A 54803-nucleotide genomic window follows, 5' to 3' on the forward strand; every position below is an offset into this window, starting at 1 on the left:
GCGGCCAGCTCCCCACCCATCACAACAGGCCAACGGAACAAGCGATCAAACGGACACGCCACCGGCGAGTGAACCTGACCAGGCACTACTAGGGCAGCTCTATCAGATTGCCGTCGAACTCGCGGAAGTAGCTGCCACCGGCGAGGCCCTCCACCTTGCCGTTGCCGAACCAGTGCTTCGAGAAGTGGTGGACGGCCCTGGCGGTGGTCTCCCAGACCATGGAGTGGCCCGACCCCTCGAAGCAGAACATCAGCTTCCGGGGGCCCCGGATGGCGTTGTAGAGGTCCGGGACGGAGAAGAACAGGTCGTCCGACATCGGCGTGCGCGTGACGGCCGTGCGGTCCTCCTCGCCGTAGACGATGAGCACCGGGACGTGGTCGCCGAGGATGAACTTGTTGTCCTTCTTGAGCGGCGCGGTCTTGTTGTTCCAGCCCCACCAGTAGGTGTTCCGGTACCGCAGGACACCCTCGCGGTCTCCGTTCACATGCGGGCCCCACTTGCTGGCGACGGGGTCGTTCTCCATGCAGGCGGCCCACGCCAGGTCGGGGATGCCCTCCTCCCACAGGCCCTCGGGGCCGGTCAGGGTCCGCTTGAAGCCGCTCTTGCTGGCGACGTGCATCGGGAAGCCGAACTGCAGGACCGGCTTCCCGACGGGCAGCGAAGCGGCGTCCGGCGGCGGACCGAACGGATTGGCGTCCTGCTGGGACCACCGCCCCCGCGGCGGGAACATCGGAGCGAGGAGCAGCAGGCTCTCGACCTGCTCGGGGTGCTGGAGGGTGTAGGGCCCCATGACGAACGAGGCCGCTGACCAGCCGACGAAGCGGATCTTCTTGTTCTCGCCCACCTCGGTCTGGATGAACTTGACCACCGCCGCGAACTCCGCCCAGTCACTGGACGAATTGCCCAGTTCGCTCTTGTACTGGGGCGGGCAGGGCGCGGGGATGGTGTGGTCGACGAGGACCGACTGCTGCTGGGCCGGGTTCGTGTTGCAGGGGTCGTCCATCTGACCGGGGCGGGACGACCTGCCGGAGCCCTGGAGATCCATGATGAAGACGTCGTAGCCGGCCTGCGCCAGCTCCTTCGCCCAGCTGTACCGGTCGGGGTCGCCGCCGGGCACCTGTACGAGGTCGAAGCCCGCCAGCGCCGGCACGCTTCTGCCGTGCAGCATCAGCACCGGCTCGCGGTCGTGGCCGTGGGTGCCGTCGTACTCCCGTACGGGCAGCACGATCTGCATGTCCTTGGTCGCCGGCATGCTCGACTTGAGCTCGACCTTGTGCTCTCTCAGTTCGTACGAGGTCATGTCCGTCTCCCGGAGAAAGAAAGGGTCAACTGGGTTTGAATCCCCTCCTTTCCACCCTCCTCTTCCTCCTCACGGGCGGCAACCGGGCCCGCACACGAGGTAGTTGACCCGTCAAGGGCAAGGCTCCGACACCTTTGAACGCGAAACAGGTGTGGCCCGAGCCGGAAGGGCTCGGGCCACACCTGTCGGTGCTGGAGCGGGGTCAGGGCAGCTGGGCCGCCCGTGCCTCGCGCCGGTTGTCGCGGAAGGTGTTCACCCGGCGGGCCGTGGCGAACAGGGGGATGACGGCGCCCATGACGAGCTGCAGGGCGCAGCCGGCCTGGAGGAGGAACTGTCCGCCGGGGGCCGCGAAGGCCCAGGCGGCCAGCAGGCCCATGGACAGGACGATCCAGGAGAGCATCGCCACCGCGAGGACACCCCGCGGCTTCGGGTACTCGACCCGGCTCACCATCAGCCACGCCGTGCCGAGGATCGCGAGCAGCGTCGCCTCGAAGGGCAGCTCCAGGAGCACGATCGACACCACGGTCAGCGCGCCGAACGGTGACGGCATCCCCTGGAACGTGCCGTCCTTCACCGTCACGCAGGAGAATCTGGCGAGCCTCAGCACCACCGCCAGCAGGACGACGATCGCACCCACCGCGGCCACCCGCTGGTGCGCGTCGTTCGCGACCATGCCGTAGACGAGGACGAAGTACGCCGGCGCCAGGCCGAAGCTGATCAGGTCGGAGAGGTTGTCCAGCTCCGCGCCCATCGGCGAGGAGCGGAGCTTGCGCGCCACCAACCCGTCGAACAGGTCGAAGATCGCCGCGCAGAGCATCAGGATGACCGCCGTGGCCGCGCTGTGGCGGGCCATGCCCGTCTCCTGGCTGCCCGTGATGTGCGGGATCAGGATGCCCGTGGTGGTGAAGTACACCGCCATGAAGCCGCACGTGGCGTTGCCCAGGGTCAGCGTGTCCGCTATCGACAGGCGCAGCGACAGCGGCATCTCCTCCGCGTCGTCCTCCGCCTCGTCGACGTCCGGCATCCAGTCGGTCGCCGGGCCGGTCTTCCCGGCCTGTGTATCAGGATCAATCACGGTCAATGCGAGTCACTCCAGCCACGGTCTTCTGGCCCACCTCGACGTCGACCTCCACGCCCTCGGGCAGGTAGATGTCGACCCGCGAACCGAAGCGGATCAGCCCGATCCGGTCACCCTGCTCGACCTTGGTGCCCTCGGGAACGTACGGAACGATGCGGCGAGCGACGGCGCCGGCGATCTGGATCATCTCGATGTCACCGAGTTCGGTGTCGAAGTGCCAGACGACGCGCTCGTTGTTCTCGCTCTCCTTGTTGAACGCCGGGACGAACCCGCCCGGGATGTGCTCGACGGACGTCACCGTGCCGGAGAGCGGCGCGCGGTTCACGTGGACGTTGAGCGGGCTCATGAAGATCGCGACGCGGGTCCGGCCGTCCTTCCACGGCATGATGCTCTGCACCACTCCGTCGGCGGGCGAGATGACCCGGCCCTGGGCGATCTCACGCTCGGGGTCGCGGAAGAACCACAGCATGCCCGCCGCCAGCGCGGTGGCGGGTACGGCCACGGCCCGCGCGGCGCCGGAGCGGCGCGAGCGGGCGAGGCTGAGTGCTGCGGTGGCGACGGTCGGGAGAAGCCACGGCGATGCTCCGCGCGCGAGCCGTACGCCAGCGAGGCCGTCGCGAGGTGCAGAGGTTTGGCTGTGGGGCATGGATGACCTTCGTAGCGGATGATGCCGCGCGGTGACAGGGGACGGCGGCTTTCCGGGGATCGTACCGGTCGCGGCCCGCAACTGGGCAAGCCAGGAAGCCGAGTCGACGGCCGAACACTGCTGACGGGGTGTGATCTTCTTCTCGAAGAAAACACCCCGAAGCAGACATTCGACCCTGGACTAGCCCTGGAATCGATACTCCTCGAGAAGCCGGCGACCGATGATCATTTTCTGGATTTCGGCGGTACCTTCACCGATGAGCAGCATCGGGGCCTCGCGGTAGAGGCGCTCGATCTCGTACTCCTTGGAGAAGCCGTAGCCGCCGTGGATCCGGAAAGCGTCCTCGACGACTTCCTTGCAGTATTCGGAGGCGAGGTACTTCGCCATCCCTGCTTCGAGGTCGTTTCGTTCGCCCGAGTCCTTTTTGCGTGCTGCGTTCACCATCATGGCATGAGCGGCCTCGACCTTGGTAGCCATCTCGGCCAGCTTGAACTGGATGGCCTGGTGCTGGGCGATCTGCTTGCCGAAGGTGTGGCGCTGCTGGGCGTACTGCACACCCAGTTCGAACGCACGCTGTGCGACACCGCAGCCACGCGCGGCCACATTCACCCGGCCGACTTCGACACCGTCCATCATTTGGTAGAAGCCTCGGCCGGTGACACCACCGAGTACACGATTGGCCGGAATGCGCAGTCCGTCCATGATGAGTTCGGTCGTGTCGACGCCCTTGTACCCCATCTTGTCGATCTTCCCGGGAATGGTGAGGCCGGGGCGGACCTCTCCGAAACCGGGTTCCTTCTCGACCAGGAAGGTGGTCATCGACTTGTGGGGCGCCGTGCCCTCGGGGTGTCCTTCGTCACTTCGGACGAGAACGGCGACGAGTGTTGACGTCCCGCCGTTCGTCAGCCACATCTTCTGACCGTTCAGGACGTACCCGTCGCCGTCCTTGACCGCCTTCGAGGTGATCGCCGACACATCCGAGCCGAGCCCCGGCTCCGACATCGAGAAGGCGCCGCGGACCTCCCCGGCCGCCATGCGCGGCAGGAAGTACTCCTTCTGCTCCTCGGTGCCGTGCTGCTTGAGCATGTACGCCACGATGAAGTGCGTGTTGATGATCCCGGACACGGACATCCAGCCGCGGGCGATCTCCTCCACGCACAGCGCGTACGTGAGGAGGGACTCGCCCAGACCGCCGTACTCCTCGGGGATCATCAGACCGAACAGACCCAGCTCCTTGAGCCCGTCGACGATGTCCTGCGGGTACTCGTCGCGGTGCTCCAGCTCGGTCGCGACCGGGATGATCTCCTTGTCCACGAAGTCACGGACGGTGGAGAGGATCTCCCGCTGGATGTCCGTGAGGCCGTGGGTCTGGGCGAGTCGCGCCATGACTACTTCTCCGTCTTTTCCGAAGGGGCGTTCAGCTCCGGGCGGCCGGGCTGCTCGCCGCCGCGCTCCTTGATGTACGTCTCGGTCGGCACCATGACCTTGCGGCGGAACACGCAGACCAGCGTGCCGTCCTGCTTGTAGCCCTTGGTCTCGACGTGGACGATGCCGCGGTCGTTCTTCGACTTCGACGGCCACTTGTCCAGCACGGTCGTCTCGCCGTAGATGGTGTCGCCGTGGAAGGTCGGCGCCACGTGCCGCAGCGACTCGATCTCCAGGTTCGCGATCGCCTTGCCGGAGACGTCCGGGACGGACATGCCGAGCAGCAGCGAGTAGATGTAGTTGCCGACCACGACGTTCTTGCCGAAGTCCGTCGTGCTCTCGGCGTAGTTCGCGTCCATGTGGAGCGGGTGGTGGTTCATGGTGAGGAGACAGAAGAGGTGGTCGTCGTACTCGGTGACCGTCTTCCCGGGCCAGTGCTTGTAGACCGCCCCGACCTCGAACTCCTCGTACGTGCGTCCGAACTGCATCGCGCTCAGGCCTCCGGGATCTCGAACTTGGACGTCCGGGTCATCCCCGCCGCCCGCCCCTTGCCGGAGATGACCAGGGCCATCTTGCGGCTGGCCTCGTCGATCATCTCGTCGCCGAGCATCGCCGAGCCCTTCTTGCCGCCTGCCTCGGACGTGTAGTAGTCGTACGCGTCCAGGATCAGCTCGGCGTGGTCGTAGTCCTCCTGGGAGGGCGAGAAGATCTCGTTGGACGCCTCGACCTGGCCCGGGTGCAGCACCCACTTGCCGTCGAAACCGAGGGCCGCGGCGCGCTGGGCGACCTCGCGGTAGCCCTCCACGTTGCGGATCTGGAGGTAGGGGCCGTCGATCGCCTGGAGGTTGTTGGCGCGGGCCGCCATCAGGATCTTCATCAGGATGTAGTGGTAGGCGTCCGCCGGGTAGCCGGGCGGCTGCTCGCCCACGACCAGCGACTTCATGTTGATCGACGCCATGAAGTCGGCCGGGCCGAAGATGATCGTCTCGACACGCGGGGAGGCCTGCGCGATCTCGTTGACGTTGTTGAGGCCCTGCGCGTTCTCGATCTGCGCCTCGATGCCGATCTTGCCGACCTCGAAGCCCATCGTCTTCTCGATCTGGGTGAGCAGGAGGTCCAGCGCGACCACCTGCTGGGCCGTCTGCACCTTCGGCAGCATGATGCAGTCGAGGTTCTGGCCGGCCCCCTCGACGACCGTCACGACATCGCGGTACGTCCACTCCGTCGTCCAGTCGTTGACCCGCACGACCCGCGTCTTGCCGGTCCAGTCGCCCTCGTTGAGGAACTTGACGATGGTGTGCCGCGCCTCGGGCTTGGCGAGCGGCGCGCACGCGTCCTCCAGGTCGAGGAAGACCTGGTCCGCCGGGAGGCCCTGCGCCTTCTCCAGGAAGCGGGGGTTCGAGCCCGGTACTGCCAGGCAGGAACGCCGCGGGCGGAGACGGTTGACAGTCATGCGGGGACCTCCAGGGGGTCGAGCTTGTTGGCCTTGCGGATCTCGTCGACGATACGGCCGATGATCCCGGTGATGTCGAAGTCCTTCGGGGTGAACACGGCGGCCACTCCGGCGGCCCTGAGCTGCTCGGCGTCACCGTTCGGGATGATCCCGCCGGCGATCACCGGGATGTCGGTCGCGCCGGCGTCCCGCAGCCTGTCCAGGACGTCCGGGACGAGCTGCGCGTGCGAGCCGGAGAGGATGGACAGCCCCACCGCGTGCACGTCCTCGGCGAGGGCCGCGTCCACGATCTGCTCGGGCGTGAGCCGGATCCCCTGGTAGACCACCTCGAACCCGGCGTCACGGGCCCGCACGGCGATCTGCTCCGCCCCGTTGGAGTGCCCGTCCAGACCCGGCTTGCCGACCAGGAAGCGGAGCTTGCCGACCCCGAGGTCCCGCGCGGTCAGCTCGACCTTGCGGCGCACCCCGGACAGGGCCGATCCCTCCTCGGCCGCGACCGCCACCGGGGCGGAGGAGACACCGGTCGGGGCGCGGAACTCACCGAACACCTCACGGAGGGCCCCGGCCCACTCGCCGGTCGTGACCCCGGCGCGGGCGCACTCCAGGGTGGCCTCCATGAGGTTGTCCGTGCCCTTCGCGGCCTCCTTGAGCCGCTCCAGCGCCTTGCACGGGCGCGGGTGGTTGAAGGGCGGCTGGTAGCGCGTGTCCCGCCAGTGCTGGAGCGAGGCGATGACGCGGGCCTCGACGGCCGGGTCGACCGTCTGGATCGCCGTGTCGAGGTCGGCGGTCAGGGGGTTCGGCTCGGTCGTCTCGAAGATGTTGACGCCGACGATCTTCTCCTGACCGGACTCGATCCGGGCCCGGCGCTCGGCGTGCGAGGCGACGAGCTGCGACTTGAGGTAGCCCGATTCGACGGCGGCCATCGCGCCGCCCATCTCCTGGATCCGCTCGATCTCGGCGAGCGACTCCTCCACCAGCGCGGCGACCTTCGCCTCGATGACGTGGGAGCCGTCGAAGATGTCCGCGTACTCCAGCAGGTCGCTCTCGTGCGCGAGCACCTGCTGGATGCGCAGCGACCACTGCTGGTCCCACGGCCGGGGCAGCCCCAGCGCCTCGTTCCATGCGGGCAGCTGCACGGCACGCGCGCGTGCGTCCTTGGACAGGGTCACGGCCAGCATCTCCAGCACGATCCGCTGGACGTTGTTCTCCGGCTGCGCCTCGGTCAGCCCGAGGGAGTTGACCTGCACGCCGTACCGGAAGCGGCGCTGCTTGGGGTTCTCGATGCCGTACCGCTCGCGCGTGATCCGGTCCCAGATCCGCCCGAACGCCCGCATCTTGCACATCTCCTCGATGAAGCGGACACCCGCGTTCACGAAGAAGGAGATACGGGCCACGACGTCCCCGAACTTCTCCTCGGGGACCTGCCCCGAGTCGCGTACGGCGTCGAGAACCGCGATCGCGGTGGACATCGCGTACGCGATCTCCTGGACCGGCGTGGCGCCCGCCTCCTGCAGGTGGTAGCTGCAGATGTTGATCGGGTTCCACTTCGGGATGTGGGAGACCGTGTACGCGATCATGTCCGTCGTCAGCCGGAGTGAGGGCCCCGGCGGGAAGACATGCGTTCCCCGCGACAGGTATTCCTTGACGATGTCGTTCTGGGTCGTGCCCTGGAGCTGGGTGATGTCCACACCCTGCTCCTCGGCGACGACCTGGTAGAGCGCCAGCAGCCACATGGCGGTGGCGTTGATGGTCATCGAGGTGTTCATCTGGTCCAGGGGGATGTCCTGGAACAGCCGGCGCATGTCACCGAGGTGCGCGACCGGCACGCCGACCCGGCCGACCTCGCCGCGGGCGAGGATGTGGTCGGAGTCGTATCCGGTCTGCGTCGGCAGGTCGAACGCCACCGACAGACCGGTCTGGCCCTTGGCGAGGTTGCGCCGGTACAGCTCGTTGGACGCCTCCGCCGTGGAGTGGCCGGCATACGTGCGCATCAGCCACGGCCGGTCCCTTTCTTTGCGCGGCTGCGCCTGAGGGCGCTCGGTGCCCGCGTCGACGTTCCTCAGTCCGCGGTCGCTGCGCTCCCTTGCCTTCGTCTCTTTCGACACGGGCGCGCCCTCAGGCGCAGCCGCGGGCTGGCGCTCAGTCATCTGTGCTCCCGGATGTCTCAGATGTTGCGGAAGCGGTTGATGGCGTCGATGTGCTGGTCGCGCTTGGCCTGGTCGCGCACGCCCAGACCCTCCTCGGGGGCGAGGCAGAGCACGCCGACCTTGCCCTGGTGGAGGTTGCGGTGTACGTCGTAGGCGGCCTGGCCGGTGTCCTCCAGGGAGTACACCTTCGACAGGGTCGGGTGGATCTTCCCCTTCGCGATGAGCCGGTTGGCCTCCCACGCCTCGCGGTAGTTGGCGAAGTGCGAGCCGATGATCCGCTTGAGCGACATCCACAGGTAGCGGTTGTCGTACTCGTGCATGTAGCCCGACGTCGACGCGCAGGTGGTGATGGTGCCGCCCTTGCGGGTGACGAACACCGAGGCGCCGAAGGTCTCGCGGCCGGGGTGCTCGAAGACGATGTCGATGTCCTCGCCGCCGGTGAGCTCGCGGATGCGCTTGCCGAAGCGCTTCCACTCCTTGGGGTCCTGGGTGTTCTCGTCCTTCCAGAACTTGTAGCCCTCGGCGTTGCGGTCGATGATCGCCTCGGCGCCCATGGACCGGCAGATCTCCGCCTTCTGCGGCGAGGAGACGACACAGATCGGGTTGGCGCCGCCCGCGAGGGCGAACTGCGTGGCGTAGGAGCCGAGTCCGCCGCTCGCGCCCCAGATCAGGACGTTGTCGCCCTGCTTCATGCCGGCGCCGTTGCGGGAGACGAGCTGCCGGTACGCGGTGGAGTTGACCAGACCCGGGGCGGCGGCCTCCTCCCAGCTGAGGTGGTCCGGCTTCGGCATCAGCTGGTTGGACTTGACCAGCGCGATCTCGGCGAGACCGCCGAAGTTGGTCTCGAAGCCCCAGATGCGCTGCTCGGGGTCGAGCATGGTGTCGTTGTGACCGTCGCTGGACTCCAGCTCGACGCTCAGGCAGTGCGCGACGACCTCGTCACCGGGCTGCCAGGCGTTGACGCCGGGGCCGGTGCGCAGGACGACGCCCGCCAGGTCGGAGCCGATGATGTGGTAGGGCAGGTCGTGGCGCTTGGCCAGCTCGCTGGTGCGGCCGTAGCGCTCCAGGAACCCGAAGGTCGACAGCGGCTCGAAGATCGAGGTCCACACCGAGTTGTAGTTGACCGAGGAGGCCATGACGGCCACCAGGGCCTCACCCGGGCCGAGCTCCGGCAGCGGGACCTCGTCGAGGTGGATCGACTTGCGCGGGTCCTTCTCGCGGGTCGTCATGCCCGCGAACATCTCCGTCTCGTCCTTGTGCACGGTGATCGCGCGGTACGACTCGGGGAGCGGCAGGGCGGCGAAGTCGGCGGACGTGGACTCCGGCGACTGGATCGCGTCCAGGATTTCCTTCACGGTGGTGCCTCCGGCGACGAGCGTCCGAGGGAAGACGCTGTTGAGGGTTACGTCGGGTGCTGCTGATCTGTCTGGTCGATGCCGTCGGTTCGGCGGAGGGTGGTGCTTTCGGCGGCGCTTTGTGGCGCGGAAGGGTGCCTGTGACGCAGGCGTCCGGGCGCGCGGGCCGTGGCTCGCGGGGACAGTCGGCGAACGGGAGTTCTCTGTTCGCCGGCCGCCCGGACTCCTTCAACGTATGGCACGCCGTGTCACCCCGCAAGGCACCGAGTGCCAGAAAGTTCGCTCAGGTGAAATCTTTACGTAACACCTGAGCGATGATCGATCAGAACGGGCCGTAAAAGGGCCTCTGACATGCCAAAACGGCCACCCGGAGGGGTGGCCGTCATCACAGTTACCGATGAGTAAAGAGGGGTTCGAAGGCCCCGCGGGAGGCGTCAGCGGTCCCGGAGGGCCTCCTCGATGGTCCGCATGACCTCTTCCAGGGGGGCGTCCGTGCGGGCCACGGTCACCAGGACCTCGCCGTGGGTGGAGGCCGTCGCGGCGGCCGGCTCCGGGCCCATGGAACGGCCCGCGCCGATGCCGGTGCCGAAGGTCTTGCGGACGATGGCGAACGCGTGGTCGAGCTGGGTCTCCACGTCGCCCTGGCCGCCGGAGCGGAGCCAGCGGCGCAGCACGTGGTTGTGGGCGGTGACGACCGCCGACGCGGCCACCTCGGCGAGCAGCGGGTCGTCGTTGCCGTCGTCGACATGGGCGTGCTCGTCGAAGTGGCCCAGCAGATAACGGGTGAACAGGCGCTCGTAGCGGGCCACGGAGGCGATCTCGGCCTCGCGCAGGGTGGGGACCTCACGGGTCAGCTTGTAGCGGGCGACCGAGATCTCCGGCCGCGCCGCGTACATCTTCATGACTTCCTTGATGCCCCGGCACACCGTGTCCAGCGGGTGCTCGTGCGCCGGTGCCGCGTTGAGCACCGCCTCGGCGCGGATCAGGGTGTCGTCGTGGTCCGGGAAGATGGCCTCTTCCTTGGACCGGAAGTGGCGGAAGAAGGTGCGGCGGGCGACGCCGGCCGCCGCCGCGATCTCGTCGACGGTGGTCGCCTCGTACCCCTTGGTCGAGAACAGCTCCATGGCCGCGGCCGCCAGTTCCCGGCGCATCTTGAGCCGTTGGGCGGCGGCACGACTGCCCGCGGCACTCTCCGGCGCGTCGGGCGTAGCTGGTGTACGTGAGGACTTGGCGGGCTGGGACATGCCCCGAACGTACTGCATCCGCGCAGGAGAGTGCGCAGGTCCACCGATCCCCCCGCCCCGGACGGGCGGGGGAGAGCCGGGGCCGGGGGGCACGGACCGGCCGCCCGGGGAGAGCAGTCCGCCCCAGTCCGTGCCCTCGTGGAACCAGTCGCCCGGCCGCTCAGCGCTTGGCATATTCGCGGAAGCCGCGGCCGGTCTTGCGGCCGAGGCAGCCCGCGGCCACCAGGTGCTCCAGCAGTGGCGCGGGGGCGAGCCCCGGGTCGCGGAACTCGCGGTGCAGGACCTTCTCGATGGCCAGCGAGACATCCAGCCCCACCACGTCCAGCAGTTCGAACGGGCCCATCGGGTAGCCGCCGCCCAGCTTCATCGCCGCGTCGATGTCGTCCAGCGTCGCGTAGTGGTCCTGGACCATCTTGATCGCGTTGTTCAGGTACGGGAACAGCAGCGCGTTCACGATGAAACCGGCCCGGTCGCCGCAGTCCACCGGGTGCTTGCGGATGGCGCCGCACAGCTCGCGGACGGTGGCGTGCACGTCCTCGGCGGTCAGGACCGTGCGGACCACCTCGACCAGCTTCATCGCCGGAGCCGGGTTGAAGAAGTGCATCCCGATCACGTCCTGCGGGCGCGAGGTCGCGCGGGCGCAGGCCACGACAGGCAGCGAGGACGTGGTGGTGGCGAGGATCGCGCCCGGCTTGCAGACCTTGTCGAAGGTCGCGAACAGCTGCCGCTTGACGTCCAGGTCCTCCGCGACGGCCTCCAGCGCCAGGTCGACGTCCGCGAACGCGTCGTACGAGCCCGCCGGGGTGATCCGGTCCAGGGTCTCGGCGGCGGCCTCCACCGTCATCCGGCCCTTGTCGACCGACCGTGACAGCGACTTGCCGATACGGGCCTTGGCGGTCTGCGCCTTCTCCTCGGTGCGCGCGGCCAGCACGACCTGGTAGCCGGCCTTGGCGAACACCTCGGCGATGCCCGACGCCATGGTCCCGGAGCCCGCCACACCGACCGAGCGGACCGTGCGCCCGGGGGCCGTGGCGACCCCCTCCGGCGGCGTCAGCGCGTCCCGCACGACGGTGGCGGAGCCGGGTGCCTCGTAGGTGTAGAAGCCGCGCCCCGACTTGCGGCCCGTCAGACCCGCCTCGCTGAGCTGCTTCAGGATCGGCGCCGGAGCGTGCAGCCGGTCGTGCGAGGCCGCGTACATGGCGTCCAGGACCGTGCGGGCGGTGTCGATGCCGATGAGGTCGAGCAGCGCCAGCGGGCCCATCGGCAGGCCGCAGCCGAGCCGCATCGCCGCGTCGATGTCCTCGCGGGAGGCGTACTTGGCCTCGTACATCGCGGCGGCCTGGTTGAGGTAGCCGAACAGCAGTCCGTCGGCGACGAATCCGGGCCGGTCGCCGACCGCGACGGGCTCCTTGCCCAGGTCAAGCGCGAGGTCGGTGACGGCGCTGACGGCCTGCGGCGCGGTCAGCACCGAGGAGACGACCTCGACCAGCTTCATCGCGGGCGCCGGGTTGAAGAAGTGCAGGCCCAACACCCGCTCGGGGCGCGCCGAGTCGGCGGCCAGCCGGGTCACCGAGAGGGCGTTGGTACCCGTGGCGAGAACCGTCTCGGGACGCACGATCGCGTCCAGCTCCCGGAAGACCTGCTGCTTGATGTCGTACGACTCCGGGACGACCTCGATCACCAGGTCGGCGTCGGCGGCGGCCCGCAGGTCGGTGAAGGTGCGGAACCGGGCGAGGGCGTCACCGCGTTCCCGCTCGGTGATGCGCCCGCGGGCCACGGCACGCTCGGTCGAGGTCTCCAGCGCGGCGACGGCGCGGGCGGCGGCGGCCTCGCTGATGTCGATGCCGATGACCTCGCGGCCGGCCCGGGTCAGCACCTCGGCGATGCCGGTGCCCATGGTGCCGAGGCCGACGACGGCGATCGTGGTAAGAGAGGACTGCGGGGACAGGGGCGAGTCGGAAAGGGGAGTGGCCATCGCGGGACTCCAGGGATGAGGGTGACGACTGAGGAAGCGCCCGGGTACGCCGACGAGGGCGCGACCAGCGCGTGGAGTGCGGGTGCTGCCGGGCTGCGAGCGCACACGCCCGGTGCCGCCGCCGTGGGCGTGCACACGCCCAGGGGGAACGGCTGAACCGACCGGCCCTGTCCCGAGGCCGAGTCGCACTGCGGTACTGCGCGTACCGAACCGACTGCGCTCACGACGGCCGCGTCACCAGACCGTCGAAGCCAAATACGAGTGGGTCACTCGCTCGTCTGAGCTTAACCGGTGGGTAACGAGCGCGCCAGCCCTCGACTTTGTGATGTAGGTCCCCCGAGGTGAGTCCCACCCGTAATCTCGACGTATGGACGAAGCGTTGCGATCGCTCACGGAGCGTGTGCGGATCGAGTCGGGCGGATCGGCCGGCTGCGAACGGCTCCTCGCCACCGAGGACACCGACGAGCTCGCCTCCGTGCTCACCGCGCCCGGACAGCCCTTGTGGGCGCGCGAGGTGGCCGCCTTCCGGCTCGGTGTCGCGGGGGACCGGCGGGCCTTCGAGGCGCTCGTCCTGCTCCTCAACCACCGCGACCCGCCCCGCTGCGCCTCGGCCGCGTACGCGCTGGCCCGGCTCGGCGACCCCCGCACCGCCCGCGCGGCCGCCGCCCTCGCCACCAACGAACTGCGCGTCGCCTACGCCCTGCACCCGGTCCGGCTGCTCGTCGAACTCCGCGCCCCCGAGGCCGTGCCCGCGCTGATCACCACCCTCGAACGCCGCCTCACCCCCCACGACCCCTACCGCCGGGTGGCCCTCGCCTGCGTGGAGGGGCTCGGGGCGCTGGGCGACGCCCGGGCCAGGAGGGTGCTCAGCGAGGCGCTCGCGCATCCGGCGCTGGCGGAGGCGGCCGTGCACGCCCTGGGCAGGCTCCCGAAGCAGCGCTGACGCCCCGCGCCGCTCACGGGGTCTTCTCGCCGGGCCCCGGCCGGAGGGCGTACCGCAGTTCCGGTATCTCCACCCCGTCCACCTCGAACGGCTCCTCGGCGCCGTCCGGCGCGAAGCCGTGGCGCTCGTAGAAGCGGCGGGCCCCGGTGTTCTCCTTGAGCACCCACAGGAACACCCGGGGGTACCCGGCGGCACGGCAGCGGTCGAGCGACGTCCGAAGCAGCGCACCGCCGACGCCGACGCCGAGATGGCCCGGCCGTACGTAGATCGCGTACAACTCGGCGTCCCCGGTGCGGATGTCGCCGTCCCGGTAGGGGCCGTACGCCGCCCAGCCGAGGACCTTCCCGGCCCGCTCGGCGACCAGGTTCACCACCGGGCTGCCGGGCTTGAGGAGCATCGCGCGCCGCTTCTCGGCGTCCTCGGCCACGTCCAGCCCGTCGAGGTACGACCGCGGGACGAGCCCCGCGTAGGCCGTGCGCCAGCCGCCGACCCGGATCTCGGCGACGGCGGGGCAGTCGGCCAGGGTCATGTGCCGGACCCGGAGGTCATGAAGATCATCCATGGGGGCACCCTAGGCGGGCGTCGGGGGTTCTTTCGATTACTCGCCGAGCACCGCGAACGCCTCGATCTCCAGCAGGAACTCGGGGCGGACGAGCGCGGTCACCTGCACCGCCGACGACGCGGGGAGCCTGTCGTCGGGGATGTGCTCGGCCCTGGCCGAGCGGATCGCCGGGAGGTGCGCCGTGTCCGTGACGAAGTAGGTGAGCTTGACGACGTCGTCGAAGGCCGCCCCGGCGGCCGTCAGACAGCGCCGCAGGTTCTCGAAGACCTGGCGGGCCTGCGCCGCCGGGTCGCCCTCGCCGACGAGCTCGCCGTCCTCGTCGAGCGCGACCTGACCGGACACGGCCACGAAGCGGCCCGTTCCCATCACGACATGCGCGTACTGGGCAGCGGGGGCGACACCGTCGGGAGCGGCGATCCTGGTCAGTTCACTCATGACCCCATCCTGGACCATGGCGGTGGCCAGGCCCCCGACTGGCCGTCAGGGGCGGTTCAGCTCCGGAAGCCCAGCAGGCCGTGGAGGGTCGAGCCGCGTGAGCCGGTGGACGCGCCCTTCGCCTTGCGCGGTTTGGGGTCGGGCTGCTTCTGGCACACCGCGTCGACCGCGCCGGTGCCGCGCGGCACCGTGCCGTCGGTCAGATAGGCGGCCAGATGCCGGTCCAGACAGGCGTTCCCGCTCAGTGTGATGCCGTGGTTCCCGCCGCCCTGCTCGACGACCAGGCTGGAGCCGCGCAGCAGGTGGTGGGTGATGACGCCGCCCTCGTACGGGGTGGCGGCGTCGTCGGTGGCCTGGAAGATCAGGACCGGCGGCAGCGCGTCGTTGGAGACGTCCACGGGGTTCAGGGACGTCGTGGGCCAGAACGCGCACGGCGCGTTGTACCAGGCGTTGTTCCAGGTCATGAACGGCGCCTTCCGGTACACGCCCCAGTTGTCGTCGCGCCACCGGTCCCAGTCGCGCGGCCAGTGAGCGTCACGGCACTGCACCGCGGCGTAGACGCTGTACCCGTTGGCCCCGGCGGTGTCGACGGCGGCGAAGTCCTCGTACGCCTCGACCAGCGGGTCGTCGTCCTTCTTGTTCACGAAGGCCGCGAACGCCGCGGCGAGATCGGGCCAGTAGCCGTTGTAGTACCCGCCGGGCATGAAGGTGTCCTCCAGCTCGGAGGCGCCCACCGTGCCGTCCGCGGGCTTCTTCGCGAGCGCCGACCGCATCGCGTACCACTTGGCCTCGACCTTCCGCGGATCGGTGCCGAGCCGGTAGGTCCCGTGGTGCCGGGCGATCCAGGCCATCAGCGCCCGGTGGCGGTCGTCGAACGCGTGATCCTGCCGGAGGTTGTCCTCGTACCAGACGCCGGTGGGGTCGACGACGGAGTCCAGTACCGCGCGCCGTACCCGGTGCGGGTAGAGCTTGGCGTACACGGCGCCCAGGTAGGTGCCGTACGAGTAGCCGAAGTAGTTGATCTTCTTCGCGCCGAGCGCCGCGCGGATGGCGTCGATGTCCTTCGCCGCGCTCACCGTGTCGATGTACGGCAGCACGTCCCCGTACTTCTCGGCGCACGCCCGCGCGAAGTCCTCGGCGCGCTTGAGGTTCGCCCTCTCCGCCTTGGCGGTGTCCGGCAGGGAGTTGGGGCGGACCGGCCTGAACTGGGCCGGCCGGCAGTTCAGGGCGGGCCTGCTGGCGCCCACGCCGCGCGGGTCGAAGCCGATGACGTCGTACCGCGCGGCCACCTTCTTCGGCAGGGAGGAGGCGAGGAAGCCGGCCAGGGTGAGTCCGCTGCCGCCGGGGCCGCCGGGGTTGACCAGCAGGGGGCCCGCGGACTTCTTCGCGGTGTGCGGCACGCGCGACAGGGCGAGCGTGATCTGCCTGCCCCGCGGCTCGGCGTGGTTCAGCGGCACCTTCAGGGAGGCGCACTGGAGGGTCGGATACGCGCTCGTGGCGCACTTCTTCCAGGAGAGCTTCGCCACCGGTACGGCCGCGGAGCCGCCGCTCGCGTCGGCGGGGACCGCCGTGACCATCCCGGCCAGCACAGCGGCGGCACCGCACAGGGCGGTCGCGCGTTTCTTCATCTGTCAGGTCTCCCAGGACGGAGGATGTCGAGCCGTGCACACCACGGCCTGGTCGCATCGTCCCGGAATGAGGGCGCGGAAGAACCCGGTCTGTCATATCTTGACCCGATCGGCGATGAAGGAGCGCCCGGATGACCCCGAACCGGTCAGGGATGTTCGTTCACAAAAGCGTCAGTTGGGTGGGCGCCGTGTCCCGCGCGGGCTCCGCCGGGGCCGGCCCGGGCGGCGCGAGCCTCCTCGGCAGGCCCGTGCGCCGCGGTCCCATGCCGAACTCCTCGGCCAGTTCGTGGACCTGACGGGTCACCTGCCGCTGGTACCACTTGGGGGCGTACGCCCCCTCCGCGTACAGCCGCTCGTAGCGCCGTACGAGATGGGGGTGATGGCGCTCCAGCCAGGCCATGTACCACTCCCGCGCGCCGGGCCGCAGATGCAGCACCAGCGGTGTCACGGAGGTCGCCCCGGAGGCCGCGATCGCCCGGACGGTGTCGCGCAGTCGGTCCGGGTGGTCGCTGAGGAAGGGGAGCACGGGGGCCATCAGCACCCCGCAGCCGATGCCGTGGTCGGCGAAGGCCCGCACGATGTCGAGGCGGCGCTCCGGGGCCGGTGTGCCCGGCTCGACCGTGCGCCACAGCTCCTGGTCGGTGAAGCCGACGGAGACGGAGATCCCCACCTCGGTGACCTCCGCTGCCTGCCGGATGAGGTCGAGGTCGCGCAGGATCAGTGTTCCCTTGGTCAGGATCGAGAAGGGGTTCGCGTGGTCGCGCAGGGCGGCGATGATGCCCGGCATCAGCCGGTAGCGGCCCTCCGCGCGCTGATAGCAGTCCACGTTGGTGCCCATCGCGATGTGCTCCCCGCCCCAGCGCGGTGAGGCCAGCTGGCGGCGCAGCAGCTCGGGCGCGTTGACCTTCACCACGATCTGCGAGTCGAAGTCGTGGCCGGTGTCCAGGTCCAGATAGCTGTGGGTGCGGCGGGCGAAGCAGTAGACGCACGCGTGCGTGCAGCCCCGATAAGGGTTCACCGTCCACTCGAACGGCATCCGGGAGGCCCCCGGGACCCGGTTCACGATCGATTTCGCCCGGATCTCGTGGAAGGTCATGCCCCGGAACTCGGGCGTGTCGAAGGTGCGCGTCGTCACCGCCTCCGCGCCGAACAGCGCGGCGTCCCGGGCCGTGGCGGGGTTCTCGGCCAGATGGTCCCAGCGCATGGACGCCTCCTCGGTTGCTCTGGCCCCAGAATAGAACACACGTTCCCTTGATCGTGCGAATAGGTTTTCGAACATCGTGTGGAGGTCTCGCGGCAGGGGACTCTCGCCGGTCGCTCACCGCCCCTGTGGCCCCCCGATTTGGGCCGTCCGGCCGGGTGGTGGTTGGCTTTCCGCACATCCCCGAGTTACCAAGTGCTGGAGGAAGTGCAATGGCGCAGGTCGAGGCCACGACGGAACGAGTCGTCGCGGCGGACGCGGAGACGGTGTTCGACACCCTGGCCGACTACAGCGGCACGCGCGGGAAGCTCCTGCCCGAGCACTTCAGCGAGTACGAGGTGCGCGAGGGCGGCGACGGCGAGGGCACCCTCGTCCACTGGCGGCTCCAGGCCACCAGCAAGCGCGTCCGCGACTGCCTCCTGGAGGTCACCGAGCCCTCCGACGGCGAGCTCGTCGAGAAGGACCGCAACTCCTCCATGGTCACCGTCTGGCGGGTCACCCCCGCCGGCGAGGGCAACTCCCGTGTCGTCGTCACCACCACCTGGCAGGGCGCCGGCGGCATCGGCGGCTTCTTCGAGCGGACCTTCGCCCCCAAGGGCCTCGGCCGGATCTACGACGCCGTCCTTGCGAACCTCGCCGCCGAGGTCGAGAAGTAGGCGCACGGCGCGCCCCCTGCGCCCCACCGAGCCCCCGCCGCGGCCCGGCCCAACGGGCCGCGCGCCGGGGTCCGTTGCGCCCTCACCGGTTCGAGTGGATCTCCGTCGCGCTCCCCGCGACGCCGTAACCCGTGGCACTAACCGGCAGTTGCCGCTTGACGCGGGAACTGTGCGGTAAGTGCGACGAGGGGAGCGGTGCGCATGAGCGCGACCACACTGCTGAAGGACGGAGCGACCAGCGCCCCCGCACCACCGGCGCCGGCCGAACCCCCACCGCTCGCCACCGGCCGCGTCCGCACGGTCTTCTGCGCACTCGTGCTCGTGCTGCTCCTCGCCGCGCTGGAGCAGATGGCCGTCGCCGTCGCGCTCCCGCGGCTCGCCGGTGAACTGCACGGCCGGGACCGGATGTCCTGGGTGATCACCGCCTACCTGCTCACCGCCACCGTCACGCTGCCGGTCCACGGCAGACTCGGCGAGCTGTACGGTCGCAAGGGCGTCTTCCAGTTCGCGCTCGTGGTCTTCCTGGCCGGCTCGGCCCTCGCCGGCTGGTCCCGCACCATGGACCAGCTCATCGCCTTCCGGGCGCTCCAGGGCGTCGGCGCGGGCGGCCTGATGACCGGCGTCCAGGCGATCATCAACGACATCGTCCCGGAGCACCGGCGCGGCCGCTACCTCGGCGTCGTCGGCGCCGTGTTCGGCCTCGCCTCGGTCACCGGCCCGCTCCTCGGCGGCGTCCTCACGGACCGCTTCTCCTGGCGGTGGTGCTTCTACGCCAACGTCCCCCTCGGCCTGATCGCCCTCGTCGTCGTCACGTTCGCGCTGACGTCACCGAAGCCGCCCACCGCGCCGCGCAGGCCACGGCGGCGGCTCGACGTGGTCGGCGCCCTGCTGCTCGCCGTCGCCTCGGCCTGCCTGGTGCTGCCGGCCGGCTGGGGCGGTACGGCCCACGCCTGGGACTCCCGGGTCGTCCTCGGGCTCGGCGCCGGCGCGGTCGCGGCCACCGTCCTCTTCCTCGTCGTCGAGCGGTTCGCCGCCCATCCCCTCATCCCCCTGCGGCTGTTCCGGGACCCGGTCTTCGTCGTCACCGGCCTGGTAGGGCCGGCCATCGGCGCCGCGCTCTTCGGCGCGGCCTGCTATCTCCCGGCCTGGCTCCAACTGGCCGACGGCGCCTCCGCGACCGAGGCGGGCGTCCTCATGCTGCCGATGACGGCCGGGATCGTCGCCGCGTCCGTGGTCTCCGGCCGGCTCATCGGCCGCACCGGGCACTACCGGACGTATCCCGTCCTCGGCAGCGCCCTCGCCGCCGCCGGCATGTGGCTGCTCTCCCGCCTGGAACCCGGCACGCCCCCGCTGCACTTCGGCCTGTGGACGGCCCTGCTGGGGGCGGGCATCGGCATGGTGATGCCGGTCCTGGTCCTCGCCGTGCAGCACTCCGCGCGGCCCGAGGACATCGGCACCGCCACCCACGCGAGCAACTTCCTCCGGCAACTCGGCGGAAGCGTGGCCGTCGCCCTCCTCGGCACACTGCTGACCGCCCGGCTCGCCGACCGTCCGCCCGCCCCCGCCGACGGCGGACCCGCCACCCGGGCCCTCACCGCCGGGCCCGCCCACGACCTGCCCGCCCCGCGGCGCGCGGCGTACGCCGAGGGCTACGCCGACGTCATGCCCCGGCTCTTCCTCTACCTCGCGCCGGTCCTCGCCCTCGGGCTCCTCATCGCGCTCTTCCTCAAGGGGCGACCCCTGGTGACGCACGAGGAGGTGTCCGACGAGGTGTCCGACCAGCCCGTTCCCGACGGCCTCGCCTCCGGCGGCCCGGCCCCCGAAGCACCGGTGCACGAAGCGCAGGTCCATGAAGTGCCGGACCATGAAGTGCCGGTCCCCGGCGCTGCCGCGCGACTGGTCCACGTGCCGCCGGCCGGTTCGTCCCACGCTCCCGGCGCCGCCCCGGCCGCCCCCGGAGCCCCGCTGTGCGGCACGGTGCGGCATCCGGACGGCACCGGCGTACCGTGGGCCGCGCTCACCCTCATCGACGCCGTCGGCCGGCAGACGGGGCGCGGCGGCAGCGGCGAGGACGGGCGGTACACCCTGCCCACGCCCGGCCCGGGCGCCTACGTCCTGATCGCGGCGGCCGGCGGCCACCAGCCGCAGGCGGTGAGCGTGACCCTCGGGCAACACCCCGTCGAGGTCGACATCGTGCTCGGCGGCGCGGGCCGCCTGACCGGCACCGTGCGCACCGCGGACGGCCGGGCGGTGAGCGACGCGACCGTCACGCTCACCGACGTCCACGGCGAGGTCGTGGTGACCACCCGCAGCGGCGGGCGGGGCGAGTACGCCGTCACCGATCTGCCGCCCGGGGAGTACACCCTCGCCGCCGGCGCCCACTCCCACCGCCCCGCCGCGCTGCCCGTCACCGTCCGGGCCGCCGAGGAGACCCGGCAGGACATCGAACTCGCCGGGGACGCCGTCCTGGAGGGCACGGTCCGCGCCGGTGGCGGCCGCCCGGTGGAGGACGCGCGGGTCACCCTCCTCGACGCCGCGGGCAACGTTGTCGCCACGCTCACCACCGGTGCCGACGGCGCCTTCCGCTTCGCCGACCTGGCCGTGGGGGAGTACACGGTGATCGCGACGGGATATCCGCCGGTCGCGACGGTCCTCCAGGTGACCGGCGGGGCCGGGACGGTGCGGGATCTGCGGCTGGGGCACGCGGACTGAGAGGTGGGGCGCGCGAGTCGGACGGGCGCTCAGCGCGTACCGGGTCGTGCGCCGGAGGCTCCTGGTGGTCAATTCCCGTATTGCCACACCTCGCGACGCTACGGCGCCGTACGGTAGTGAGGGCGCCGCAGATCTTGCGAGCCATGGAAGAAAGGGCCTTGGCCATGGACCGTGGCACCGACACGGGCGCGAACTCCGGCCACGGAGCGGGTGACGACGCGGTGGAGCGGACCGCGGCCGGCCGTGTCCCCCTGGCCGTGGTCGTCGTCGACCGCGGCGGCCTCGTGTCGCACTGGAGCACCGGCGCCCGGCGGCTGTTCGGCACCGTCAAGGAGGACGCGGTGGGCCGCCCCGCCCTGGACCTGCTGCCGGTGTCGGGCGCCCTGCCCGAGGAGGACGACACCCCCTCCCGCGCCGCGTACGGCCCGTACGACGGCGTCGGCCCCGACCTGGAGTCCTCCCTCGACGGGCAGCTGTGCTACCCGTCGGCCGGACGGGCCCGGCTCACCGTGCCCGAGGGCGACACCGTGCCCGAGGGCGAGCCCCGTGCGAGCGGCGCCCCCGAGGCGGAGAACGGCACCCGGATCGACGTCCTGTGGTGGGCCTACCCGCTCGTCGGTCCCGGCCCGGGACGTCTGCTGGTGCTGGCCGCCGACGCCGAGGCGCTGCGGGGACAGCACGACGGCGTGGCCGTCGAGCGCATCGCGCCCGGCTTCGCCCTCCACACCGACTTCCCCGGCGCCGAGGAACTCGCCCGCCGCCTCCCCGAGATCCTGCCGAGCATGAGCGTCGGCGAGAGCGCCCGCATCGTCGCTCAGGTCCTCGAACTGGGCTACCCGGTCCTGGAGTTCAGCCAGAACGACCGGGTGCCCGTGACGCCCGACTGGGGCGTGCCCCGGCGCACGGAACGGCAGAAGCGCCGGGAACGCGCCGCGCGTGCCGTCGCCGAGGGGCTGCCCGTGCCGGAAGAGCTGAAGGACGAGGGCGAGGACCTGGAGTACGCCGCCGTACGGGAGCGCCTGGAGTTCCTGAACGAGGTGAGCGGACGCATCGGCACGTCCCTCGATCTGTCCCGCACGATCATCGAGGTCAGCAAGGCCGTCGTGCCCCGCTTCACCGATGTCGCCGGCACCTATCTGCGCGAACAGGTCGTCGCCGGCGAGGGCTTCCCCGAAGGGGTGCCGGACACGACGACCATGTGGCACCGGGTGGCCGTGGAGCACACGGACGAACCGGGCCGCTGGGACGATGTCGTCCCCGTCGGCGAGGCCATGCCGTTCCCCGCGCACACCCCGTTCTTCCAGTGCATGACCACCGGCGAACCCGTCCTGGTCCCCCGGATCAGCGAGCAGATGGGGCACGCCATCGCCGCGCAGTTCGAGAAGCGCGACATCCGGCCGCTGATCACGGGCCGCTCCATGCTGGTCGTGCCGCTGAAGGCCCGCAACGTGGTGCTCGGCTTCATGATCCTTCTGCGCCACCCCGAGCGCGAGGTCTTCGACGACATGGACCGCGTCACCGGCGCCGAACTCGCCGCCCGCGCCGGGCTCGTCCTCGACAACGCGCGCATGTACACGTACCAGGAGAACGTCGCCGAGACGCTCCAGGACAGCATGCTGCCCACCATCGAGGCCCACCGGACGGGTTGCGACATCGCCACCCGCTATCTGCCCGGCACCCTGCTCGGACGGGTCGGCGGCGACTGGTTCGACTCGGTGAAACTGCCCGGCGCCCGCACCGCCCTCGTCGTCGGCGACGTCATGGGGCACGGGCTCAACTCGGCCGCGATGATGGGCCAGTTGCGTACCGCCGTGCAGACCATGGCCGCACTCGACCTGCCGCCCGCGCAGCTCCTGCGCAACCTCGACGACCTCGCCCAGCGCCTCGGCGACACCTACCTCGCGACCTGCCTGTACGCCGTCTACGACCCGATCGCGGGCGAACTGCACCTCGCCAACGCCGGCCACATCCCGCCGGTGCTGGTCCGCGCGGTGGACGGCCGCAGCGAACTGCTCGACCTGCCCACGGGCGCGCCCATCGGGGTCGGCGGGGTGCCCTTCGAGGCGGTACGCGTCCGCGTGGCGCCCGGCGACCGGCTGGTGATGTGCACCGACGGGCTGGTGGAGGTGCGCGGTGAGGACATCGGTGTCGGCCTCGCGACGCTCTGCGAGTCCGCCGCCCACCCCGCCGCCTCCATGGACGCGGCCTGCGACACCATCATCCGCGCCCTCAACACCCGGGGCGGCCGCAAGGACGACGTGGCCCTGCTCATGGCCCGCCTCAACGGCGTCGAGCCGGACGACGTCGCCGAGTGGCACCTCACCCCCGACCCCGTCGAGGTCGGCCGGGCCCGCGCCGCCGTCCGTGAACAGCTGTGCGTCTGGGGGCTGGAGCGGCTCACGGACACCGCCGAGCTGCTGGCCGGCGAGCTGGTCACCAACGCCGTACGGCACGCCCGCGGCCGCCGCGTCGAGCTGCGGCTCGTCCGGGGCGACACCCTGCTCTGCGAGGTCTACGACGAGGACCACACCCTGCCGACCCTGCTCAGCACCGGCCCCGCCGACGAGCACGGCCGGGGGCTGCGCGTCCTCAGCACCCTCGCCCGCGAGTGGGGGACGAGCCGGACCGGCGGCGGCAAGACGGTCTGGTTCGAGCTGACCCTGCCGCGGCGCCGCTGACCGACGACGGCGGCCGCGCCGGTGGTCCCGGTGCTCCCCGTGCTTCCGGTGGGGCCCGCGGCGCGCGGGTGGACGCGCGGGGCGTGCCGTCGTGTGCGTGATCCGGACGCGGGGTGAAGGTACGCGCCGGGTGCTTGTCCTCGTGTGACGGGCGCGGTAGACCGTTCTGGGCCGTCCTGTCCGGTGGGCCCTGGTCGCACCCTGGGGGGTTGGGCATGAGCGTGACGAGTCGGTACCGGGACGCCTGGGAGGGATTCTGGCGCGAGGCCCCGGACGAACCGGGAGCCGTGTTCTGGGACGCCGAGCCCGCGCGGACCTCCGCCGTGCACCTGGCCCTCTTCGAACCGCACCTCACCGCCCTGGACCTGCCCCTGGTGGACCTCGGCTGCGGCAACGGCACCCAGACCCGCTACCTCGCCCACCGCTTCGCCCGCGTCGTCGGCACGGACCTGTCGGCCGCCGCCCTCGACCACGCCCGTGACGCCGACCCCGAGGGCCGGGCCGTCTACCGGCTCCTCGACGCGGCCGACAAGGCGGACGCCGACGCCCTGCGCGCGGACCTCGGCGACGCCAACGTCTATCTGCGCGGCGTCCTCCACCAGTGCGAGCCCGACGACCGGCAGCGTCTCGTCGAGACCGTCGCCACGCTGGTGGGGGAGCGCGGCCGGGCCTTCCTCGTCGAACTCTCCGAGGCTGCCAAGCCCGTACTCATGGGCCTGGCCGGTGGTCCCGCCGGCCCGCCCGCCAAGCTCGCCCCCGTCTTCCGCCACGGCATCGCCCCCGCCGAGGTCAGCGACGCCGCCGTGCCCGAGTACCTGCGCACGGCCGGGCTCACCGTCCTCGCCGACGGCGAGCTGCCCCTCGTGACCACCGAGCACACGCCCGACGGCACCCGGATCGAACTGCCGTCGAGGTGGTACGTGGCGGGCCGCACCAGCGGAGGGTGAGACCGCGCGCCCGCCGGGGCCCGCCGCCGCGTGGCCGGGGCGGCGCGTAACGTGAGGCGTCATGAAGATCCTCATCAGTGCGGACATGGAGGGCGCCACCGGTGTCACCTGGCCCGCCGACGTGCTGCCGGGTACTCCGCAGTGGGAGCGGTGCCGGGCGATGTTCACCTCCGACGTGAACGCCGCCGTGCTCGGGTTCCTCGACGGCGGCGCCGACGAGGTGCTGATCAACGAGGCGCACTGGACCATGCGCAACCTGCTCCTGGAGCAGCTGGACGAGCGGGCGCAGATGCTCACCGGCCGGCACAAGGCGCTGTCCATGGTCGAGGGCGTGCAGCACGGCGACGTCGACGGCATCGCCTTCATCGGCTACCACGCGGGCGCCGGCATGGAGGGCGTCCTCGCCCACACCTACCTCGCGAACTCCATCACCGGCGTGTGGATCGACGGCGTACGGGCCAGCGAGGGCCTGCTGAACGCGCGGGTGGTCGCCGAGTACGGGGTGCCCGTGGTGCTGGTGACCGGTGACGACGTGGCGTGCGAGGACGCCCTCGGGTACGCGCCCGGCGCACTCAAGGTCGCGGTCAAGGACCATGTGTCCCGGTACGCCGCGGTGTGCCGCACCCCCGCGCGGACCGCCGCCGACATCCGCGCGGCGGCGAAGGAGGCCGCGTCGCTCGCGGTCCGGCACGAACCGGTGCGGGGCGGGCCCTTCACCGTGGCGCTGGAGTTCGACGCCGAGCACCTCGCGATGGCCGCGACCGTCGTGCCCGGCGTGGCCCGTACCGGCGAACGCAAGGTCGCGTACACCAGCCCGACCATGTACGAGGGAATCCGGACGTTCAAGGCGGTCACGACGATCGTCTCGGCCGCGGTGGAGGAGACCTATGGCTGAGCAGACGGCAGCGGTGGACGGACAGGCGCTGGACGAGGTCGTCCGGTTCACCTCCGACCTGATCCGCATCGACACCACCAACCGCGGCGGAGGGGACTGCCGGGAGCGGCCCGCCGCCGAGTACGCCGCCGCGCTGCTCGCCGAGGCCGGTCTCGAACCCACGCTGCTGGAGCGCACCGAGGGCCGGACGAACGTCGTCGCCCGGATCCAGGGCACCGACCCCTCGGCGGACGCGCTGCTCGTCCACGGTCACCTCGACGTGGTGCCCGCGCGGGCGGAGGACTGGAGCGTGCACCCGTTCTCGGGGGAGGTCCGCGACGGCGTGGTCTGGGGCCGGGGCGCGGTCGACATGAAGAACATGGACGCGATGATCCTCGCCGTCGTACGGCAGTGGGCCCGCCACGGTGTGCGGCCCCGCCGCGACATCGTGATCGCCTTCACCGCCGACGAGGAGGCCAGCGCCGAGGACGGCTCCGGGTTCCTCGCCGACGAGCATCCGGCGCTCTTCGAGGGCTGCACCGAGGGCATCAGCGAGTCCGGGGCGTTCACCTTCCACGACGGGGCCGGCCGGCAGCTCTACCCGATCGCCGCCGGGGAACGCGGCACCGGCTGGCTGAAGCTCACCGCGCGCGGCCGCGCCGGACACGGCTCCAAGGTGAACCGGGACAACGCGGTGACCCGGCTGGCGGCGGCGATCGCCCGGATCGGCGCCCACGAGTGGCCCCTGCGGCTCACCCCGACCGTGCGCGCCGCCCTCACCGAGCTGGCCGCGCTGTACGGCATCGAACCGGCGCTCGACGACCCCGAGGGCGTCGACCGGCTGCTGGAGAAGCTCGGCCCGGCCGCCGCCCTGGTCGAGCCGACCGTGCGCAACAGCGCCAACCCGACCATGCTCGACGCCGGCTACAAGATCAATGTGATCCCGGGGGAGGCCGTCGGCCATGTGGACGGGCGGTACGTCCCCGGCGGCGAGGACGAGTTCCGCGAGACCCTGGACCGGCTGACCGGGCCGCACGTCGACTGGGAGTTCCAGCACCGGGAGGTGGCCCTCCAGGCGCCGGTGGACTCGCCGACGTACGCCCGGATGAGGGCCGCCGTCGAGGAGTTCGCGCCCGAGGGCCACGTGGTGCCGTACTGCATGGCCGGCGGCACGGACGCCAAGCAGTTCTCCCGCCTGGGCATCACCGGCTACGGCTTCGCGCCGCTGAAGCTCCCCGAGGGCTTCGACTACGCGGCCCTGTTCCACGGCGTCGACGAACGCGTCCCGGTGGAGGCGCTCCACTTCGGCGTGCGGGTACTCGACCGCTTCCTGAGGACGGCCTAGGCCCTGTCGTCAAAATCCCGCCGTCGCCCGGAGGGGGGTAGGTGGGAATTTGACGACAGGGCCTTGGGAGCTCCGGGGCCTAGGAAGCGGCGGCCCGGGGAAGTCACAGACGGGGGACGAAGGGAGATGGGGGACAAGGTGCAGACCCTGGCGTACGGATCGTGGCCCTCTCCGATCGACGCGGCGCTCGCGGCCGCCCACGACGGGCACCCCGAGTTCGCGGGGTTCGTCGGCGACGAGGCGTGGTGGACCGAGCCACGCCCCACCGAGGGCGGCAGACGCACCCTCGTACGGCGGACCCCCGACGGGACGGAGGAGTCGGTGCTGCCCGCGCCGTGGAACGTGCGCAGCCGCGTCATGGAGTACGGCGGCCACCCGTGGACCGGCGTCGCGCGGGGCGACGGGCGGCCCCTCGTGGTGTTCGTGAACTTCTCCGACCAGCGCCTCTACCGGTACGAGCCCGGCGCGGAACCGATTCCGCTCACGCCCGTGTCCCCGGTGGGCGGCGGGCTGCGCTGGGTCGATCCGCAGCTCCACCCCGAGCGGGACGAGGTGTGGTGCGTGCTGGAGGAGTTCACCGGGGAGGGGCCCGCCGACGTACGGCGGGTCGTCGCGGCGGTGCCGCTGGACGGCTCGGCGGCCGGGGACCGCGGCGCCGTCCGCGAGCTCTCCGACGGGACCCACCGGTTCGTCACCGGGCCGCGGCTCTCACCCGACGGCCGGCGGGCCGCGTGGCTCGCCTGGGACCATCCGCGGATGCCCTGGGACGGCACCGAACTGATCGTCGCCGACGTCTCCGACGACGGCACGCTGTGCGGCGCGCGGACCGTCGAGGGCGGCCCCGACGAGTCGATCGCCCAGGTCGAGTGGGCCGCCGACGGCACCCTCGTGTACTCCAGCGACCGCACCGGCTACTGGAACCTCTACCGGCGCGAGGACGACGGCCGCGCCACCCCCCTGTGCGCCCGCGAGGAGGAGTTCGGCGGGCCGCTGTGGAAGATCGGCCTGCGCTGGTTCGCCCTCCTGGAGAGCGGGCTCATCGCCGTCGTGCACGGCCGCGGCGCCATGGCGCTCGGCGTCCTCGACCCCGAGACCGGCCAGATCACGGACGCGGCCGGTCCCTGGACCGAGTTCGCCCCGTCGCTCGCCACCCACGGCGGCCGGGTGATCGGCATCGGCGCCAGCCCGCGCAGCGCGTACGAGGTCGTCGAACTGGACACCGGCCCCGCGGACCCCGGCACCGCCGGCACCCTCGCCGGCCGCGCCCGGGTCGTCGGGGCCGCGCACGACGACCCGGTCGACCCCGCCCACTACCCCGAACCCCAGATCCGCACCTTCCTGGGCCCCGCCGGACGGGAGATCCACGCGCACGTCTACCCGCCGCACAACCCCGGCTGCCTCGCCCCCGGCACCGAGCTGCCGCCGTACGTCGTCTGTGCGCACGGCGGACCCACCAGCCGCGCGCCCCTGGTCCTCGACCTGACCATCGCGTACTTCACGTCACGCGGCATCGGCGTCGCCGAGGTCAACTACGGGGGGTCCACCGGCTACGGGCGGGAGTACCGCAACCGGCTGCGCGAGCAGTGGGGCGTCGTCGACGTCGAGGACTGCGCGGCCGTCGCGCTCGCCCTCGCCGACGAGGGCACCGCCGACCGCTCCCGGCTCGCCATCCGGGGCGGCAGCGCCGGTGGCTGGACCACGGCCGTCTCCCTCACCACCACGGACGTCTACGCCTGCGGAACCATCCTGTACCCGGTGCTCGACCTCACCCAGTGGGCGTCGGGGGAGACCCACGACTTCGAGTCGCGGTACCTGGAGAGCCTCGTCGGACCGCTCGACGAGGAGCCGATGCGGTACGCGGAGCGGTCGCCCGCCGAGCACGCCGACCGGATCACCGCGCCCTTCCTGCTGCTCCAGGGCCTCGACGACGTGATCTGCCCGCCCGCCCAGTGCGAGCGGTTCCTGGCCCGGATGGACGGACGGCGGGTGCCGCACGCGTACATCGCCTTCGAGGGGGAGGGCCACGGGTTCCGGCGGGCGGAGACGATGGTGCGGGTCCTGGAGGCGGAGCTTTCGCTGTACGCGCAGGTCTTCGGGTTGAATCCTCCTGGAATCCCTACCCTGGAGCTCGCCAAGTGACGACACCCCCGCCGACCCGCCCCACGGCCCCGGCGCCCGCCGTGACCCCGCTGACCCGGCCCGCCCGCCTGGTGCCGGGCGCCCGGGTGGCCGTCGTCGCCCCCAGCGGGCCGGTGCCCGAGGAGCGGCTCAGCGCGGGACTGGACGTCCTGCGCGGCTGGGACCTCGACCCCGTCGTCGCCCCGCACGTGCTCGACCGGCACCCCGACTTCGACTACCTCGCGGGCACCGACGCCGACCGGGCCGCCGACTTCCAGGCCGCCTGGTGCGACCCGTCCGTGGCCGCCGTCGTGTGCGCCCGCGGCGGCTACGGCGTGCAGCGGATGACGGATCTGCTCGACTGGGACGCCATCCGCGCCGCCGGGCCCAAGATCCTCGTGGGGTTCAGCGACATCACCGCGCTGCACGAGGCGGTCGCCACCCGGGCCGGGCTGGTCACCCTGCACGGCCCGATGGCCGCCGGCGTCGACTTCCTCAAGAACACCCGCGCGCAGGACCATCTGCGGGCCACCCTCTTCGCCCCCGAGTCCGTCCGGAGGATCACCGCCGAGGGCGCCGCCGCCCTCGTCCCCGGCCGGGCGCGGGGCGTCCTGCTCGGCGGCTGCCTCTGCCTGCTCGCCGCGGAACTGGGCGCCCCCCACGCCCGGCCGTCCGCGCGGGGCGCCCTGGTCTGCCTGGAGGATGTCGGCGAGGAGACCTACCGCCTCGACCGCTACCTCACCCAGCTGCTGCGCGCCGGCTGGTTCGACGGCGTCGCCGGTGTCCTCCTCGGCTCCTGGGCCCAGTGCGAGCCGTACGAGCGGGTGCGGGCGCTGCTCGTCGACCGCCTCGGCGGGCTCGGCGTGCCGATGGTGGAGGAGTTCGGCTTCGGACACTGCGACGGCGCGCTGACCGTCCCGTTCGGTGTGACCGCCGAACTGGACGCGGACGCGGGCACGCTGACGCTGGACGAGCCGGCGCTGACCTGAGCCGGCGCCGGCCCGAGGCGGCGCCGGTGGGAGCCGGCGCCGGTCCGAGGCGGGCGCGCGGGAGCCCGGGGGCCCGGGAGGTGTGCTCACCCGGGCGGTGGGCTCCCGCCGGGCGGGGAGCGGCGCCGCGTCGCATCCTGGTCGTATGAGCCCGAAGACCACCGCGTCGGACCGAGGCAGGGGCAGGGCACGCGGACACCGGCAGTGGGGTGACATGCTGACGCCCGGCAGGATCGCCGTCGGCCTGCTCGGCGTGCTCGCTCTCGTCTTCATCTTCGAGAACACCCGGACCACCAAGATCCGGTTGCTGATCCCCGAGGTCACGATGCCGCTGTGGCTGGCGCTGCTCGGCACGGCGCTGGTCGGGGCGGTCTGCGGGGCGTACTTCATGAAACGCCACTGGTAAAAGCCCCCGACGGCCCCGGGACCTCAGGACCCCGGGCCGCCGGGCGGCGACCGAGGGACGGCCCGGCGTACCGTTGCGGGGTGTCCGAGAACATGCGCTACCTCGCCGTGGGCCCCCGTGTGGGGATACGGCACTTCACCCTCGACGACGGTCCCGAGTTCGTCGCGCGGGCGCGGGAGAGCAAGCGACTGCACCGCCCGTGGCTCTTCCCTCCGACCACCCCCGCCGCCTACGCCGACTACGCGGGACGGCTCATCGAGGACCCCACGAGGGCCGGGTTCCTGGTGTGCGAGAGGGACGGCGGGGCGATCGCCGGGTTCATCAACATCAACAACATCGTGGAGGGCGCCTTCCAGTGCGGCGCCCTCGGCTACGGGGCCTTCGTCCACGCCGCCGGACGGGGCCTGATGCGGGAGGGGCTCGACCTGGTCGTCGAGCACGCGTTCACCGACCTGGGGCTGCACCGGCTGGAGATCAACGTACAGCCCGGCAACACCGCCTCCATCGCCCTGGCCCGGCACTGCGGTTTCCGCCTGGAGGGCTTCTCCCCCGACTTCCTGTTCATCGACGGGGAATGGCGGGACCACGAGCGGTGGGCGCTCACGACGGACATGCGGTCGTCGGGGACGCGGCCCCGCTGATCTGGTCAACTGCCCCAGGAAGCAACTAGGTTGCCGTAAACCCACCGAGTTCGGAGAGGGAGCGGCGGCCGTCATGGGGGACCTGGAGAAGACCTTTCGCGCCATCGACGTCGGGGACGGCGGTGACGGCCGCTGGTCCGCTCACACGCGGCCGCTGTGGTCGCTGGCGGAGCAGTGGATGACCGAGGAAGGCCGCACCCCTGAGGGGGCGGAGCGGGCCCGGAAGCTGTTCGAGACGCACATGCCGGAGCTGGTCCCGGTGCTGGACCGGCTCGCCCGGCAGCTCGACCGGCCCGAGGCGGAGACCTTCCTCACTCTCGCGGCCCTGCGTCCCTTCTTCTCGGGCTGCACCCAGATCGGCCGCGCCGGAACCCTGCTGCGCAACTACGACTTCGACCCCGACGAGTGCGAGGGCGTGATCGTCCGCTCCCACTTCCTGCGCCCCGTGATCGGCATGCAGGACGCGGCCTGGGGGCTGCTCGACGGGATGAACGACGCCGGGCTCGCGGTCTCCCTCACCTTCGGCGGGCGCCTCGTCCACGGCCCCGGCTTCGCCGTGCTCATCGTGCTGCGCTATCTGCTGGAGACCTGCGACACCGTCGACGAGGCCGTCGGGAAGCTGCGGTCCCTCCCGATCTCCATCCCGCAGAACCTCACCCTCGTCGATTCCGAGCGGGCGGTCACCGTGTACCTGGGGCCGGACATCGAGCTGACCGAGGCCCCGGACGCCTGCGCCGCCAACCACCAGCATCTGCCGGTGCCCGACGAGCAGGAGCGGTTCTCCCGGACCGGGCGGCGGCTGGCGGCGGTCCGCGCGGCGGGCACGGACGTGTCGGCGATGCTGGAGCCGCCGCTGTACCAGAGCGCGTACGCCGAGGGGCTGGGCACGGTCTACACCGCCCACTACCGCCCCGGCGAGGGGCGGGTCACCTACCACTGGCCCGGTGAGTCCTGGGAGCAGTCCTTCGACTCCTTCGAGCCGGGGGAGCGCACCATCGCCCTCGGCCGACCCGCCTGAACCACGGCACGCCGGGCCGGGGGCGTCGTTCCGGCCCCGAGCGGCCGCTCGGGGGCCCAGGATGGAGCCATGCGGAACATCGTCGTCGTGGACGCCCCCTCGAACCTCGGCCTGCGGCCGCCCGCCCCTGGCACGGTGCCCGGCTGCCACAAGCTCGCCGGGGCGCTCAGGGAGCAGGGAATCGTGCGGAGGCTGGGGGCCCTGGAGGGCGGCGTGGTGGTGCCGCCCCGGTACGACCGGGGGGACTGGAAGGAGGGCGACGGAGTCTTCAACGCCGCCGCGATCGCCTCGTACACCCGCCGGCTCGCCGACCGGGTCGAGCGCCATCTGCGCGCCGGGGAGTTGCCCGTCGTCCTCGGCGGCGACTGTTCGATCCAGCTCGGCGCCTCCCTCGCCATGCGGCGGGCCGGGCGGTACGGGCTGGTCGCGATCGACGCGTCCGCCGACTTCCGGCACCCGGGCAACTCGGACCGGATCGGGGCGGCCGGTGGCGAGGAACTCGCCCTCGCCACCGGCCGCGGACAGGACGACCTGACCGACCTGGAGGGCCTGAAGCCGTATCTGCGGGACGAGGACGTACGGCTCTTCGGCATCCGGGACGCGTTCGAGGACGACCGGAACGAGCTGGCCGCCCTGAGGATCCCCGTGGTGACCGTCGGCGACCTGCGCACCTGGGGCGCGGACGACCTCGCCCGGGTCACCGCCCAGAGTTACGAGACGCCCGACCTCGGCGGCTTCTGGGTGCACCTCGACGCCGACGTCCTCGACCCGTCCGTCATGCCGGCCGTCGACAGCCCCGATCCCGACGGGCTGCTCCCCGACGAACTGACCGCGCTGCTCGGCCCGTTGGTGACATCACCGCACTGCGTCGGACTCAACATCACCATCTACGACCCCGATCTCGACCCGGACGGCACGGCGGGCGCGCTGCTCACGGACATCGTGGTCGCCGCGTTCGCCGGCCGGCCCGGGGACTGAGGCACCGCCGGAGCTATCCCTGAGCGCGGCGGTCGACGTACTCGAACACCGAGCCGTCCGGGTGCACGGCGATCAGATTGCGGCCGACGGGCGTCGGTACCGGGCCCGCGAGGACCCGGGCCCCCGAGTCGTTGAGCACGCGGTTCGCCTCGTCGACGTCCTCGACCGCGATGGTCGCGGCCACCTTCCGCAACACCTCCAGCTCGGACTCCGGGCCGCTCATCAGCAGGAAGCACCCGATGGCGGCGACCTGGACGCCACCGCGCTCGAAGCGCATCGCCGGTCCGCCCGAGAGTCTCTCGTAGAAGGGCACCGCGGCCTCAAGGTCGTCGACGCAGATACGGAGCGTGGTTCCGAGAATCTCCATAAGCAGGAGCCTAGTTGGAAGGGCGGCGCAGGTGGCGCGGCAGGGCGGGAGACGCCGCGGCGTGCCGCGCGGACGTGAGGGGCGGGGGCAGGGGGCAGGGGGCAGGGGTGGCCCGGGCGTCGCGTTACCCGGGCGGGGTGTCGGGTACTCGGGCGGCATGGACCGCTTGGATCATCTGGAACACCTGGACAAGCACCTGGTCGAGGAACTGGCGACGGTGGCCCGCGAGACCGTGCGGGACGAACTGCGCCGCCAGACCCGAAAGCAGCGTCGCAGGGCCGCGCTCTACGCCGCGTCCGGTGCCCTCACCCTGTACGCGGGTGCCGCGCTGGCGCTCGCCCTCGGTCTGGCGCTGTCGCTGGTCCTGCCCGACTGGGCCGCCGCGCTGATCACGGCCGTCGTGCTCGGTGCCGTGGCGTATCTGCTGAGGGGCGCGGCCCGCCCCTCCGCGTCCCGGCCCGCGGACGGGCACGGGACCGGACCCACCTCCGGGCACGACCACACCGCCGGACGCACCGCGCCCGGCATGCCGCCCGGCGGCACGGCCCCGGCCGGGTACCCGCCGGTGCCGCCCGTCGCCCCCGCCGCCGGTCCGGTGCCGGGTACGCCGGCCGGGGCGCCGCCCGCGCCGGGTGGCGACCCGGAGACACCGCACCACAGGGCGTGACGCGAAGTGGGCGCCGCGCTGCCGGGACGCCGTCGCAGGGCCGTGGTGGTCACCGGGGCCAGCGGCGGCGTCGGCCGTGCCACGGCCGTGGCCTTCGCCGCCCGGGGCGACCGGGTGGCACTGCTCGCACGGGGGCGCGAGGGGCTCGCCGCGGCCGCCGACGACGTCGAGCGGGCCGGGGGCGAGGCCCTCGTCGTCCCCGTCGACATGGCCGACGCCAAGGCGGTCGAGGACGCCGCCCAGCGGGTCGTCGACGCCTTCGGGCACATCGACGTCTGGGTCAACAACGCCTTCGCCGGGATCTTCGCGCCGTTCGTCGACATCACCCCGGACGAGTACCGGCGGGTCACCGAAGTGACCTACCTCGGTTATGTGTTCGGAACGCGGGCCGCGCTGCGGCACATGCTGCCGCGCGACCACGGCACGATCGTCCAGGTCGGCTCGGCGCTCGCCTACCGGGGGATCCCGCTCCAGTCCGCGTACTGCGGGGCCAAGCACGCGATCCAGGGCTTCAACGAGTCACTGCGCTGCGAGCTGCTGAACGACGGCTCCCGGGTGCGGACGACGATGGTGCAGTTGCCGGCCGTCAACACGCCCCAGTTCGACTGGGTGCTCAGCCGGCTGCCGGGACGGGCCCGGCCCGTCGCCCCCATCTTCCAGCCGGAGGTCGCCGCGCGGGCGGTCGTGCACGCGGCCGGGCACGCGCGGCGGCGCGAGTACTGGGTGGGCGGCTCGACCGCGGCGACGCTGATCGCCAACGCGGTGGCGCCGGGGCTGCTCGACCGGTACCTCGGACGTACCGGGTTCACGTCGCAGCAGGACGAGGGGGAGTACCGCGGGAACGGAAACCTGTGGGTGCCCGCGGACGGCCCCCACGGCCGGGACCACGGGGCGCACGGGCGTTTCGACGCCGAGGCGCGGACCAGGAGCACGCAGGAGTGGGCGTCGCGGAACCGCGACCGCGTGGGCGCGGCGCTGGTCGCCGGCGGCCTGGCCGCCGCGCTCACCGCGGGCCTGCGCCGCCTGGGCCGGCCGTCGTCACAGCGGTAGTCGCGGGGGCGCGGGTCGGGCCGCTTCCGGCATGGGCACGACGATCACTCATGCGCACGCGGACCGGACGACGACGATCCGACGATCACGCGCCTTCGCCCCGGACGATCACACGCACTCGGCCCGGACGATCACACGCACTCGGCCCGGACGATCACACGCACTCGGCCCGGACGATGGGGAGAGAAGCACCGTCCGGGCCGAGAATCCCTGGTCCGCCTCAGCCCTGGCGGAGCTGCGGCAGCACCTTCGTACGGTAGAAGTCGAAGAAGCCGCGCTGGTCGGGGCCGATCTGACCGACGTACACGCGGTCGAAGCCCGCCTCGACGAAGGCCCGCAGCTCACCGACGTGTTCGTCGACGTCGTCGCCGCACACCGTGTTCTCGCCCACCATCTCCTCGGTGACCAGCGGTTCCAACTGCTCGAAGTGGCGGGGCGTCGGCAGGATCTGGGCCATCTCGCCGGGCAGGAACTGGTTCGACCAGAGGCGGTGGACCGTACGGACGGCCGCCTCGCGGTCCTGGCCCCAGCACACCTTCGTCCCGCCGCTGACGAGCTTGCCGCCCCCGCCGCCCTTGCGGTACTGCGTCACCATCTCCGCGTCCGGGCCCATCGTGATGAAGCCGTCGCCGACCCGGGCGGCGAGCCCCGCGGCCTTGGGGCCGAACCCGGAGATGTCGATGGGGACGGGCTCGTCGGGGACCGTGTAGAGGCGGGCGTTCTCCACCGTGTAGTGGGGCCCGTGATGGGTGACCTCCTCGCCGGTGAACAGACGCCGCATGATCTGGATCGACTCCTCCAGCATCTCCAGGCGTACACTCGCCGGCGGCCAGGGCGAACCGAGGATGTGCTCGTTGAGGGCCTCGCCCGAGCCGAGGCCGAGCCGGAAACGGCCCCCGGTCATCACGGCGCTGGTCGCCGCCGCCTGCGCCACCACCGCCGGGTGGATCCGGACGGTCGGGCAGGTCACCGCCGTCTCGACCGGCAGCGACACGGCCTCCGAGAGGGCGCCGATCACCGACCACACGAACGGGCTCTGGCCCTGTTCGCCGTTCCACGGATGGTAGTGGTCCGAGATCCACAGGCAGTCGAATCCGGCCTGCTCGGCCATCCTCGCCTGCTCGATCAGGTCAGCGGGACCGAACTCCTCGGTCGCCAGGAAGTAGCCGAACTCGGGCATGGGGGGTGTCCTTAGCGGGGTGCGGGTCACGTTCGCCGTCCGGGTACCCGGGGGTCACGGGGGAAACCACCGGCCTTAGGGGCCCCGCCGGTTTGGGCGCCCCCGCCAGGGGGACGCGGTAGGCCGGTACGGCACGGGCCGGCACGGGCCGGGACACCTGAGGACGCGGCCGTACGCACAGACCAGACGACCGAGGACCGCGACCGAGTGCCCCGCGACCGAGAACTCCATGAGCGAGAACTCGACGACCGAGGACTGGGTACGCGCGACCCCGCCGGAGGCGAACCGTGAGTCGACCCCGCATCGTGATCGTCGGTGCCGGCTTCGCCGGCTACCGGACGGCCCGCACCCTGGAGCGGCTGACCCGGAACAAGGCCGACATCACCCTGCTGAACCCGACCGACTACTTCCTGTATCTGCCCCTGCTGCCCCAGGTCGCCGCCGGCATCCTGGAACCCCGCCGGGTCACCGTCTCCCTCACCGGCACCCTGCGCCACACGCGCCTTGTGCTCGGCGAGGCCGACGAGATCGACCTCGACGCGCGCACCGTGCGCTACGCCGACCCCGAGGGCGGCGTCGGCACACTGACCTACGACCGGCTGGTGCTCGCCGCCGGCAGCGTCAACAAGCTTCTCCCCATCCCCGGGGTGGCCGAGCACGCCCACGGCTTCCGCGGTCTGCCCGAGGCGCTGTACCTCCGCGACCACGTGACCCGGCAGGTCGAGCTGGCCGCCGGGTCGGAGGACCCCAAGGCATGCCGCTCGCGCTGCACCTTCGTGGTGGTCGGCGCCGGGTACACCGGCACCGAAGTGGCCGCCCAGGGGCAGCTGTTCACCGACCAGCTGGTGCGCAAGCAGCCGCGCTGGGACGGGGTGCGGCCCCGCTGGATGCTGCTCGACATCGCCGAGCGGGTGATGCCGGAGATGGACGAGAAGCTGTCGGCGACCGCCGACCGGGTGCTGCGGCAGCGGGGCGTCGACGTGCGGATGGGGACCTCCGTGAAGGAGGCGACGCCCAACGGAGTGCTGCTGACCGACGGGGAGTTCGTCGACACCCGCACCGTGGTGTGGTGCGTGGGCGTCCGTCCCGATCCGCTCGCCGAGTCGCTCGGGCTGCCCATGGAACGCGGCCGGCTGCTCGTCGAGCCCACGCTCCAAGTACCCGGCCGCCCCGAGGTGTTCGCCTGCGGGGACGCGGCCGCCGTGCCCGATCTGACCAAGCCCGGCTCGTACACGCCGATGACCGCCCAGCACGCCTGGCGGCAGGGCAAGGTCGCGGCCCTGAACGTCGCCGCCTCCCTCGGCCGCGGCGAGCCGAAGCCGTACCGCCACAGCGATCTGGGCTTCGTCGTGGACCTCGGCGGGGTCAAGGCCGCCGCCAACCCCCTCGGCATCCCGCTGTCCGGGCCCGTCGCCGGCGCGGTCACCCGCGGCTACCACCTGGCCGCCATGCCCGGCAACCGCGTCCGGGTCGCCGCCGACTGGCTCCTCGACGCGGTCCTGCCCCGCCAGGGCGTCCAACTCGGCCTCGTCCGCTCCTGGTCGGTCCCCCTGGACACGGACTCCCCGGAGCTGGCGAAGGTACCGGGTGCCCCGGCGAAGCCCGGGACGGACGGGCACCAGGGCGCCTCCGGGAAGGCGGACACGGCCGGGAAGAAGACCCCGCAGACGACGGGGGCGGCACACGGCGCAGGGGCGCCGCAGCAGACCGACACTTCGCACAGGCCCGCACCGGGTTCGGAGGGAGACTCATGAACAGCCGTCAACTGGACGAACTGGCCCAGCAGTTGCGAGTGGACAGCATCCGCTGCTCGGCGGCGGCCGGGTCCGGGCACCCTACGTCGTCGATGTCGGCGGCGGAGCTGATGGCGGTGCTGACGGCCCGCCACTTCCGCTACGACTTCGAGCGCCCCGAGCACCCCGGCAACGACCGCTTCGTGCTGTCCAAGGGCCACGCCTCGCCGCTGCTGTACGCGGCGTACAAGGCGGCCGGGGCGATCAACGAGACCGAGCTGATGACCTACCGCAAGCTGGGCAGCCGCCTCGAAGGGCACCCCACACCGCGCCGTCTGCCCTGGGTGGAGACGGCCACCGGGTCCCTCGGCCAGGGCCTGCCGGTGGCCGTCGGGATCGCGCTCGCCGGGAAGCGGCTGGACCGCACCGGGTACCGGGTGTGGGTGCTGTGCGGGGACAGCGAACTCGCCGAGGGCTCCGTCTGGGAGGCCGCCGAGCACGCCGCCTACGAGCACCTGGACAACCTCACCGCGATCGTGGACGTCAACCGGCTCGGCCAGCGCGGCCCCACCCGGCACGGCCACGACCTGGACGCCTACGCCCGCCGCTTCGCCGCCTTCGGCTGGCACACGATCGAGATCGACGGCCACGACGTGGACGCCGTCGACCGCGCCTACGGGGAGGCCGCGTCCACCAAGGGCCAGCCGACCGTGATCCTCGCCCGCACCCTCAAGGGCAAGGGCGTCGAGGCCGTCGAGGACCGCGAGGGCCTGCACGGCAAGCCGCTCAAGGACGCCGACGAGGCGATCGCCGAACTCGGCGGCGTGCGCGACCTGCGCGTCGAGGTGCCCGAGCCGCCCGCCGCGCGGATCTCGCACGCCGTGCGCACCGGGCACCCGGAACTGCCCCGCTATGACCTCGGCGACGAGGTGGCCACCCGCGACGCCTACGGGCAGGCGCTCGCCGCGCTGGGCGGCGCGCGCGGTGACGTGGTCGCCCTGGACGGCGAGGTCGGCGACTCCACCCGGTCCGAGTTCTTCGCCAAGGAGCACCCCGACCGGTTCTTCGAGTGCTACATCGCCGAACAGCAGCTGGTGGCCGCGTCGGTGGGGCTCGCGGCGCGCGGCTGGGTGCCGTACGCCTCGACGTTCGCGGCGTTCCTCACCCGCGCTCACGACTTCGTCCGCATGGCCTCTATCAGCGGGGCCGGCCTCAACCTCGTCGGCTCGCACGCGGGCGTCTCCATCGGCCGGGACGGACCGTCGCAGATGGGCCTGGAGGACCTGGCGATGATGCGCGCCGTGCACGGCTCCACCGTGCTGTACCCGTGCGACGCCAACCAGACCGCCAAGCTCGTCGGCACCATGGCCGACCTCGAAGGGGTCCGCTATCTGCGCACGTCCCGCGGCGGGACCCCGGTCGTCTACAGCCCGGACGAGGACTTCCCGGTCGGCGGCAGCAAGGTGCTGCGCGCCTCGGAGAACGACCGGCTGACCGTCGTCGCCGCCGGCGTAACCGTCCACGAGGCACTGAAGGCCGCCGACGTGCTGGCCCGCGAGGGCATCCTGATCCGCGTCATCGACCTCTACTCGGTCAAGCCCGTCGACCGCCGCACCCTGTGGGAGGCCGCCGAGCGCACCGGCTGCCTGCTCACCGTGGAGGACCACCACGCGGAGGGCGGCCTCGGGGACGCGGTCCTCGACGCCTTCCTCGACGGACGCCCCGTGCCGCGCCTGGTGCGTCTCGCCGTCCGCGACATGCCGGGATCCGCCTCCCCCGAGGAGCAGCTGCACGAGGCGGGCATCGACGCGGAGGCGATCGCGGCGGCCGGCCGCCTCCTGGTGGAGCACGCGATCGCGCCCTGACCGGCGCACGGGGAACGGTCCGTACGGCGAGAGGAGTTCACCATGGGGGCCGCACGCACCCTGCGGGTCGGCCGGCGCAGCGTGGAGATCCACCGTCCCGACAAGGTGCTCTTCCCCGCCGACGGCGACAGCGGTGGCGGAGCCGGGGCCGAGGCGGGCGGCGGTGGCAGCGGGGGCGGACGGCGGCGGGGCGGCGCGCGGTACACCAAGGACGATCTCGTGACGTACTACCGGGCCGTCGCCCCGTTCATGCTGCCCCATCTGCGCGGGCGCCCGCTGATGCTGGAACGGCACCCGGACGGCGTCGGCGGCCCCACCTTCATGCAGAAGAACACCCCCGACCACTATCCCGACTGGATCGAGCGGGTCGAGGTGGCCAAGGAGGGCGGCACAGTCGTCCACGCGGTCTGCGAGGACACCGCCACCCTCGTCTACCTCGCCGACCAGGCATGCGTCACCCTCCACCGCTGGCTCTCCCGGACCGGCCGGATCGACCACCCCGACCGGATGGTCTTCGACCTCGACCCCGCCGAGGACGACTTCGACCAGGTCCGCCGAGCGGCTCGCGACGTCAAGGAGGTGCTCGACGAGCTGGGGCTGCCGTCGGCGCCGATGACCACCGGGTCCAAGGGCCTGCACGTCGTCGTGCCGGTGAACGGGCACGACGACTTCGACGCGGTGCGCGACTTCGCCAGGGAGATCGCCGAGGAACTGGTCCGCGCCCACCCCGAGCGGCTCACCACCGCCGCCCGCAAGAAGGAGCGGGGCGGGCGCCTCTACCTCGACATCCAGCGCAACGCCTACGCCCAGACCGCCGTCGCCCCGTTCACCGTGCGGGCCCGGCCCGGCGCACCCGTCGCCACACCGATCGCCTGGGAACAGCTCGACGACCCCGCCGTCGACGCGCGCCGCTGGACGATCGAGGACGCCGTCGAGCAGGCCCGCACCGACCCCTGGGCCGGGGTGATGCGCCGGGCCCGCGCCCTGGGTCCGGCTCGCAGGAGGCTCGGCACACGACGAGGTTGAGACGGCACGCACCCGGAATGTTTGGCCAACGGCCGGTGGGCCACTCGGTGTTCGAGGTGGCCATGTCGAACACATCCAGCACATCGAAGTCGCAGACTTCACAGAAAACCCAGAAATCACAGGAAACGGACGAACCGGAAGAGGGGCGGGAGTCGTCGGGGTCTTCCCGGAACGACACGGCGGAGAGCCGTCCCACCCCGATGCAGATTCTGCGCCACGCGCGGACCCAGCTCGCGGAGCTGACCGGCATGGCGCCCGAGTCCGTGTCGTCCTTCGAACAGACCGAGGACGGCTGGACGTTGGAGGTCGAGGTCCTGGAAATGGCCAGGGTCCCCGACACCATGAGTCTGCTGGCGAGCTACCAGGTGGAGCTGGACCCCGACGGGGAGCTCACCGGTTACCGGCGCGTCCGCCGCTACGAACGCGGGAGGGCCGACCCCCAGCGCCCCGGCGGCCGCTAGGCCGCGTCCCGCTCCAGCACCCCAAGACAAGGAGGAATGGCCGGCATGACCGTAGTCCCGGCACAGCAGTCCGGCGGTGGAGGCGGCAGCAGCGGCCTCTACGACGTCCTGGAACTGGTCCTCGACCGAGGACTGGTCATCGACGCCTTCGTACGGGTCTCCCTCGTGGGCATCGAGATCCTCAAGATCGACGTACGTGTCGTCGTCGCGAGCGTCGACACCTACCTGCGCTTCGCCGAGGCGTGCAACCGGCTCGACCTGGAGGCCGGGCCGCGCAAGAACCCCGGCCTGCCCGACCTGGTCGGTGAGATCACCGAGTCCGGCGCGCGCGGCAAGTCGAAGGGGGCGCTGTCCGGCGCCGCCGAGACGATCTCCGATGCCTTCAAGCAGGCCCGCGACGACGGCCAGACCGAATCGCGACCCCGGGCACGCAAGACCACCAGCTCGCGCAAGAGGGAGGAACAGGAGTGAGCACGTACGTCTACGGCATCGCGGCGAGCTCGCACACCGCTCTGCCCGAAGGCATGGGCGGGGTGGGCGACCCGCCGCGCCCCGTGCGCATCCTGAAGGAGGGCGAGCTGGCGGCGATCGTCAGTGACGCCCCCGAAGGGCTGCGCCCCAAGCGCAAGGACCTGCTCGCCCACCAGAACGTGCTGAGCGAGGCCGGCGGGGGCGGCTCCGTGCTGCCCATGCGGTTCGGCAGCGTCGCCCCGGACGACGCGGCGGTCACCGGAGTGCTCGCCGAGCGTGCCGAGCACTACCGGGAGCGGCTGGGCGCCCTCGACGGCAAGGTCGAGTACAACGTCAAGGCCAGCCACGACGAGCAGGGCGTGCTGCACCGGGTGATGAGCGAGAACGCCGAGCTGCGCTCGCTGGCCGAGGCCAACCGCAAGGCCGGCGGCGGCACCTACGAGGACCGGCTGCGGCTCGGCGAGATGGTCGCCGGTGCGGTGCAGCAGCGGGAGGCCGAGGACGCGGCGGAGATCCGGCGGGCACTGGAGTCGGCGGCGGCCGACGTGAGCGTGGGCCCCGACTCCACCGGCTGGCTGGCCAATGTGTCGTTCCTGGTCGAGCGGCAGTCGGCCGAGGTGTTCCTCGCCGCCGTGGAAGAGGTGCGCAAGAGCCATCCGCACGTCGAACTGCGGGTCAACGGTCCGCTGCCGCCGTACAGCTTCGTCGAGCCGGGTGCTGCCCAGCCCGCGGAGGCGGCGCACTGATCGCGCCGCGCGCACGGCGCACGAGGTCGAAGGAGGCGAGTGCATGGGTCTGATCTCCGAGGTGCTGCTGCTGCCGTTCGCACCGGTACGCGGCAGCCTCTGGGCGGTGAGACAGGTGCTGGCCGAAGCCGAGCGCCAGTACTACGACCCGGCGGCCGTCCGCGCCGATCTCGCCCGCCTCGAGCAGCGGCTCGACGCGGGCGAGATCGATGAGGAGGAGTTCGACCGCTTGGAGGACGAGCTTCTGGAGCGGCTGGAGATCAGCGCGCGCAGAGGCACGGGAAATGGCGACGGGACGACATGATGAACCGAGTGGGACTGGGCCTCGCTGTCGGGGCCGGATACGTCCTCGGACGTACGAAGAAACTGAAGCTCGCCTTCGCGGTCGGCACCATGGTGGCGGGCAAGCGGATGAACCTCGGTCCGCGGGCGATCGCGGACCTGGTGTCCCAGCAACTGCTGAACAATCCGCAGTTCAAGGAGATCGGCGACCAGCTGCGCGGTGACCTGCGCGGCGTAGGCAAGGCGGCGACCGGAGCGCTGGTCGAACGCCAGATAGAAGGGCTCGCGGACCGGCTGCACGGCCGCACCGCGCAGGTGCGCGACCAGCTCTCCGGAGCCGCGCCCGGCCGGTCGGAACGTGACGAGGACGACGACGAGGCGTACGAGGACGAGGCGGACGAGGACGAGCGCGCCGAGGCGTCCGGCGAGGACGAGGAGCCGCGGCGCGGGCGGTCGGCGAGGAAGACCGCCGCGCGGGCCGCCAAGAAGGCGCCCGCGAAGAAGACCGCCCCGGCCGCGCGCAAGGGCGCGGCGAAGAAGGCCGCCGCGAAGAAGACGGCCGCCAAGAAGACCACCCCGGCGAAGAAGACCGCCCGCAAGACCACCCGGTCGCGGGCCACGAGGGGAGGCGGTGGCGATGACTGAGACCCTGGGCGCGGCGACCGGCCGCGCGACGGACACCGCGAAGGGCGCGACCGACACGGCGAAGGGCTCGGCGGGCGGCTCCCCGCTCTCCGATCTCGCCCACAGCCCGGCCGTCGACCATCTGAAGGACGAGGCCCGGGACTTCCTGGCCGCGCAGGCCCAGCGGATGCTGGTCGGCCTGGGCCGCAAGCTCGGCGAGACCACCGGCAAGCTGAACGACATCGCGGACGGCAACAGCCCCGGCTTCGCCAAGCTCGCCCTGGAGGGCGGCCGCAAGCTCGCCGAGGGCAAGGGCCCGCTGCGCGCCGCCCTGGAAGTGGGCGCGGGCCGCGCCAAGGACAGTGTGATGGGCGCCCTGAAGAACCTCGGCGGCGGCAAGGGCGGCCGCGGGGGCGGGGCGGGCAGCAAGCCCACGGTGATCCTGGAGTCCGTCGACGTGGGCGTCCCCGTGCGCACCGCGTACGACCGGTGGACCCGGTACCAGGACTTCAGCACCTTCGCCAAGGGCGTCAAGAGCGCCGACCGGGCCGACGACACCCACTCCGACTGGCAGCTCAAGGTCTTCTGGTCCAACCGCAGCTGGAAGGCCCACACGACCGAGCAGGTGCCCGACGACCGGATCACCTGGACGTCCGAGGGCGCCAAGGGCACCACGAAGGGCACCGTCTCCTTCCACGCGCTCGCGGACAACCTCACCCGGGTGCTGCTGGTGATCGAGTACTACCCGAAGGGCCTGTTCGAGAAGACCGGCAACCTCTGGCGCGCCCAGGGCCGCCGCGCCCGTCTCGATCTCAAACATTTCGCCCGCTTTGTCACTCTTAAGGGTGAAGAGGAGGAAGGCTGGCGCGGGGAGATCCGCGACGGCGAGGTCGTGCGCTCCCACGAGGACGTGGTCGCCGAGGAGGAGCGCGAGGAGTCCGAGGGCGACGACGAGGCCCGGGACGAGTCCGAGGACGCCTACGCGGACGACGAGGGCGCCTACGAGGACGAGGAACCGGACGACGAGCCGGACGAGCCCGACGACGAGCCCCGGGACGACGCCGAGGCCGACGACGAGGAGCCCGGCGCGGACGAGTACGCCGACGAGGACGCGGAGGACGCCGAGGACGCCTACGAGGAGGACCCCGAGGCCGACGGCGCCTACGAGGAGGACGTCGAGGAGGACAGCGACGAGGAACCGTACGACTATGAGGACGAGGAACGTCCCGCCTCGGGCGGGAGCCGCCAGTGACATTCCCGAGCCGAGTCCCCGAGCCGTACGGCCAGAACGGAAGCGCCAACCTGGCAGACATCCTGGAGCGTGTACTGGACAAAGGTCTGGTGATCGCGGGCGACATCCGGATCAATCTGCTCGACATCGAACTGCTCACTATCAAGCTGCGCCTCATCGTCGCCTCCGTCGACAAGGCGAAGGAGATGGGCATCGACTGGTGGGAGACCGACCCGGCCCTGTCGTCGCACGCTCGCCGCGACGAACTCTCCCGTGAGAACGCCGAGTTGCGCGCCCGGCTCGCCGAGCTGGACGACGGCCGCCCCCGGCGCGAGCCGGAGCCGGCCGTCGAGCGCGGCGGCGCCAGAGAGGAGCCCTCATGACCGGACTGCGCTATGTGTACGCGGTGTGCCGACCCTTCGACGCGCCGCTCCAGTCCCAGATCACGGGGGTCGGGGGCGCCCCGCCCCGGATGTTGCGCCACCGCGACCTGGTCGCCGTGGTCAGCGAGGTGCCGGAGCGCGACTTCGCCGAGCAGCCGCTGCGCGCCCATCTGGAGGACCTCGACTGGCTGACCGAGACCGCCCACGCCCACCAGAACGTGATCGACGCGCTGACCGTGGTCACCACGCCGCTGCCGCTGCGGCTCGGCACCGTCTTCCACGACGACAGCGGGGTGCGGGTCATGCTGGAGGCCCGCGAGGAGGGCTTCCTGCGCACCCTGGACCGGCTGACGGGCCGGGTGGAGTGGGGTGTCAAGGTGTACGCGGAACCGGAGACCGAGGCACGGCCACAGGAACCGGCGAAGCCCACCAGCGGGCGGGACTATCTGCGGCAGCGGCGGCGCAGCCGGCAGGCCCACGAGGAGATGTGGGAGAAGGCCGAGCGCTTCGCCCGCCGACTGCACGAGACCCTCTCGGAATGCGCCGAGGACACCCGGCTGCACGCACCCCAGAATTCCGCCCTTTCCGGTGCGCCCGGTCGCAATGTGCTCAATGCGGCCTATTTGGTGCCGCGCCGGAATTCCGAGGAGTTCGTGGAACTCGTGGACCGCACCAAGAACGAGGAGCCCGGATTGCGCGTCGAACTCACCGGCCCCTGGGCCGCCTATTCCTTCAGCGGTGAGGAGCCCGGTAACGGGAATTCCGGCGGCGCAGGGAACTCCGGTGACAGCGGGGGCTCCGCGGGCATGGGCGGAGGGAATCCGTGACCGTCGTCGAACGCCGTGAGGTGGCCCTCGTCGACCTGCTCGACCGGCTGCTCGCCGGCGGGGTCGTCATCACCGGTGACCTCACCCTGCGCATCGCGGACGTCGACCTGGTCCGCATCGACCTCAACGCGCTCATCAGCTCCGTCAACGCGAATGTGCCCGCACCCTGGGGAGGCAGCGAGTGACCGGCCGGAACCGTCTCGAACTGGAACCCGACACGGTCGAACGAGACCTGGTCAAGCTGGTCCTCACCGTCGTCGAACTGCTCCGGCAGCTCATGGAGCGACAGGCGGTGCGCCGGTTCGACACCGGGGAGCTCTCCGAGGAGCAGGAGGAGCGCATCGGGCTCACCCTGATGCTGTTGGACGACCGGATGACCGAGCTGCGCGAGCGCTACGGACTGCGGCCCGAGGACCTCAATCTGGACCTCGGGCCGCTCGGGCCGTTGCTCCCCCGGGACTGAACCCGCCCCTCGGCGGTTCGTTGTTCGTCGTGTTCAGTCCCGGGGGGAGCGAATTCACCACCTGTACCAGCGGCTCCTGCCCCCGGACGCGGTCGTACCGCGCAGCAGGAATCCGAGGAGCCACAGGACCAGAACGGCCAGTGCGATGTACCAGAGAACCTTCACCGCGAATCCGGCACCGAAAAGAATCAGCACCAGCAGCAGTACCAGCAGGATGGGAACCATTATGCGAACCTCCTGATGGTCCGTGTTTCCAGAATTCCAGATTTCAGGCCGGCTTTCTGCACAGAATTTCTCCGTGCAGGACGGCGAACCAGCCGTCCTCCTGGCGCCCCCATTCCCGCCAGGCCGCCTCGATCGCCCGCAGTCGCTCCTCGGTGGCGTGGCCGCTCTCGGTGGCCCGCCGGGCGTACGCCGAGGCGACCGTGCGGTCCGCCCACAGTCCGCTCCACCAGGCCCGCTCCTCGGCGGTGGAGTACGTCCAGGTGGAGGAGGTGGCCGTGATGTCGGTGAGCCCGGCCCGCAGGGCCCAGGACCTCAGTCGGCGCCCCGCGTCCGGCTCGCCGCCGTTCGCCCTGGCCACCCGCCGGTACAGGTCCAGCCAGTCGTCCAGGCCCGGCGACTGCGGGAACCAGGTCATCGCCGCGTAGTCCGAGTCGCGGACCGCGATCAGACCGCCGGGCCTCGTCACCCGGACCATCTCGCGCAGGGCCTGCACCGGGTCACCCACGTGCTGGAGGACCTGGTGCGCGTGCACCACGCAGAACGTGTCGTCCGGGTGGTCCAGCGCGTGGACGTCGGCGACCGCGAAGTCCACGTTGGCCAGGCCCCGTTCGGCGGCCGTGGCCTGGGCCCGGTCCAGGATGCCGGGCGCGTGGTCGACGCCGGTGACGTGCCCGTCGGGGACCAGGGCGGCGAGGTCCGCTGTGATGGTGCCGGGGCCGCACCCGATGTCCAGGACCTTCATGTGCGGCTTCAGTGAACCGAGGAGGTACGCCGCCGAGTTGGCGGCCGTCCGCCAGGTGTGCGAACGCAGTACCGACTCGTGGTGCCCGTGCGTGTAGACGGCGGTCTCCCGTGCCTTCGACATGACCGTTCCCCTTCTGCAGGTCCTGGGGGAACCGTACGCGCCCATGCCGAATATTGAGACCGCCATCTTGAATACTGGACCGATTCCGGTCGCGCGTCACGCGCCCCCGGTCAGCCGAGGGGCCGGTAGACCGTGAGCGCCTCCGGGAGCTTCCGCAGCGTCAGATCGCCGTGCGCCTCGGTGACTTCACCGTCGTACGCCAGCGGGGTGCCCGGTGTGATGCCCTCGACGCGGAGCCGGCTCACCCGCACCGCGGCGTGCGCGGGGGAGCGGGTCAGCGGGCCGGCGAGGGCCGCCGCCAGCAGCCGCAGCGCCGGACGGCGCCCGCCGTGCACCACACGGACGTCGAACAGGCCGTCGGCGAGGTCGAAACGGTGCCCCGGGGCCAGCCCCAGCCGGTGGTACGTGCCGTTGCCGGCGAACAGCAGCCAGATCGGGCGCGGCCGCCCCTGGAAGGTGGCCTGGAGCGGGTGCCGGTCGGAGCGCAGGACGCGCAGCGCCGCGATCACACCGGCCGGCCAGCCGCCGAACATCCGCTCCCAGCGTTCGCGCTCCCGCACCAGCTCGGGGTACACCCCCAGGCTGAACGTGTTGACGAAGTGGCCCTCCGCCTCACCGGACCTGAAGTGCCCCAGGTCCACCCGGACGGCCTCGCCCTGGCGCAGGGCGCGGCTGAGATCGCGTACGTCCTCCACCCCGAGGTCGCGCGCGAAGTGGTTGAGCGTGCCGCCCGGCAGCACGGCCAGCGGCAGACCGTGGCGCAGGGCGACCTCGGCGGCGGCGTTGACCGTGCCGTCGCCGCCGCACACGCCGAGCACCCGGGCGTGGGCGGCCGCCTTCTCCAACTCGGCGCGCAGGTCCTCCGGTGCGCACTCCACCGTCGCGGCGCCGGGAAGCGTGTCCCGCAGCGCGCGCACGCGGTCGGCCGTACCGGAGGCGGTGTTGGCGACCATGACCAGGCCCTCGCCGTCCGCGAGCGCGGGCGCGTCCGCGCGGGGGCGGCCGGGCGGCGCCAGCTGGTCGCGGGTCGGCACCATGCCCCGCACCGCGTAGGCGGCGCCCACACCGAGCGCGGCGCCGACAAGGACGTCACTCGGGAAGTGCACCCCCGTGTACACCCGGGACAGCGCGACGGCGGTAGCGAGCGGGGCGACCGCCGCCCCCCAGCCGCGCGACTCCAGGGCGACGCCGGTCGCGAAGGCCGCGGCGGACGCGGAGTGCCCCGACGGGAAGGACGTGGTGATCGGCTGCCGCTTCAACTGGCGCATGACGGGGACGTTGTCCAGGACCGGGCGGGGGCGGCGCACCGTGCGCTTGCCGAGCGTGTTGATCGTCGCCGAGGCGAGCGCGAGGGAGGCCACGCCCCGGGCGGCCGCCCTGCGCGCCCTCGGGCTGCGGGTCGCGGCGATCACGGCCGCCGTGGCGAACCAGAGGACGCCGTGGTTGGCGGCGCGGCTCAGCCTCGGCAGCATGGGGTGGGCGCCCGGCCACTCGCGGGTCGCCACCGCGTTGAAGAGGCGGCTGTCCGCGGCGAGGAAACGGTCCCGGAGGATGTGGTGGCCCGGGAGGCGGACGGTGAGGTCGACGTCTGCGGTCATGGGTCCACGGGTACCCCATGGTGCGGGAACCGTGTCAGGCGGGGGTCCGCTCGGGGCCGGCGCGGGCGCCCGGCGGACGACCTCTCATCGACTCCTCGTCGGCCCTCACCGGCTTCTCCCGCATGCTTATCGGTTTGCTTCCCGGTTCGCGGGGCTCGGAGAATGCGCCGCATGGGATATCTCGAAGCGGCGCATCTGGAGTACTACCTTCCTGACGGGAGGGCCCTGCTCGGCGATGTGTCGTTCCGGGTGGGGGAGGGGGCCGTCGTCGCTCTCGTGGGCCCCAACGGCGCGGGCAAGACGACCCTGCTGCGGTTGATCTCCGGCGAGCTGAAGCCCCACGGCGGCTCGGTCACCGTGACCGGCGGCCTCGGGGTGATGCGCCAGTTCGTGGGCTCCGTACGGGACGAGACGACCGTGCGGGACCTGCTCGTGTCCGTGGCGCAGCCCGGCATCAGGGAGGCGGCCCGGGCCGTCGACAGGGCCGAGCACGCGATCATGACCGTCGACGACGAGGCGGCCCAGCTCGCCTATGCCCAGGCCCTCTCCGACTGGGCCGAGGTCCGCGGCTACGAGGCCGAGACGCTCTGGGACATCTGCACCACGGCCGCGCTCGGCATGCCGTACGAGAAGGCCCAGTGGCGGCAGGTGCGGACCCTGTCCGGCGGTGAGCAGAAGCGGCTCGTGCTGGAGGCCCTGCTGCGCGGCACCGACGAGGTCCTGCTGCTCGACGAGCCCGACAACTACCTCGACGTCCCCGGCAAGCGCTGGCTGGAGGAGCGGCTCGCGGAGACCCGCAAGACCGTGCTGTTCGTCTCCCACGACCGGGAACTCCTCTCCCGCGCCGCCCAGAAGATCGTGAGCGTGGAGCCCGGGCCCGCGGGCGCCGACGCCTGGGTGCACGGAGGCGGGTTCGACACGTACCACGAGGCGAGGCGGCAGCGCTTCGAGCGCTTCGAGGAGCTGCGCCGCCGCTGGGACGAGAAGCACGCCCAGCTGAAGAAGCTCGTGCTGACCCTCCGGCAGGCCGCCGCGGTCAGCCATGAGATGGCGTCGCGGTACGCCGCCGCCCAGACCCGGCTGCGCAAGTTCGAGGAGGCGGGGCCGCCGCCCGAGCCGCCGCGCGAGCAGGACATCACCATGCGGCTCAAGGGCGGCCGTACCGGCGTACGGGCCGTCACCTGCGCCGGCCTCGAACTGACGGGGCTGATGAAACCCTTCGACCTGGAGGTCTTCTACGGGGAGCGCGTCGCCGTCCTCGGCTCCAACGGCTCCGGCAAGTCGCACTTCCTGCGGCTGCTCGCCGGTGAGGACGTGACCCACGCGGGCCAGTGGAAGCTCGGCGCCAGGGTCGTGCCCGGGCACTTCGCGCAGACGCACGCCCACCCGGAGCTGGAGGGGCGGACCCTGCTCGACATCCTGTGGAAGGAGCACGCGCAGGACCGCGGCGCCGCCATGTCCCGGCTGCGCCGCTACGAGCTGACCAGACAAGCGGAGCAGCCCTTCGACCGGCTCTCCGGGGGCCAGCAGGCCCGCTTCCAGATCCTCCTGCTGGAACTCCAGGGAGTCACCGCCCTGCTCCTCGACGAGCCGACCGACAACCTGGACCTGGAGTCGGCCGAGGCCCTGCAGGAGGGCCTGGAAGCCTTCGAGGGCACGGTGCTCGCCGTCACCCACGACCGCTGGTTCGCGCGTTCGTTCGACCGATATCTGGTCTTCGGCTCCGACGGCCGGGTACGGGAGACCCCGGAGCCGGTGTGGGACGAGCGCCGCGTGGAGCGCGCCCGCTGACCGCACACCGGTTCACGGCCCGCGCCGACCGGGGTCACGTCCAGCGCAGCAGCGCGCCCAGGCCGCCCACCGGGACCTCGGCGTCCGCGGCCCCGGGCGCCGGCGTCACGGAGATCGCCGGGGCGCCGGTGGCCACCACGGACCGCAGCAGGGCGTCGTCGGCCCTGGCCGACCGGGCGTGGTCCTCGGCGAGGCCGAGCGTACGCAGCTCCGTACGGCGTACGGCCAGCTGATCGGGGTCCTCGCCCACCCACACCGCCCGGTGCGTGTCGGGCCCCTCGGCGCGGACGAGCAGCTCGTCGATCCGGTGCTCGCGCGCGGCCTCCACCAGGTCGGCCACGTCCTCCACGGCTCCACGGCGCCCCTCGGCGTCCGGACCGCGCGCCGCGAGGAACCGTTCGACCTCGTCGCCGGCCCGCCGGCGGGCGTGCTCGGCGCGGATCCGCGCCACGTCCTCGTCCAGCAGCCTGCCGCCCGTGCCGAGCGGGGCCTCGGCCACCCGGTCCAGCAGCCGGCGCGGCAACCGGTCGCGCACGGCGTGCCGCTCACGGTCCTCACCCACGAGGACCAGCAGATCGGCGCGGGTGTCCTCCTGACACACGGCGAGCGCGTCGGCGACCTCCGCCGCGTTGTGCTCCCAGGTGTTCTGCACCCGCAGCTGGAAGTGCCGCTCCGACCAGTCGACCGTGCTCGTCCGGTGCACCGGCCACTGCCGCCCGGCCACCGACCCGGCGTCCTCGCCGCCGAGGGCGCCGCGCAGCTCGAAGCGGGCGCCCCGCCGGTCCACGTACGCCACCACGCACACCGGGTCCTCCCCGGCGAGGTCCAGCAGCGGCGCCGTACGCGGCAGCGGCGCCCAGAATGCCTGGTTCGCCGGGGGCGGCGCGGCCAGCGGCGGATCGAGGACCACCCGGCCGTCGTGGGCGAACAGCGCCCGGCCGTGCGGCTCGGTGTCGTGGCGCAGCTCCTCCACCGCCTGGTGCACGGCCCGGCAGGTCGCCTCGTCCGCCCCCTGCTCGGCGAGTTCATGGGAGACGGCGGCCACCGTCAGGGACCGTTCCCGGGCCATGGACTCCGAGGGCGCGGGCGTAGCGACGTACACGGAGGCCCAGAACCCGGGATGTTCGTACAGTGGATGGAGGAACGCGAGATCCATGGCTCCCTCCCGGATGCCGCTGGGGTGACGCTTGCCGGGCGGGTACCCGGACCTCATGGGGGAACACGAAGATCGGGGTACCACCATGACCGGAGTGCACCCGGACCAGCTGGACGACCAGCAGCTGATGAAGGAGCTGGAGTCGATCCACCGGACCCGCCACGACACGCTGCTGCACGGATCGGCCGAAGCGCTGCGCACCCACAACGAGCGGATGGCGCAGCTGGAGGGGGAGTACCTGCGCCGCCATCCGCGCCGCCCGGTCGTCTCCGGGCGCACCCGCGAGGGCGCCCGCGACCGAGGACCGGGACCGTCATGACACGCACGACGTCCGACCCGGTCGGGAACAAGGACACCGGCGGCAAACACGGGAACACCGGCGGCAAACGCGGGGACACCGGCGGCACGCGTGGGGACACCGGCGGAGCCGCCGACACGGCGGAGCCGCATCCGCTGCTGGCCCGGCACGCCGAGGCGCAGGACCTCTTCGGGGTCCGGGTGCACGCCGTCCGCGACGACCAGTGGGGCGCGGGCACCCCGTGCGCCGACTGGACGGTCCGCGACCTCGTCAACCACCTCGTCTCCGAACAGCTGTGGGTGCCGCCGCTGGTCAGGCACGGCTGCATGATCGAGGAGGTCGGCGACACATTCGACGGGGACCTGCTGGGGCCCGACCCGGCCGCCTCCTGGGACACGGCGGCCCGCTCCGCGCGGGAGGCGTTCAGCGCGCCGGGGGCGCTCGCACGCACCGTCCACCTGTCGTACGGCGACGCCTCGGCCACCGCGTACTGCGCGCAGATGATCGCGGATCTCGTCGTCCACGCCTGGGACCTGTCCCGCGCGATCGGGGCGGACGAACGGCTCCCCGAGGACCTGGTGACGTTCGCGGCGGAGGAGATCGCGCCGTACGCGGGCGACCTGGAGAAGAGCGGGCTGTTCGCTGCGCCGGTGGACCCGCCGGCGGGCGCCGACCCGCAGACGGAGCTGCTGTGCCTGCTGGGCCGAAGGCCGTAGACCGAGCCCGGACCGCGTGCAGGGGGCGCCCTCTTGTGGGAGGGCGCCCCCTGAGTCGTTCCGCGTGTCGCCGCGTGACGTACCGGTCTCAGACCGTGGCCGTCTGGAAGACGTCCAGGAAGGTTTCGCAGAACGCCTTCAGGTCGTCCGGCTTGCGGCTGGTGACCAGCTTGTTGGGGCCGTGGTCGCAGACCTTCACCTGCTCGTCGACCCATTCGCCGCCCGCGTTGCGGATGTCCGTGCGCAGACTGGGCCACGAGGTCAGCACCCGGCCGCGGACGACGCCCGCCTCGACGAGCGTCCACGGCGCGTGGCAGATCGCGGCGACCGGCCGGCCCCGCTCGAAGAACTCCCGGACGAAAGAGACGGCCTTGTCGTCCATCCGCAGGAAGTCCGGATTGGCCACGCCACCGGGCAGCACCAGTGCGTCGAACGACTCGACGGGCACCTCGCCCACCACGTCGTCCACGGCGAACGTGTCGGCCTTGTCCAGGTGGTTGAACGCCTGCACGCGGCCCGGCTTCGTCGACACCAGCACCGGTTCGTGGCCGGCGTCCGTCACCGCCTGCCACGGATCGGTCAGTTCGATCTGCTCCACACCCTCGGGTGCGGTCAGGAATGCGATACGCATGAGAGCTCGGTCTCCTTTCTCGTCGGACGCCGTGGTCAGACCGGGGCTCCGCCCGGCCAGGTGTCCGGTTCGGCCCGGCTGATGTCGGCGAGCGCCCCGGCGTCATGACGGCCCTGAGGACATCAGCCATGCTGATCGGCCTTTCGTTGCTGCTCCCGGGCCGCGGGGCCCGCCCTCGGGGGTGTGACGCCGCGGTACCCGGGAGCGTGGCGGCTACGCGCCCTCGTCGTGAGCGCCGACCACTGCCTCCGCGAGCTGGTGCACGGACTCGTAGCGGGCCTTCTTCGGCAGCTGCTCCAAGGGTTCTACGAGGTTGTCCGGGGCGTGCCGGTCGCGCAGGACCCGGATCAGCTCGCCGGGGCCCGCCGGGAACGACGTACGGCCCAGGACGCGGGCCAGCTCCAGACGCGTCGTCTCCACCCGGGCCGGCGCGCGGCTCGGCGTCACCGGCCCGTGGGCGAGCTCCGGGTCGTCCTCGGCGTACGGCTCAGGGTCGTGCCACTCCTCCGTCCGGGTGGAGTGCCCGGACCGGAGCAGCCCCTGCAGTTCGTGCTTCATCTCGTCGTCGCGGTGGACGTTCAGCCGGTCGCTGCCTCGCTGCATGTCTCCCTCCAGGGTTCGCGTGGCCCCCGCGTACCCGAGGACCCGGGGTCGACACGGGCGTCCCGGCCCCGGTTCCGGTCGCCGCCGTCCCGGTTCGCCGTCCTGGTTCCGCTTCCCGCCCGGGTTTGCCCGACCGCGCGGGGGAGACCCGGCTGAAGCCCCCCACAGCACATTCCCTGGGGAAGGACCGGGCCCATGGCGGTGATAGCCGTGATCATTCCGATGCTGATGCTCGGCGCCATACTGGCGCTGGGCCGTTACGAGGACGTACTGCTGCCACCCCTGGAGGACCCCGACCAGCCCGACCCGGTGGCACCGGCCGGCTGACGCCCGACCCGGTGGCACCGGGGGCCGTCGAACCGGCCGGCGGGCGTGGCCGAGAAGTGCGCGAGCGCCCGCTCGGTCGCGGTCGCTCCGACCGACCGGCGAGTCGGCGAGCCCATGGCCGTGCCGCGCCTGCCCGCCCAGGAGGCCTACCGCGACGCCCGCCGCCACGCCGACGACGTCCGCTCCGTCAGCCCCCGCACGCCCACCACAACGGCGTCGATCCGCGGGAGCCGTCCGACATCAAGGAGCCTCCCCCCTGATCAGGGCGTGCCGATCCGCTGCTGCGGCCGGGGATCGGCACGGGGGCACGTGCCAGAATGAGGGCCCCCGATTCGTCTTACCTTCATCGAGGTCCTCCCGTGTCCCAGCCCGCCGGCCGCGTCCCGCAGCGACGCAACGCACGGTCCAACCGGGCGCGCATCCTGGCCACCGCACGTCAGGAACTCGGGCGGAACCCGGACAT

Annotated in this window: 55 protein-coding genes (1 of these 55 running past the window's edge); 33 read left to right on the forward strand and 22 right to left on the reverse strand. The window is 72.0% G+C overall.

From position 1 onward, the window contains the following. Positions 1-88: 88 nt before the first annotated feature. The 10 genes from ACZ4Z2_RS32915 to ACZ4Z2_RS32960 all read right to left on the reverse strand — a co-directional run bounded on the left by ACZ4Z2_RS32915 (position 89) and on the right by ACZ4Z2_RS32960 (position 12623). Entirely contained in the window at positions 89-1300 is a 1212-nt protein-coding gene (locus tag ACZ4Z2_RS32915) for an alpha/beta fold hydrolase (protein ID WP_468081048.1), read from the reverse strand. A gap of 202 nt (positions 1301-1502) precedes the next feature. Further along, positions 1503-2324: a CDP-diacylglycerol--serine O-phosphatidyltransferase gene (gene pssA, locus ACZ4Z2_RS32920; RefSeq protein ID WP_055537692.1), complete on the reverse strand. Its 822-nt coding sequence runs from the start codon at positions 2322-2324 to the stop codon at positions 1503-1505. A gap of 43 nt (positions 2325-2367) precedes the next feature. Next, on the reverse strand, positions 2368-3024 hold the full coding sequence (locus ACZ4Z2_RS32925; protein ID WP_468081049.1) for a phosphatidylserine decarboxylase: 657 nt from the start codon (positions 3022-3024) through the stop codon (positions 2368-2370). Between the two features lie 180 nt (positions 3025-3204). After that, a complete protein-coding gene (locus tag ACZ4Z2_RS32930; RefSeq protein ID WP_468081051.1) occupies positions 3205-4410 on the reverse strand; it encodes an acyl-CoA dehydrogenase family protein in 1206 nt (401 codons plus the stop codon). A gap of 2 nt (positions 4411-4412) precedes the next feature. Continuing rightward, complete coding sequence (locus ACZ4Z2_RS32935) at positions 4413-4937, reverse strand: MaoC family dehydratase (protein ID WP_055513343.1); 525 nt, start codon at positions 4935-4937, stop codon at positions 4413-4415. 5 nt (positions 4938-4942) lie between these two features. Continuing rightward, positions 4943-5902 carry an HpcH/HpaI aldolase/citrate lyase family protein gene (locus ACZ4Z2_RS32940; RefSeq protein WP_468081052.1) on the reverse strand — a complete coding sequence of 320 codons (960 nt, stop codon included), beginning with the start codon at positions 5900-5902 and terminating at the stop codon, positions 4943-4945. Next, a complete protein-coding gene (locus ACZ4Z2_RS32945; protein ID WP_468081053.1) occupies positions 5899-8049 on the reverse strand; it encodes a protein meaA in 2151 nt (716 codons plus the stop codon). The genes ACZ4Z2_RS32940 and ACZ4Z2_RS32945 overlap by 4 nt, the downstream gene beginning before the upstream one ends. Before the next feature lie 17 nt (positions 8050-8066). Next, positions 8067-9404, reverse strand: coding sequence for a crotonyl-CoA carboxylase/reductase (gene ccrA / locus ACZ4Z2_RS32950; RefSeq protein WP_468081055.1), 1338 nt, complete (start codon positions 9402-9404; stop codon positions 8067-8069). 434 nt (positions 9405-9838) lie between these two features. Next, complete coding sequence (locus ACZ4Z2_RS32955; RefSeq protein WP_468081057.1) at positions 9839-10648, reverse strand: TetR family transcriptional regulator; 810 nt, start codon at positions 10646-10648, stop codon at positions 9839-9841. Between the two features lie 160 nt (positions 10649-10808). Beyond that, the gene (locus tag ACZ4Z2_RS32960) at positions 10809-12623 is read right to left on the reverse strand and encodes a 3-hydroxyacyl-CoA dehydrogenase family protein (RefSeq protein ID WP_468081058.1); all 1815 of its coding nucleotides are present in this window, start codon (positions 12621-12623) and stop codon (positions 10809-10811) included. A gap of 367 nt (positions 12624-12990) precedes the next feature. Between ACZ4Z2_RS32960 and ACZ4Z2_RS32965 the strand changes: the two genes are divergently transcribed. Continuing rightward, the gene (locus tag ACZ4Z2_RS32965; RefSeq protein ID WP_468081059.1) at positions 12991-13566 is read left to right on the forward strand and encodes an adenylosuccinate lyase; all 576 of its coding nucleotides are present in this window, start codon (positions 12991-12993) and stop codon (positions 13564-13566) included. A gap of 13 nt (positions 13567-13579) precedes the next feature. Here ACZ4Z2_RS32965 and ACZ4Z2_RS32970 read toward each other — a convergent pair whose 3' ends face one another. The 4 genes from ACZ4Z2_RS32970 to ACZ4Z2_RS32985 form a co-directional block, all read right to left on the reverse strand. Further along, entirely contained in the window at positions 13580-14128 is a 549-nt protein-coding gene (locus ACZ4Z2_RS32970) for a GNAT family N-acetyltransferase (protein ID WP_468081061.1), read from the reverse strand. 36 nt (positions 14129-14164) lie between these two features. Continuing rightward, the gene (locus tag ACZ4Z2_RS32975) at positions 14165-14563 is read right to left on the reverse strand and encodes a RidA family protein (protein WP_468081064.1); all 399 of its coding nucleotides are present in this window, start codon (positions 14561-14563) and stop codon (positions 14165-14167) included. 56 nt (positions 14564-14619) lie between these two features. Then, positions 14620-16191, reverse strand: coding sequence for an alpha/beta hydrolase (locus ACZ4Z2_RS32980; RefSeq protein ID WP_468081065.1), 1572 nt, complete (start codon positions 16189-16191; stop codon positions 14620-14622). Positions 16192-16351: 160 nt separating this feature from the next. Beyond that, positions 16352-17395, reverse strand: coding sequence for an Rv2578c family radical SAM protein (locus ACZ4Z2_RS32985; protein WP_468081067.1), 1044 nt, complete (start codon positions 17393-17395; stop codon positions 16352-16354). A 209-nt stretch (positions 17396-17604) separates the two neighbouring features. On the opposite strand from ACZ4Z2_RS32985, the gene ACZ4Z2_RS32990 reads away from it, so the two are divergent. The 12 genes from ACZ4Z2_RS32990 to ACZ4Z2_RS33045 all read left to right on the forward strand — a co-directional run bounded on the left by ACZ4Z2_RS32990 (position 17605) and on the right by ACZ4Z2_RS33045 (position 32754). After that, positions 17605-18048 carry an SRPBCC family protein gene (locus tag ACZ4Z2_RS32990; protein WP_468081068.1) on the forward strand — a complete coding sequence of 148 codons (444 nt, stop codon included), beginning with the start codon at positions 17605-17607 and terminating at the stop codon, positions 18046-18048. 201 nt (positions 18049-18249) lie between these two features. Then, positions 18250-20760, forward strand: a complete 2511-nt coding sequence (locus ACZ4Z2_RS32995) for an MFS transporter (protein ID WP_468081070.1) — start codon at positions 18250-18252, stop codon at positions 20758-20760. A 164-nt stretch (positions 20761-20924) separates the two neighbouring features. Continuing rightward, positions 20925-23438 (forward strand): SpoIIE family protein phosphatase, encoded by a 2514-nt coding sequence (locus ACZ4Z2_RS33000; RefSeq protein WP_468081072.1) that lies wholly within the window; start codon positions 20925-20927, stop codon positions 23436-23438. 215 nt (positions 23439-23653) lie between these two features. Continuing rightward, a complete protein-coding gene (locus tag ACZ4Z2_RS33005) occupies positions 23654-24385 on the forward strand; it encodes a class I SAM-dependent methyltransferase (RefSeq protein WP_468081074.1) in 732 nt (243 codons plus the stop codon). A gap of 61 nt (positions 24386-24446) precedes the next feature. Beyond that, a complete protein-coding gene (locus ACZ4Z2_RS33010) occupies positions 24447-25280 on the forward strand; it encodes a M55 family metallopeptidase (RefSeq protein ID WP_468081076.1) in 834 nt (277 codons plus the stop codon). Further along, positions 25273-26604: a M20/M25/M40 family metallo-hydrolase gene (locus tag ACZ4Z2_RS33015; RefSeq protein WP_468081078.1), complete on the forward strand. Its 1332-nt coding sequence runs from the start codon at positions 25273-25275 to the stop codon at positions 26602-26604. Before ACZ4Z2_RS33010 ends, ACZ4Z2_RS33015 begins: the two co-directional genes overlap by 8 nt. Positions 26605-26730: 126 nt before the next feature. Beyond that, positions 26731-28743: a S9 family peptidase gene (locus ACZ4Z2_RS33020; protein ID WP_468081080.1), complete on the forward strand. Its 2013-nt coding sequence runs from the start codon at positions 26731-26733 to the stop codon at positions 28741-28743. A gap of 41 nt (positions 28744-28784) precedes the next feature. After that, positions 28785-29711, forward strand: coding sequence for a S66 peptidase family protein (locus ACZ4Z2_RS33025; RefSeq protein WP_468081146.1), 927 nt, complete (start codon positions 28785-28787; stop codon positions 29709-29711). A 145-nt stretch (positions 29712-29856) separates the two neighbouring features. Continuing rightward, positions 29857-30117, forward strand: coding sequence for a LapA family protein (locus tag ACZ4Z2_RS33030; RefSeq protein WP_468081081.1), 261 nt, complete (start codon positions 29857-29859; stop codon positions 30115-30117). A 92-nt stretch (positions 30118-30209) separates the two neighbouring features. After that, entirely contained in the window at positions 30210-30758 is a 549-nt protein-coding gene (locus ACZ4Z2_RS33035; protein WP_468081147.1) for a GNAT family N-acetyltransferase, read from the forward strand. A 73-nt stretch (positions 30759-30831) separates the two neighbouring features. Next, positions 30832-31776: a C45 family autoproteolytic acyltransferase/hydolase gene (locus ACZ4Z2_RS33040; RefSeq protein WP_468081083.1), complete on the forward strand. Its 945-nt coding sequence runs from the start codon at positions 30832-30834 to the stop codon at positions 31774-31776. A 69-nt stretch (positions 31777-31845) separates the two neighbouring features. Then, a complete protein-coding gene (locus ACZ4Z2_RS33045) occupies positions 31846-32754 on the forward strand; it encodes an arginase family protein (protein WP_468081085.1) in 909 nt (302 codons plus the stop codon). A gap of 13 nt (positions 32755-32767) precedes the next feature. Here ACZ4Z2_RS33045 and ACZ4Z2_RS33050 read toward each other — a convergent pair whose 3' ends face one another. After that, positions 32768-33121: a VOC family protein gene (locus ACZ4Z2_RS33050; RefSeq protein WP_468081087.1), complete on the reverse strand. Its 354-nt coding sequence runs from the start codon at positions 33119-33121 to the stop codon at positions 32768-32770. A 157-nt stretch (positions 33122-33278) separates the two neighbouring features. On the opposite strand from ACZ4Z2_RS33050, the gene ACZ4Z2_RS33055 reads away from it, so the two are divergent. Further along, positions 33279-33788: a phage holin family protein gene (locus tag ACZ4Z2_RS33055; protein ID WP_468081089.1), complete on the forward strand. Its 510-nt coding sequence runs from the start codon at positions 33279-33281 to the stop codon at positions 33786-33788. A gap of 6 nt (positions 33789-33794) precedes the next feature. Further along, complete coding sequence (locus ACZ4Z2_RS33060) at positions 33795-34838, forward strand: SDR family oxidoreductase (protein ID WP_468081090.1); 1044 nt, start codon at positions 33795-33797, stop codon at positions 34836-34838. A gap of 220 nt (positions 34839-35058) precedes the next feature. Here the strand turns inward: ACZ4Z2_RS33060 and ACZ4Z2_RS33065 are convergent, their stop codons facing one another. Further along, positions 35059-36018 carry an LLM class F420-dependent oxidoreductase gene (locus tag ACZ4Z2_RS33065; protein ID WP_468081091.1) on the reverse strand — a complete coding sequence of 320 codons (960 nt, stop codon included), beginning with the start codon at positions 36016-36018 and terminating at the stop codon, positions 35059-35061. Between the two features lie 287 nt (positions 36019-36305). On the opposite strand from ACZ4Z2_RS33065, the gene ACZ4Z2_RS33070 reads away from it, so the two are divergent. The 13 genes from ACZ4Z2_RS33070 to ACZ4Z2_RS33130 all read left to right on the forward strand — a co-directional run bounded on the left by ACZ4Z2_RS33070 (position 36306) and on the right by ACZ4Z2_RS33130 (position 46130). Continuing rightward, the gene (locus tag ACZ4Z2_RS33070) at positions 36306-37772 is read left to right on the forward strand and encodes an NAD(P)/FAD-dependent oxidoreductase (protein WP_468081093.1); all 1467 of its coding nucleotides are present in this window, start codon (positions 36306-36308) and stop codon (positions 37770-37772) included. Continuing rightward, positions 37769-39616 carry a transketolase gene (locus ACZ4Z2_RS33075; protein WP_468081095.1) on the forward strand — a complete coding sequence of 616 codons (1848 nt, stop codon included), beginning with the start codon at positions 37769-37771 and terminating at the stop codon, positions 39614-39616. Before ACZ4Z2_RS33070 ends, ACZ4Z2_RS33075 begins: the two co-directional genes overlap by 4 nt. A gap of 42 nt (positions 39617-39658) precedes the next feature. Next, positions 39659-40642, forward strand: a complete 984-nt coding sequence (ligD, locus tag ACZ4Z2_RS33080) for a non-homologous end-joining DNA ligase (RefSeq protein WP_468081096.1) — start codon at positions 39659-39661, stop codon at positions 40640-40642. 62 nt (positions 40643-40704) lie between these two features. Beyond that, positions 40705-41103, forward strand: coding sequence for a gas vesicle protein GvpO (locus ACZ4Z2_RS33085; protein WP_468081097.1), 399 nt, complete (start codon positions 40705-40707; stop codon positions 41101-41103). A gap of 45 nt (positions 41104-41148) precedes the next feature. Then, positions 41149-41574 (forward strand): gas vesicle structural protein GvpA, encoded by a 426-nt coding sequence (locus ACZ4Z2_RS33090; protein ID WP_468081099.1) that lies wholly within the window; start codon positions 41149-41151, stop codon positions 41572-41574. Next, complete coding sequence (locus tag ACZ4Z2_RS33095; RefSeq protein ID WP_468081101.1) at positions 41571-42320, forward strand: GvpL/GvpF family gas vesicle protein; 750 nt, start codon at positions 41571-41573, stop codon at positions 42318-42320. Before ACZ4Z2_RS33090 ends, ACZ4Z2_RS33095 begins: the two co-directional genes overlap by 4 nt. A 43-nt stretch (positions 42321-42363) precedes the next feature. Further along, positions 42364-42624 (forward strand): gas vesicle protein GvpG, encoded by a 261-nt coding sequence (locus ACZ4Z2_RS33100; RefSeq protein ID WP_468081103.1) that lies wholly within the window; start codon positions 42364-42366, stop codon positions 42622-42624. Then, complete coding sequence (locus tag ACZ4Z2_RS33105) at positions 42624-43247, forward strand: DNA primase (protein WP_468081148.1); 624 nt, start codon at positions 42624-42626, stop codon at positions 43245-43247. Before ACZ4Z2_RS33100 ends, ACZ4Z2_RS33105 begins: the two co-directional genes overlap by 1 nt. Then, positions 43240-44478 carry an SRPBCC family protein gene (locus ACZ4Z2_RS33110; protein ID WP_468081105.1) on the forward strand — a complete coding sequence of 413 codons (1239 nt, stop codon included), beginning with the start codon at positions 43240-43242 and terminating at the stop codon, positions 44476-44478. Before ACZ4Z2_RS33105 ends, ACZ4Z2_RS33110 begins: the two co-directional genes overlap by 8 nt. Next, positions 44475-44840 (forward strand): gas vesicle protein, encoded by a 366-nt coding sequence (locus ACZ4Z2_RS33115; RefSeq protein WP_468081107.1) that lies wholly within the window; start codon positions 44475-44477, stop codon positions 44838-44840. Before ACZ4Z2_RS33110 ends, ACZ4Z2_RS33115 begins: the two co-directional genes overlap by 4 nt. After that, positions 44837-45667, forward strand: coding sequence for a GvpL/GvpF family gas vesicle protein (locus tag ACZ4Z2_RS33120; RefSeq protein ID WP_468081108.1), 831 nt, complete (start codon positions 44837-44839; stop codon positions 45665-45667). The genes ACZ4Z2_RS33115 and ACZ4Z2_RS33120 overlap by 4 nt, the downstream gene beginning before the upstream one ends. Further along, the gene (locus tag ACZ4Z2_RS33125; protein WP_055539028.1) at positions 45664-45852 is read left to right on the forward strand and encodes a gas vesicle protein; all 189 of its coding nucleotides are present in this window, start codon (positions 45664-45666) and stop codon (positions 45850-45852) included. The genes ACZ4Z2_RS33120 and ACZ4Z2_RS33125 overlap by 4 nt, the downstream gene beginning before the upstream one ends. Continuing rightward, positions 45849-46130 (forward strand): gas vesicle protein K, encoded by a 282-nt coding sequence (locus ACZ4Z2_RS33130; RefSeq protein WP_468081110.1) that lies wholly within the window; start codon positions 45849-45851, stop codon positions 46128-46130. The genes ACZ4Z2_RS33125 and ACZ4Z2_RS33130 overlap by 4 nt, the downstream gene beginning before the upstream one ends. Before the next feature lie 54 nt (positions 46131-46184). Here ACZ4Z2_RS33130 and ACZ4Z2_RS33135 read toward each other — a convergent pair whose 3' ends face one another. The 3 genes from ACZ4Z2_RS33135 to ACZ4Z2_RS33145 all read right to left on the reverse strand — a co-directional run bounded on the left by ACZ4Z2_RS33135 (position 46185) and on the right by ACZ4Z2_RS33145 (position 48818). After that, entirely contained in the window at positions 46185-46355 is a 171-nt protein-coding gene (locus tag ACZ4Z2_RS33135) for a hydrophobic protein (protein WP_468081111.1), read from the reverse strand. Between the two features lie 43 nt (positions 46356-46398). Further along, complete coding sequence (locus tag ACZ4Z2_RS33140; RefSeq protein ID WP_468081113.1) at positions 46399-47220, reverse strand: class I SAM-dependent methyltransferase; 822 nt, start codon at positions 47218-47220, stop codon at positions 46399-46401. A gap of 110 nt (positions 47221-47330) precedes the next feature. Next, positions 47331-48818, reverse strand: a complete 1488-nt coding sequence (locus ACZ4Z2_RS33145; RefSeq protein WP_468081114.1) for a phosphatase PAP2 family protein — start codon at positions 48816-48818, stop codon at positions 47331-47333. Between the two features lie 171 nt (positions 48819-48989). Between ACZ4Z2_RS33145 and ACZ4Z2_RS33150 the strand changes: the two genes are divergently transcribed. Continuing rightward, entirely contained in the window at positions 48990-50609 is a 1620-nt protein-coding gene (locus tag ACZ4Z2_RS33150) for an ABC-F family ATP-binding cassette domain-containing protein (RefSeq protein ID WP_468081115.1), read from the forward strand. A gap of 34 nt (positions 50610-50643) precedes the next feature. On the opposite strand, the gene ACZ4Z2_RS33155 is transcribed toward ACZ4Z2_RS33150, so the two are convergent. After that, complete coding sequence (locus ACZ4Z2_RS33155; RefSeq protein ID WP_468081116.1) at positions 50644-51765, reverse strand: baeRF2 domain-containing protein; 1122 nt, start codon at positions 51763-51765, stop codon at positions 50644-50646. 85 nt (positions 51766-51850) lie between these two features. On the opposite strand from ACZ4Z2_RS33155, the gene ACZ4Z2_RS33160 reads away from it, so the two are divergent. Both ACZ4Z2_RS33160 and ACZ4Z2_RS33165 read left to right on the forward strand, forming a co-directional pair. Further along, positions 51851-52084 carry a DUF6158 family protein gene (locus tag ACZ4Z2_RS33160; RefSeq protein ID WP_099967589.1) on the forward strand — a complete coding sequence of 78 codons (234 nt, stop codon included), beginning with the start codon at positions 51851-51853 and terminating at the stop codon, positions 52082-52084. Further along, a complete protein-coding gene (locus ACZ4Z2_RS33165; protein ID WP_468081118.1) occupies positions 52081-52779 on the forward strand; it encodes a TIGR03086 family metal-binding protein in 699 nt (232 codons plus the stop codon). Before ACZ4Z2_RS33160 ends, ACZ4Z2_RS33165 begins: the two co-directional genes overlap by 4 nt. Before the next feature lie 88 nt (positions 52780-52867). Here ACZ4Z2_RS33165 and ACZ4Z2_RS33170 read toward each other — a convergent pair whose 3' ends face one another. Then, positions 52868-53410: a type 1 glutamine amidotransferase domain-containing protein gene (locus ACZ4Z2_RS33170; RefSeq protein ID WP_468081120.1), complete on the reverse strand. Its 543-nt coding sequence runs from the start codon at positions 53408-53410 to the stop codon at positions 52868-52870. Between the two features lie 213 nt (positions 53411-53623). Continuing rightward, the gene (locus ACZ4Z2_RS33175) at positions 53624-54013 is read right to left on the reverse strand and encodes a DUF2795 domain-containing protein (protein ID WP_468081121.1); all 390 of its coding nucleotides are present in this window, start codon (positions 54011-54013) and stop codon (positions 53624-53626) included. A 195-nt stretch (positions 54014-54208) separates the two neighbouring features. Between ACZ4Z2_RS33175 and ACZ4Z2_RS33180 the strand changes: the two genes are divergently transcribed. Further along, positions 54209-54340: a hypothetical protein gene (locus ACZ4Z2_RS33180; protein ID WP_468081123.1), complete on the forward strand. Its 132-nt coding sequence runs from the start codon at positions 54209-54211 to the stop codon at positions 54338-54340. A 317-nt stretch (positions 54341-54657) separates the two neighbouring features. Then, on the forward strand, positions 54658-54803 hold the beginning of the coding sequence (locus ACZ4Z2_RS33185; RefSeq protein ID WP_468081125.1) for a TetR family transcriptional regulator. 544 nt of this gene lie beyond the right edge of the window; the window shows 146 of its 690 coding nt (coding positions 1-146); it begins with the start codon at positions 54658-54660; the stop codon falls past the right edge of the window.

Source organism: Streptomyces sp. NPDC030183 (assembly GCF_055573455.1).

What these genes read in the sequence shown, in the direction of transcription:
- ACZ4Z2_RS33135 (WP_468081111.1), bottom strand. Translation starts at nt 46,355, where the DNA reads ATGGTTCCCATCCTGCTGGTACTGCTGCTGGTGCTGATTCTTTTCGGT.
- ACZ4Z2_RS32945 (WP_468081053.1), bottom strand. Translation starts at nt 8,049, where the DNA reads ATGACTGAGCGCCAGCCCGCGGCTGCGCCTGAGGGCGCGCCCGTGTCG.
- ACZ4Z2_RS32955 (WP_468081057.1), bottom strand. Translation starts at nt 10,648, where the DNA reads ATGTCCCAGCCCGCCAAGTCCTCACGTACACCAGCTACGCCCGACGCG.
- ACZ4Z2_RS32915 (WP_468081048.1), bottom strand. Translation starts at nt 1,300, where the DNA reads ATGACCTCGTACGAACTGAGAGAGCACAAGGTCGAGCTCAAGTCGAGC.
- ACZ4Z2_RS33005 (WP_468081074.1), top strand. Translation starts at nt 23,654, where the DNA reads ATGAGCGTGACGAGTCGGTACCGGGACGCCTGGGAGGGATTCTGGCGC.
- ACZ4Z2_RS33055 (WP_468081089.1), top strand. Translation starts at nt 33,279, where the DNA reads ATGGACCGCTTGGATCATCTGGAACACCTGGACAAGCACCTGGTCGAG.
- ACZ4Z2_RS32995 (WP_468081070.1), top strand. Translation starts at nt 18,250, where the DNA reads ATGAGCGCGACCACACTGCTGAAGGACGGAGCGACCAGCGCCCCCGCA.
- ACZ4Z2_RS32925 (WP_468081049.1), bottom strand. Translation starts at nt 3,024, where the DNA reads ATGCCCCACAGCCAAACCTCTGCACCTCGCGACGGCCTCGCTGGCGTA.
- ligD (WP_468081096.1), top strand. Translation starts at nt 39,659, where the DNA reads ATGGGGGCCGCACGCACCCTGCGGGTCGGCCGGCGCAGCGTGGAGATC.
- ACZ4Z2_RS32980 (WP_468081065.1), bottom strand. Translation starts at nt 16,191, where the DNA reads ATGAAGAAACGCGCGACCGCCCTGTGCGGTGCCGCCGCTGTGCTGGCC.
- ACZ4Z2_RS33010 (WP_468081076.1), top strand. Translation starts at nt 24,447, where the DNA reads ATGAAGATCCTCATCAGTGCGGACATGGAGGGCGCCACCGGTGTCACC.
- ACZ4Z2_RS33165 (WP_468081118.1), top strand. Translation starts at nt 52,081, where the DNA reads ATGACACGCACGACGTCCGACCCGGTCGGGAACAAGGACACCGGCGGC.
- ACZ4Z2_RS33040 (WP_468081083.1), top strand. Translation starts at nt 30,832, where the DNA reads ATGGGGGACCTGGAGAAGACCTTTCGCGCCATCGACGTCGGGGACGGC.
- ACZ4Z2_RS33120 (WP_468081108.1), top strand. Translation starts at nt 44,837, where the DNA reads ATGACCGGACTGCGCTATGTGTACGCGGTGTGCCGACCCTTCGACGCG.
- ACZ4Z2_RS33145 (WP_468081114.1), bottom strand. Translation starts at nt 48,818, where the DNA reads ATGACCGCAGACGTCGACCTCACCGTCCGCCTCCCGGGCCACCACATC.
- ACZ4Z2_RS33110 (WP_468081105.1), top strand. Translation starts at nt 43,240, where the DNA reads ATGACTGAGACCCTGGGCGCGGCGACCGGCCGCGCGACGGACACCGCG.
- pssA (WP_055537692.1), bottom strand. Translation starts at nt 2,324, where the DNA reads ATGCCGGACGTCGACGAGGCGGAGGACGACGCGGAGGAGATGCCGCTG.
- ACZ4Z2_RS33015 (WP_468081078.1), top strand. Translation starts at nt 25,273, where the DNA reads ATGGCTGAGCAGACGGCAGCGGTGGACGGACAGGCGCTGGACGAGGTC.
- ACZ4Z2_RS33085 (WP_468081097.1), top strand. Translation starts at nt 40,705, where the DNA reads ATGTCGAACACATCCAGCACATCGAAGTCGCAGACTTCACAGAAAACC.
- ACZ4Z2_RS33090 (WP_468081099.1), top strand. Translation starts at nt 41,149, where the DNA reads ATGACCGTAGTCCCGGCACAGCAGTCCGGCGGTGGAGGCGGCAGCAGC.
- ACZ4Z2_RS33170 (WP_468081120.1), bottom strand. Translation starts at nt 53,410, where the DNA reads ATGCGTATCGCATTCCTGACCGCACCCGAGGGTGTGGAGCAGATCGAA.
- ACZ4Z2_RS33065 (WP_468081091.1), bottom strand. Translation starts at nt 36,018, where the DNA reads ATGCCCGAGTTCGGCTACTTCCTGGCGACCGAGGAGTTCGGTCCCGCT.
- ACZ4Z2_RS33000 (WP_468081072.1), top strand. Translation starts at nt 20,925, where the DNA reads ATGGACCGTGGCACCGACACGGGCGCGAACTCCGGCCACGGAGCGGGT.
- ACZ4Z2_RS32975 (WP_468081064.1), bottom strand. Translation starts at nt 14,563, where the DNA reads ATGAGTGAACTGACCAGGATCGCCGCTCCCGACGGTGTCGCCCCCGCT.
- ACZ4Z2_RS33035 (WP_468081147.1), top strand. Translation starts at nt 30,210, where the DNA reads ATGCGCTACCTCGCCGTGGGCCCCCGTGTGGGGATACGGCACTTCACC.
- ACZ4Z2_RS33160 (WP_099967589.1), top strand. Translation starts at nt 51,851, where the DNA reads ATGACCGGAGTGCACCCGGACCAGCTGGACGACCAGCAGCTGATGAAG.
- ACZ4Z2_RS33105 (WP_468081148.1), top strand. Translation starts at nt 42,624, where the DNA reads ATGAACCGAGTGGGACTGGGCCTCGCTGTCGGGGCCGGATACGTCCTC.
- ACZ4Z2_RS33075 (WP_468081095.1), top strand. Translation starts at nt 37,769, where the DNA reads ATGAACAGCCGTCAACTGGACGAACTGGCCCAGCAGTTGCGAGTGGAC.
- ACZ4Z2_RS32970 (WP_468081061.1), bottom strand. Translation starts at nt 14,128, where the DNA reads ATGGATGATCTTCATGACCTCCGGGTCCGGCACATGACCCTGGCCGAC.
- ACZ4Z2_RS33050 (WP_468081087.1), bottom strand. Translation starts at nt 33,121, where the DNA reads ATGGAGATTCTCGGAACCACGCTCCGTATCTGCGTCGACGACCTTGAG.
- ACZ4Z2_RS33100 (WP_468081103.1), top strand. Translation starts at nt 42,364, where the DNA reads ATGGGTCTGATCTCCGAGGTGCTGCTGCTGCCGTTCGCACCGGTACGC.
- ACZ4Z2_RS33045 (WP_468081085.1), top strand. Translation starts at nt 31,846, where the DNA reads ATGCGGAACATCGTCGTCGTGGACGCCCCCTCGAACCTCGGCCTGCGG.
- ACZ4Z2_RS32960 (WP_468081058.1), bottom strand. Translation starts at nt 12,623, where the DNA reads ATGGCCACTCCCCTTTCCGACTCGCCCCTGTCCCCGCAGTCCTCTCTT.
- ACZ4Z2_RS32985 (WP_468081067.1), bottom strand. Translation starts at nt 17,395, where the DNA reads ATGCGCTGGGACCATCTGGCCGAGAACCCCGCCACGGCCCGGGACGCC.
- ACZ4Z2_RS32940 (WP_468081052.1), bottom strand. Translation starts at nt 5,902, where the DNA reads ATGACTGTCAACCGTCTCCGCCCGCGGCGTTCCTGCCTGGCAGTACCG.
- ACZ4Z2_RS33180 (WP_468081123.1), top strand. Translation starts at nt 54,209, where the DNA reads ATGGCGGTGATAGCCGTGATCATTCCGATGCTGATGCTCGGCGCCATA.
- ACZ4Z2_RS32990 (WP_468081068.1), top strand. Translation starts at nt 17,605, where the DNA reads ATGGCGCAGGTCGAGGCCACGACGGAACGAGTCGTCGCGGCGGACGCG.
- ACZ4Z2_RS33150 (WP_468081115.1), top strand. Translation starts at nt 48,990, where the DNA reads ATGGGATATCTCGAAGCGGCGCATCTGGAGTACTACCTTCCTGACGGG.
- ACZ4Z2_RS33140 (WP_468081113.1), bottom strand. Translation starts at nt 47,220, where the DNA reads ATGTCGAAGGCACGGGAGACCGCCGTCTACACGCACGGGCACCACGAG.
- ACZ4Z2_RS33030 (WP_468081081.1), top strand. Translation starts at nt 29,857, where the DNA reads ATGAGCCCGAAGACCACCGCGTCGGACCGAGGCAGGGGCAGGGCACGC.
- ACZ4Z2_RS33020 (WP_468081080.1), top strand. Translation starts at nt 26,731, where the DNA reads ATGGGGGACAAGGTGCAGACCCTGGCGTACGGATCGTGGCCCTCTCCG.
- ACZ4Z2_RS32935 (WP_055513343.1), bottom strand. Translation starts at nt 4,937, where the DNA reads ATGCAGTTCGGACGCACGTACGAGGAGTTCGAGGTCGGGGCGGTCTAC.
- ACZ4Z2_RS32930 (WP_468081051.1), bottom strand. Translation starts at nt 4,410, where the DNA reads ATGGCGCGACTCGCCCAGACCCACGGCCTCACGGACATCCAGCGGGAG.
- ACZ4Z2_RS32965 (WP_468081059.1), top strand. Translation starts at nt 12,991, where the DNA reads ATGGACGAAGCGTTGCGATCGCTCACGGAGCGTGTGCGGATCGAGTCG.
- ACZ4Z2_RS33155 (WP_468081116.1), bottom strand. Translation starts at nt 51,765, where the DNA reads ATGGATCTCGCGTTCCTCCATCCACTGTACGAACATCCCGGGTTCTGG.
- ACZ4Z2_RS33175 (WP_468081121.1), bottom strand. Translation starts at nt 54,013, where the DNA reads ATGCAGCGAGGCAGCGACCGGCTGAACGTCCACCGCGACGACGAGATG.